Origin of the sequence: Ectopseudomonas guguanensis (genome assembly GCF_900104265.1) — a bacterium.
GTDB classification, from domain to species: domain Bacteria; phylum Pseudomonadota; class Gammaproteobacteria; order Pseudomonadales; family Pseudomonadaceae; genus Aquipseudomonas; species Aquipseudomonas guguanensis.
Genome location: NZ_FNJJ01000010.1, coordinates 115343 through 170548, shown reverse-complemented (window position 1 = coordinate 170548; position 55206 = coordinate 115343). Strand labels below are relative to the sequence as shown.

The window sequence follows — 55206 nt, the reverse complement described above, 5'->3', positions numbered from 1 at the left end:
TACGACACGCCAGTGGTGGGCTGGCGCGGCGCCTCGGTCAATACCCTGCGCCTGTGGCGCGCACGCGCCGAGCAGGACCTGCAGCTGGATCGCTTCAATGCCGGCGACCACTTCGGCGCCGTGGCCGGCGAGGTGCGCGCCGAAAGCATCTCGCGCGTTCTGTACCCGGCCGACGACACCGAGGCCGGCCAGGAGCTGCGCCTGCGCCAGGAGTACTTCCTGGTGTCCGCCTCGCTGCAGGACCTGCTCGATCGCCATCTGCGCCTGCACGCCGAGCTGCGCAGCCTGCCGCAGCAGGCGGCGATCCAGCTCAACGACACCCACCCGGCCATCGCCGTGGTCGAGCTGATGCGCTTGCTGGTCGACGAACATCGCATGCCCTGGGCTCAGGCGTGGAGCCTGACCGTGGCGACCACCGCCTATACCAACCACACCCTGCTGCCGGAGGCCCTGGAGTCCTGGCCGGTGGCGCTGATGGAACGCCTGCTGCCCAGGCATCTGCAGATCATCTATCTGATCAACGCCGAGCATATCGATGCGCTGCGCGCCAAGGACATCCACGATTTTCGCCTGCTGCGCGCGGTGTCGCTGATCGAGGAAGACCACGGCCGCCGCGTGCGCATGGGCAACCTGGCGTTTCTCGGGGCGCACAGCGTCAACGGGGTTTCCGCGCTGCATACGCGGCTGATGCGCGATACGGTGTTCCGCGATCTGCACCGGCTGTACCCCGACCGAGTGAACAACAAGACCAATGGCGTGACCTTCCGCCGCTGGCTGTTCCAGATCAATCCGGGGCTCACCCATCTGCTGGTCGACGCCCTGGGCGAGGCGCTGCTGCAACGACCCGAGGAACACCTCAGGGAACTGGAACCCTACGCCGAGCGCGAGGATTTTCGCCACGAGTACGCGCGCTGCCGACAGCGCAACAAGGAGGTGCTGGCCGAGCGGGTGCGGCAATCGCTGGGTATCCAGCTCGATACCGCGGCGATCTTCGACGTGCACGTCAAACGCATCCACGAGTACAAGCGCCAGTTGCTCAACCTGCTGCATACCGTGGCGCTGTACCAGGCCATCCGCAACGACCCGACCACCGACTGGGTGCCACGGGTGAAGATCTTCGCCGGCAAGGCCGCAGCCAGCTATCGCCAGGCCAAGCTGATCATCAAGCTGGCCAACGACATCAGCCGCACCATCAACGACGACCCCACCGTGCGTGGCCTGCTTAAGGTGGTGTTCATTCCCAACTACAACGTCAGCCTGGCCGAAACCATCATCCCCGCGGCCGATCTCTCCGAGCAGATCTCCACCGCCGGGCTGGAGGCCTCGGGCACCAGCAACATGAAGTTCGCCCTCAATGGCGCCCTGACCATCGGCACGCTGGACGGCGCCAACGTGGAGATGTGCGAGCGGGTCGGCGAGGATCATCTGTTCATCTTCGGCATGACCGCACAGCAGGTGGCCGCCCGCCAGCGTCTCGGCCTGGAGATGGGCGATGTGGTGACCGACTCGGAGCGGCTGGAGGCTGCCCTGGGCGCCATACGCGCCGGCGTATTCTCGCCGGACGACCCGTCGCGTTACGTGGGCCTGGTGGATTCGTTGCTGTACGAGGACCGTTTCATGGTCTGCGCCGACTTCGACGCCTACTGGAAAGCCCAGCGCCTGGTCGACCAGCGCTGGCAGCGGCCCGAGCAGTGGTGGCGTTCGGCGGTGCTCAATACCGCACGGATGGGCTGGTTCTCATCCGATCGCACCATCGCCGAATACGCCCGGGACATCTGGCAGGTACCGCTGCCGCCGCGTGACTGACGCCTGGGCTTCGCTCAAAGTCGTCTGGCGAAGCGCAGGCAATGGCGGCGGCCGCGCAAAAATCGGCGAATAACGGACCGGGCTCGCATTCGCCTGTTTTCAACGGCGCCTCACCGATGTTTCGTGCATAGCCTTAGCGCTGCACGCGGTGCGCCGGCGTTGTGCCGCCTTTCTTCGGATGCAGGACGCGGGTGACCTGCACGTCGGTGAACTGGCTGGGCCATTCGAAGGTATGCAGGGCGCTGAGGTAGGAGCGCGCCTGCTCCGGGGTGAGCTCCTCGCGATCGGATTCGACCTCGACGCTGTGTGGCTGGTTGTTGAGGATGTAGCTGATCAGGTGCAGGGGCTTGGCCATGATTACCTCCAGTTGTGCTGAGTGATGTGAGATAGACCTGTGCAATCCGCTCGCAAGTTCCCGCCGTCCGCCGGGCGGCGCTTGGCGCTCCCGGCGTCGTCATGGCGCACCTCGGCCGGCTAGCCGGGCTGGGTTTCGATACGTTGCTCGCCCTGCTTGCGCAGGGTTTTTGCGCGTTTCTCCAGCACCAGGTAGGTGACGCTGGCCAGCATCAACGGCAGCAGGTAATAGAGCACGCGGTAGGCGAGCAGGGCGGCGATCAGGCTGGCCTGGCTGTACTGGTGCTGCAGCAGGGCGAGAAATACTGCCTCGAGCACCCCCAGCCCGGCGGGAATATGCGCCACCACCGCGGCCATGCAACTGATCAGCAGCACACCGAGCACCGAGGTATAGCTCGCCCCCTCGGGCAGCAGCCAGAAGATCAGCGCCGCCATCAGCGACCAGTTGGCAGCGCCCAGGCACAGCTGCAGCACGGCCATGCGCAACGAGGGCAGGGTGATCGAACGTTCACGCAGGTGCCATACGCGCTGCCTGGAAAAGGCGCAGATGCCGATATAGGCGCTGACCAGCCCCAGCAGGGCAAAGCCGACCAGTTGCAGGCCGGTGACACCCAGCCCCCAGTTGTCCGGCAATTGCACCAGGCGCAGGGCGAAGATCACCCCTGCCAGCGCCATGTAGCCGGTCCAGTTGGTCAGCAGGCTGAGGCTGAGGATGCGCGTCACTGTCGAGGCGCTCAGGCCCAGGCGCATGTACAGGCGGTAACGCATGGCCACACCGCCGATCCAGGTGGTGAAGTTGAGGTTGAAGGCGTAGCAGACCATCGCCACCGGCACGACCTGGCGCGCCGGCAGGTGGTGGCGGCTGTACTGGCGCCCCAGCAAGTCGTAGGCACTGAAGGTCAGATAACTGGCGAGGGCGATCAGCGCGCCGACCAGCAGCGTCTGCATGCTGTACGCACCTAGCGCCTGGCGCACCTCGGCCCACTCCAGGTTGCGCGCGAGGATGTACAGCAGTGCCGGCACCGCGAGGAGGAAGAACAGGGTGAGTGCGCGCTTGCCCCAGCGCATCCAGGGGTTGTTCTGAGCGCTGTTCATCCGGTTTTTCCTTCTTCATAACCGCCGGCCTTGTCGGCTGGCTCCAGCGGTTTCAGGTTCTTGCGGTGCGCCGGCAGCCAGCCGGCGATGGCCGGGAATCGGCGCAGGAAGTGAAAACACAGGAATACCAGTGGCGCGCGCCACCAGTAGCCGCGGATCACCCGTTCCAGTTCGATGCGCTTGCAGTGCTGGGCGGACAGCTCCAGCAGATGATCATGCAGGTACTGGTTGAAGGCTCGGTCCCGGATCACCAGGTTGGCCTCCAGATTCAACGCCAGGCTCAGTGGGTCGAGGTTGCTCGAACCCACCGTGGACCACTCGTCATCCACCAGCGCCACCTTGCCGTGCAGCGGGCGCTGGCAGTATTCGTAGACCACCACGCCATGGCGCAGCAGGTAGTTGTAGAGCAGGCGCGAGAACGCCTGGACCCAGCGCATGTCCGGCTGCCCCTGAAGGATCAGGGTGACCTGCACGCCGCGTTGCGCCGCGTTGCGCAAGGCGCGCAGGACACGATATCCGGGAAAGAAATAGGCGTTGGCGATCACCAGGCGCTTGCGCGCCGACTCGAAGGCGCGCAGGTGCTCGTCCTCGATGTCGGTGGTGTGACGCTCGTTGTCCCGTTCGAGCAGCATCACCCGCGCATCGCCCACCGGCTTTCTGGAGGGCTGTGCCGGGCTCGGTTCGCTGACCGCCGGACGCAGCAGGCGCAGCATGGCCACGTGCAGGTCGCTGACCACCGGGCCGACCACTTCCACGGCGTAATCCTGCTTGGCCATCTCGCCGTAGTCGCCGAGGTGGTCGGCAGAATAGTTGATGCCACCGACGAAGGCGCGCTGGCCGTCGATCACCACCAGCTTGCGATGCAGGCGGCGAAACAGGTTGGTGCGCACGCCCAGGCGCCGCGGGCTGGGGTCGAAGACGTGGATCTTCACCCCTTCGCGGGTCAGCGCCGCGACGTACTCGTGCTGCAGGTCGGCGGTGCCGTAGCCGTCCACCGCGATCACCACCCGTACGCCGCGGCGCGCGGCTTCGATCAGCACTTGCTGCAGTTCGAGGCCGACCTTGTCCTCGCGGATGATGAAGGTTTCCAGCAGCACTTCGATGCGCGCTTGGCGAATGCACTCGAACACGCGCGGGTAATAGGCCTCGCCGTTGATCAGCAGGTGCAGTTGGTTGCCATCTCGCCAGATACCGCTCACAGATGGATCTCCGCTGCCAGTGGCGCATGGTCGGACAGGTGCGACCAGGGCCGGGTAGACAACACCTGCGGCTCATGCGCCGTGGCGTTGCGGGTGTAGATGCGGTCCAGGCGCAGCAGCGGCATGCGCGCCGGAAAACTGCGCGCCGGCTTGCCGTGCCGGTGCCCGAAGGCTTCGCGCAGACCATGCGGCGTCAGGCGTTCGTCGGCGCGCAGGCGCCAGTCGTTGAAATCGCCGGCGACGATCACCGGTGCCTCGGGCTCGAAGGTCGCCAGCAGGTCGAGCAGCAGGCCGATCTGCTTGCGCCGATGGGCCTCGCGCAGGCCAAGGTGTACGCACACCGCATGCACGGCGGCATGTCCCGGCACGTCGAGGCGGCAGTGCAGCAGGCCGCGCTGTTCGGTACCGCTGACCGTCACGTCGAGGTTGTGATGCTCGACGATGGGAAAGCGCGAGAGCAGGGCGTTGCCGTGATCGCCGGCCGGGTACACCGCATTGCGCCCGTAGGCGAACTGCGGCCATACGCTGTCGGCAAGAAATTCGTACTGCGGTACGCGCGGCCAGTCATGGAAGCGCTTGGCATGCAGGGCATGGTTGCCGAGCACCTCCTGCAGGAATACCAGGTCGGCGCCGGTGGCCTGCACGGCGCTGCGCAGCTCCGGCAGGATGAAACGGCGGTTAAAGGGGGTGAAGCCCTTGTGCGTGTTGATCGTCAGCACGCGCAGGCGCTTGACCGGCGTCACGCGGTCGATGATCACCTCCGGCTTGGCAATGGTCTGGTTCATCTCGGGGGCGTACTCGTTCACAGGCTGCCGGGCTTCTTCGAGCGCGACTCGCCAAGCGGGTCGGCCTCGGCGATGACCCGGTCGAGAGCGGCATCGTCATGCACCTGTTCCTCGCTGCCATGGCCGGCGTCGTTCTTCGCCGGCCGCAACTGCACCTTGATCCAGCCGGCATCACGCCGATCGAAGGCCTTGAAGGCTTCGATGGCGTCGCTCATGGGTTTGACCTGGGTGAGGATCTTCGCCGGGTCGATGCGTCCGGCCTGCACCATCTCGATCAGCTGCGGGATGTAGCGGCGATGGTTGCAGTTGCCCATGTTGACGCTGAGGTTCTTGTTCATCGCCTGGCCGATGGGAAACTCGCGCGCCTGCTGCGGATAAACGCCGATGATGCCCAGGGTGCCGGCCTTGGCCAGTGCCTCGACGGCCCATTGCAGGGCCTGCTCGGGGGCGTCGCCCGGCTGCCATTGCCGGCCTTCGGCCTGATGCGCGGCGTGACCATGGGCCGGGCATTGCGCATCCACGCCCACGGCATCGATGGCGCGGTCCACGCCGATGCCGTCGGTCAGCCGGCGCAGGGTTTCTACCGGGTCCTCGCGGTCGAAGTTGATCACCTCGGCGCCCTGGCGGCGCGCCATGTCCAGGCGATCATCGAGGTGGTCGATGGCGAACACGCGCGCCGCGCCCAGCAGCTTGGCGCTGGCGATGGCGAACTGGCCGACCGGGCCGGCGCCGAATACGGCAACGGTGTCACCGCTGCCGACTTCGGCCAGCTCCGCGCCGAAGTAACCGGTGGGGAAGATATCGGAGAGCAGGATGGCCTGGTCGTCGCTGATCTCGCTGGGCAGCTTGACCAGGCCGATATTGGCGAAGGGGATGCGCGCCATCTCGGCCTGCAGGCCATGGAAGGCGCCGGTGATTTCCGGCCCGCCGTAGAAGGAGGTGCCGGCCTGCTTGCCGTTGGGGTTGGCCACGTCGCACTGGGCGTAGTAGCCGGCGCGGCAATAGCTGCAGTTGCCGCAGGCGATGGTGGAGGGCACGACGACGCGGTCGCCGATGTTCAGGTTGCGCACGTCGCTGCCCAGCGCCTCGACGATACCCACGGCCTCATGGCCGAGGATGGTGCCCTTGCGCATGCCGCCGACGGTGCCACGCACGAAGTGCAGGTCGGTGCCGCAGATGGCCGATGCGGTGATGCGGATCACCGCATCGGTGCTGGCCAGCACCTGAGGCTCTGCGACGTCGTCCAGGCGTATGTCGCCGATATCGTGGAATACCACTGCTTTCATGATCGTCTCCCGTTGTCGGGCAGATGCCGGCGCGCCTGGATAACGGCCAGCCAACTGCCATAGGGCACGACCGTGCGCGCCGAAAATGGCGCCACGGTTTGCCCGGCGTCTTTGTTTTTCGAGTCGGTGGACGAAAGCAGGGTTCAGGGTATTTTTCGGCCTGCCATCCATGGCTGCGGTTTCAGCGCTGCAGCTCCAGCAGTTGCAGGGAGCGGCCGGCCAGCTCCAGGGTTTCGCCGAACTGCAGGCGCTGCTCGTCGGCATCATCCGGGCGATGGGTGTCGATCAGGCAGCTCCAGTGCTTGCCGCCAGCCACCTCCGGCAGCTGGAAGCTGCGGCCGTCGTGATGGGCATTGAGCAGCAGCAGCAGGGTCGCGTCGGCACCGCTGCGCTTGATGCCGGTGGGCTGGGCGCGGCCGTCGAGCAGCATGCCCATGCAGCGCGCCTCGCCATCGTGCCAGTGCGCCTCGGTCATTTCCTCGCCGCCGGGGGCCAGCCAGGTGACGTCCTTGACACCCAGCTCCTCGTTGTAGTGGCCGACCAGAAAACGCCCGCGACGCAGGATCGGGTAGCTGCGGCGCAGGGCGATCAGGCGCTGGCAGAACGCCGTCAGCGCCTGGCCTTCCTCGTCGACGGCCCAGTCGACCCAGCTCAGTTCGTTGTCCTGGCAGTAGGCGTTGTTGTTGCCGTGCTGGGTGCGACCGAACTCGTCGCCGGCCAGCAGCATCGGCGTGCCCTGGGCGAAGAGCAGGGTGGCCAGCATGTTGCGCATCTGCTGCAGACGCAGCTGGCGAATCTGCGGGTCATCGGTCTCGCCTTCGCAACCGTGATTCCAGGAGATGTTGTGGTCGGTGCCGTCCTGGTTGTTCTCGTCGTTGGCCTCATTGTGCTTGTGGTCGTAGGACACCACGTCGCGCAGGGTGAAGCCGTCGTGGGCGGTGATGAAGTTGACCGAGGCGAATGGCCGCCGGCCGCGCTGGTTGTACAGATCGCCCGAAGCGGTGAGGCGGCTGGCCAGTTCGGCCAGTTCGCCTTCGTCGCCCTTCCAGAAGGCGCGCACGTTGTCGCGGAACTTGTCATTCCACTCTGCCCAGCCAGGTGGAAAACCGCCGACCTGGTAGCCGCCAGGGCCGCAATCCCAGGGCTCGGCGATCAGCTTGACCTTGCTCAGCACCGGGTCCTGGCGGCAGGCGACGAGGAAGCTGTGGCGCTCGTCGAAGCCGTCGGCGTAGCGACCGAGGATGGTCGCCAGGTCGAAGCGAAAGCCGTCCACGCGCATCTCGGTGGCCCAGTAGCGCAGCGAGTCGGTGACCATCTGCAGCACGCAGGGATGGCTCAGATCCAGGGTGTTGCCGGTGCCGGTGTCGTTGACGTAGTAGCGCCGGTCATCGGGCATCAGGCGGTAGTAGCTGGCGTTGTCGATGCCGCGCATGCTCAGGGTCGGGCCGCGCTCGTTACCCTCGGCGGTGTGGTTGTAAACCACGTCGAGGATCACCTCCAGGCCGGCGGCGTGCAGGTGCGCGACCATCTCCTTGAACTCGCTGATCTTGCCGCTGGCCAGGTAGGCCGGGTGAGGCGCGAAGAAGCCGATGCTGTTGTAGCCCCAGTAGTTGCTCATGCCTTTTTCCAGCAGGTGCTGGTCGTTGACGAAGGCATGCACCGGCAGCAGCTCGAGGCTGGAGACGCCCAATTCGCGCAGGTAGCGCAGCAGCTGCGGGTTGGTCAGCGCGGCGCAGGTGCCGCGGTGCGCGTCGGGCACCGCCGGGTGGCGCATGCTCAGGCCACGCAGGTGCGCCTCGTAGAGCACCGTGCTGTCCCAGGGGATGCGCGGTGGCGGCTGCTCGCCCCAGGTGAAGGCCGGGTCGATCACCTTGCACTTGGGCACGAAGGGCGCGCTGTCGCGTTCGTCGAAGCTGAGATCGCCATCCGCATGGCCGATGGTGTAGCCGAACAGCGCCTCCGACCACTGCAACTTGCCCACCAGCTGCTTGGCGTAGGGGTCGATCAACAGCTTGTTGGGGTTGAAGCGGTGCCCGGCCTCCGGCTCGTAGGGGCCATACACCCGGTAGCCGTAGACCTGGCCCGGACGCGCGTCGGGCAGGTAGCCGTGCCAGATCTCGTCGGTGTGTTCCGGCAGTTCGATGCGCTCGATCTCGGTCTCGCCGCGCTCGTCGAACAGGCACAGTTCGACACGCGTGGCATGCGCCGAGAACAGGGCGAAGTTGACCCCAAGGCCGTCCCAGCTGGCACCCAGCGGAAACGGTCTGCCTTCGGTAACGCGTGAGCGCTGCTGTTTGCGCATGGTCATGACCTCAGGCCTTTGGCGTCTTGGGGGTGCGCGGGGCACGGGGTTTCTTCAGCAGCGCAGGCTGTTCGGCCTCGCTCAGCGGTACTGTCTTCGGCTTGCTGATACGTCGCGGCTTGGGTGCGGCCTGGGGCTGCACCTGGGCCTGTGCCTGCGCCTCGGCTTCGGCCAACTTGCTGGCCATCTTCCAGTGCCGCTCGTGCTGACCATGCGGGCGCCCTTCGGATTCCCAGATCTGGAAGGCAAACTCGCGGATACGCTGTTCATCGATGCTCATGGCGTGGCTCCTGTGATAACGGGGTGATGCGAAGCAGGTTGAGCGGAAACGCGGCCAATGCCGCGCTGAGCGCTACGCCCTGATCGGTGGTGGCCTGGCAGTCGCCGAGCAGGTCGGTGACCTGCCGGCCGCGCAATTCTTCCGGCAGCACGACGCTGGTATTGCCCCAGCGCTGCGGAGGCACGTGCGGCACCTGCTGCTCGCCGAGCAGACCCGCCGCCAGGCGCGGCACGATGACCAGCAGGTGCTCGTCGCCCTGGCTGCGCAGGAAGGCCAGCACCTGGGCGGCGTGCTCGCCGGTGACGCCAAGCGGGCGATAGCTGCCCTGGCTGAACAGTTGCGGGCGCTCGGCGCGCAAACTCAGCACCTGATGGATCAGCCACTGCTTGATGCGTCCGTCCTGCCAGCTGGCCAGCCTGGCCGCCGGATCGTCCTCGGCCTGCAAGGCCGCCAGTCGTGCGGGGAAGTCCACGGGGCGGCGGTTGTCCGGGTCGACCAGGCTGAAGTCCCAGAATTCGCAGCCATGGTAAAGGTCGGGCACACCGGGCGTGGTCATGCGCAACAGGCACTGCACCAGACCGTTCAGGGCGCCGGCGGGCGCGACCTCGGCCACGGCATCGACCAGTTCCTGGCGCATGGCCAGCCCTGCGGGCTCGCATAGCAGGCGTCGCAGGAAGTCGGCGCAGGCCGCTTCGTAGTCTTCGTTCGGTGCGCTCCAGGCGCTGTTGAGCTTGGCCTCGCGCAGCGCCTTGCGCTGCCAGCCGAGCAGACGCTGCAGGTAGGCCTGCAGTCCGGCCTGATCGTCGGCTTTCAGCTCCAGTGGCCAGCTGCCGATCAGTGCCTGATAGAGGATCGCCTCTTCGCCGCCGTCCGGCGCCTGCTGCAGCTCGGCGCTGCGCAGCGGTTGTGCGAGGCGATGCCAGTGTCTGACCCGTTCGGCGAACCAGGCGGCGCGCTCGCTGAGCACGGCCAGGCGTGCGCGGCAGTCTTCGCCGCGCTTGTGGTCGTGGGTCGCGGTCGCCAGCAGGTTGAGCGGGTGCTGCGCCGCGCGTTCGGCGCAGGCCTGGTGAAAGCGTTCGACACTGGCGCTGAAATGCTCGGCATCGAAGCCCACGTCATACCGCGACAGCAGCACGCCGGCGCGATACAGGGCGGTGTCTTCGACGGCCTTGGCCGCCACCGGCGAGGTCAATTGCTGGAAGCGCGTCAGCGCCTGGGCGCGAAGGCGCCGCGCACGGCCTGGGGACAGGGTGCGCAGCGAGGCGCCGCCAAGCCAGTCGTCGAGATGCGGCAGCATCGGCCAGTCAGCCTCGGCCAGGGTCTGCCGGGCACCGTCCAGTGCCTGCTGGAAGAAGCGCTGGTCCTGCTGCGAGCGGCCGCAGGCCTGGGCGTAGGTGCGATATACCGGGAAATGCACGATCAGCTCGCGCAACGCGCGGCGGATGGCGCCGAGGGTCAGGTCGCGCGTGGCGATGTCGTGGCGCGCGACGTGCAGCAGGCGCTGGGCGACTTCCTCCAGATCCCCGGCCAGCGAGCCCTCCAGCACCAGGCGGCGCGCCTGCTGAATCTCTTCCTCGAAAGCCGCCGGGCGACCGCTGAGCGTCTGCCACAGCTCGCTGAGCGGCAGCTCGCCATGCGGGTCGTGCTGCAGCAGCGACACCTGGTTCATGAATTCGTAGCCGGTGCTGCCGTCCACCGGCCATTGCTGCGGCAGCTGTTCGCCGGCACCGAGGATCTTCTCCACGAAAATGGGGAAGGGCACGTCGCCGCGCAACTGGCGGATGCGCCGGCGCAGGCGGCTGCAATAGGCGCGCGGGTTGGCCAGGCCGTCGATATGGTCGATGCGCAGGCCGTCGATCAGGCCGCGTTCGATCAGCTCGAAGACCTTGGCGTGGGTCTGTTCGAACACCTGGCGATGCTCGACGCGCAGCGCGCCCAGCTCGTTGATGTCGAAGAAGCGCCGCCAGTTGATGTCGTCCGCCGCGGTGCGCCAGCTGGCCACGCGGTAGTGCTGGCGCTCGAGCAGCGCATGCAGACGCTTCTGCGCCGCTTCGTCAGTGCCCTGAAAACCGTCGAGCAGCGGCGGGACCTGGTGTGCCTGGGCGGCCAGTTCGGCGCACAGCTGCTCGGCCTGAGCGCGGCGGTCGGCGATGCTGCCCAGACGGGCGAAGCGCTGGCCCAGCTCGCGCAGGCCGGCATCCTCGCTGCCGCGCAGAATGATGGCGTAGCTGGGCGGCGTCAGCGGCAGGCGATGCTCGAAGTGCTGCGCATGGAAGCGCCCGCGCTCGGCATCGAAGTGCAGCTGCAGGGTACCGTCGCGCAGCGCCTCGCCATAGTCGCTACGCAGGAAGGGCACCAGCAGCTGGCCGCTGAGCAGCGGATCATGGGATTGCCACTGGATGTCGAAGAAGCTCGCGTAAGGGCTGTCCTGCCCCCATTCCAGCACGTCCAGCCACCAGGGGTTGCCGTCGCCACCCACCGCCATGTGGTTGGGCACTATGTCCAGGATCAGCCCCATACCGTGGCCGCGCAGGGTTTCCACCAGTTGCAGCAGCGCGGCTTCGCCGCCCAGTTCGGGGTTGATGCGGCTCGGGTCGATCACGTCGTAGCCGTGCTGCGACCCGGGGCGCGCAGTTAGAATCGGCGAGGCGTACAGGTGGCTGATGCCCAGCTGCGCCAGGTAGGGCACCTGGGCTGCCGCGTCAAACAGGGTGAAGTCCTTGTGCAGCTGCACACGCAGCGTGGCACGCAACTCAGTCATCGTCAGTCTCCCGGCGTGCGCCGTCGAGGGCGGCCAGACGTGCGCTGGTGGCCGGCTGCTCCAGCAGTTCGCCGACCGCCAGCGGATAGCGCCGCCGCCAATTGGGGTGGATATCGCCGGGGCCGGGCAGGTTGGGCTGCTGCTCCAGGCCGCAGGCATCCTCCAGCGGCAGCAGGGCCAGGGGCGCCGGCGTGCGGCCGACCTGTTCGATGCAGGCTTGCAGGCAGGCGTCGTCATCACCGCCGCTGACCATGCCCTGGCGTTCCAGCAGCTGGCGCAGCGCCACGCGTTCGCCGGCGCGCTCGGCGTGGTCGCCTTCCAGCAGCTCGGCGTCGCGCTGCCCGGCACGCACCCGCCATTCCAGGTCGCGCCCGGCGAGCCAGCCCTTGATCGTCGGCAGGTCGTGGGTGGTGGTGGTGGCCAGGGCATCGGCGGGCCAGCGTGCGGCCGGGACGAAGCCGAGGTCGTCCTGCTCGAACAGCAGGACCCGCGTGCCGAGGATATTGCGCGCGGCGAGCTTGTCACGCAGGCCCTCGGGCACGGTGCCGAGGTCTTCGCCGATCACCAGCGCACGATGGCGATGCGACTCCAGCGACAGCAGGCGCAGCAGATCGTCCAGCGGGTAGCGCAGGTAGGCGCCGTGTTGCGACTCCGCGCCCTGGGGGATGACCCACAGCCGCTGCAGGCCCATCACATGATCGATGCGGATGCCGCCGGCGTGCGCCAGGTTGGCCTGGAGCATCTCGATGTAGGCGCGAAAGCCGTGCTGACGCAGGCCCTGCGGCGAGAAGGCGGCGACGCCCCAGTTCTGCCCCTGACGGTTGATGATGTCCGGGGGCGCACCCACCGTGACGTGCGGCAGCAGTTCGTCCTGGCGCGACCAGGCCTGGCTGCCGGCACAATCGGCGCCCACCGCCAGGTCGGCGATCAGGCCGATGCCCATGCCGGCGCCGCTGGCGCTGGCCTGGGCGGTTTCCAGTCCGTGAGCGGTCAGCCACTGGCAGAAGGCGTGAAAGCGCAGCTCATCGCCATGCTCGACGGCAAAACGGGTCACCGCACCGAGGTTGGGGCTGCGCAAGGCTTGCGGCCAGGTGCGCCAGTCGCCGCTGGCGCCCTCGCGCAGGCGCTGCGCATGGATGGCCTCGAAGCAGCAATGCTGCTGCAGCGCGTCGCCGCCGGCGGTGCAAAACGCCTCGAAGCGCGCCTGCAGCTGCCCGGGGTCGTGGCAGAAGTCCCTGTACAACTGGCGCAACAGGCGCTGACGGGTAGCGGCCACCGCCGGCCAGTCGATCAGCTCCAGCGCTTCCAGGCGGCTCATTTCGCTGTGCAGCCCGGCGACCTCAATGGCGTGCCTGACGCGCTGCTCGCCCAGCAGGGTGACGGGGGCGGCGTACAGGGTGTTGAAGAACAGGCGGCTGGATGGCGAGTAGGGGCCGTAGCTTTGCAGATCGGCGCTGAACTGCGCATGCACCGGGCTCAGGGCGATGGCATCGGCGCCGTGATTGGCCGCATGCCGGGCCAGGTCCGCCACGGCCAGTGTATCGCCCAGGCCGCCGTCACCGGCACGGCGCAAGCCGTAGAGCTGGGCGGTCAGCCCCCAGATGCGCGGTTTGCCGCACAGCTCGGGTACCGACATGCAGGCGGCAGGCGCGACGGCGAGCCGGTGCCGGGTATCGCGAATGTCGAGCTGGTAATAGCCGGGTAGTGCTTGCGCCGGCAGGCGGCCGTCCGCATCGAGGCGGCCCTCGCTGACGTTGCCCTGCTCGTCGGTGAGCCGATAGGGGCTGTGCGCCGGGTACAGGCTCAGCGCCAGAGGCTGCCCCTGATCCTGCAACAGCAGGGCGGCGTCCTCCGGCAGCGCCTGGCGCTGTACCAGCGAGTTGAGGCTTTCACGCATCTGCTCGGGACTTTGCGCCGGGTAGCCCAGCGCCTCGAGCAGGTTGCGCTGGGCTTCCGGGGTCACGCTCTGCGGCTGGCCGTGGGCGTCGATCCAGTCGATGCTGAGGTCCGCGGCCTGGGCCAATTCGGCCAGTAATCGATCGCTCATCGGGCGGGCTCCAGGGTGACCAGGGCGCTGCGCGCCGGCAATTGCGCCTGGCGCAGGTCGGCGTCGTCGATGCGCAGGCTGTACAGGCGTTCGCCGTGCATGGCCGTCGTCGGCAGGGGCACGGCGCTGGTGCCCAGGTTGACGGCGATGCTCAGCGCCGGGCCGTTGCCAAGTCGCCAGCGCGCCAGTACCGCGCCATCGCCGAGCACCTGCGCACCGAGGCTGCGGGCCTGGTGCAGGCCTGACAGCAGGCGGCTGTGGCGCACCTGCAGCAGGCCGCGATAGAACGCCAGCCACTCGCGCTGCTCGGGCTCCAGCGCCGGCGCCAGGTCCGGCAGCGAGCGCTGGAAACTGGCCTCGGCATTGGGATCGGCGATGGCCTCGCGGCTGTGCGCCGAATTGAACTGGGAAAAGTCGGCGAACTCGTTGCGCCGGCCCTCGCGCACGGCATTGGCCAGCTCGTCGTGGTAATCGGTGAAGAACAGGAACGGCCGCTTGCTACCCCATTCCTCACCCATGAACAGCAGCGGCACCATCGGGCACAGCAGCAGGAGCACGGTGGCCGCCTTCAGCGCATCGCTGTCGGCGAGCAGCGTCAAACGTTCGCCGAAGGCGCGGTTGCCCACCTGGTCGTGGTTTTGCAGGAACAGCACGAAGGCGTGCGGCGGCAGGTCGGCGCTGGGCTCGCCGCGTGGCTGGCCGTGACGATTGACCTGGCCCTGGTAGACGAAGCCCTGCTCCAGACAGGTGGCCAGCTTGCGCGTCGGCGCCTGGGCGTAGTCGGCGTAGTAGCTTTCGTTCTCGAAGGTGAGCAGGGCATGCAGGGTGTTATGGCCGTCGTCGTTCCACTGCGCATCGAAGCCGTCGCGCAGCAGATGCGCGGCGTTGTGCTCGTTCTCCAGCACCAGGTGCACCTGGCGCCCTGTCGGCACCGCCGAACGCACGCGCGCCGCCAGCTCCTTGAGGAAGTCGTCATCGTCGATGGCGTGCACGGCGTCCAGGCGCAGGCCGTCGACGCGGTAGTCGAGCAGCCACATCAGGGCGTTCTCGCAGAAGAAGTCGCGCACCTGCGGGCGGCTGAAGTCGATGGCGGCGCCCCAGGGGGTGATGCGCTCCTCGTGGAAGAACTGCCGCGCGTACACGCCCAGATAGTTGCCGTCCGGGCCGAAGTGGTTGTAGACCACATCGACGAATACCATCAGGCCGTAGGCGTGGGCGCTGTCGATCAGCTGCTTGAGTTCCTCGGGGCTGCCGTAGGCGTTGGCCGGAGCGAACGGCAGCACGCCGTCGTAGCCCCAGTTGCGCGTGCCGGAGAAGGCGTTGAGTGGCATCAGCTGCAGGGCGGTGACGCCCAGGTCGGCCAGGTGCGGCAGGTGCTCGATGACCTGCCGGAAGCCCCCGAACAGACCGACGTGCAACTCGTACAGCACCGTCTCGTGCCAGGGCCGCCCCTGCCATTCGCGGTGCTGCCAGGAGTAGGCGGCATGATCGACCACCTGACTGAAACCATGTACGTCCTCGACCTGGCGGCGCGAGGCCGGGTCCGGGACCGACCACTGACCGTCGATGCGGTAGCGATAGCGGGTATCGGCCGGGCATTGCAGCAGCGCGACGAACCAGCCGTCGTCCTCGGCCTGCATCGGCAGCAGCCCACCGTCCTGCAGTTCCACTTCCACCTGGCGGCTGCTGGGTGCCCAGAGGGCGAAGCGCACGCGTCCATCGGCCATTGGCCGAGCACCATGGCTGTACATCAGCACAGCGCCCGACGCGCGCTGACCGGGCTCAGCAGGCGCTGGAACAGGCGGTCATAGGCCTGCACCGACTGGCGCCAGTAGAGCGGGGTGCGCATGGCCTGGCAACGCATGGCCTCCAGCAGTTGCGGATGTTCGAAGACCTGCAGGGCGCGGTCGATGGCCTGGCGATAGGCAGCGGCGCAGGGCGCGTCGAAGAGGAAGCCGCTGACGCCATCCTCGATGGTGTCCGCCAGGCCGCCGGTGCAGCGCGCGATGGGCAGCGAGGCATAGCGCTGGGCATACATCTGGCTGAGACCGCAGGGCTCGAAGCGCGACGGCATGAGCAGGAAGTCGCTGCCGGCGTACAGGCGCCGGGCGTCGCTCTCGTTGAAGCCGATGTGCACGCCGATGCGGCCGCGGTGGCGCCTGCCGAGGTCGGCCATCGCTGCTTCCAGGGCCGGCTCGCCCTGGCCGATCACGCCGATGCGACCGCCACGGGCGACGATGTGCTCGGCCACTTCCAGGGTCAGATCGATGCCTTTCTGATGCACCAGGCGCGACACCACGGCGAACAACGGGCCGTCGGCATCGAGGTTCAGCCAGCGCCGCACGTACTCGGCATTGGCCTGCTTGCCCGCCCAGTCGCCGACGCTGAACCCCTGCAGCAGGTGCGGGTCGCTTTCCGGGTGCCAGCTTTCGTCGATGCCATTGGCGATGCCGCTGAGCTGGTTGCCCAGCACCTTGGCACGCAGCAGGCCGTCCAGGCCGCAGCCCTGTTCCGGCGTGGTGATCTCCCAGGCATAGCGGCGGCTCACGGTGGTCACGTGCCGCGCATAGGCGATGCCGGCCTTGAGGAACGACAGCTGGCCGTAGAACTCCAGACCGTCGACGCCGCAGGCCGCCTCAGGGATCGCCAGCTCGCTGGCGCAGCGCATGTCGCACAGGCCCTGGTAGGCCAGGTTGTGAATGGTCAGCACCGAGGGTGCGGCGACCTGGCGCCAGGCCATGTAGGCCGGCGCCATCGCCGCGGGCCAGTCATTGGCATGCACCAGCTCCGGGCGCCACTGGATGCCGGCATCGCCCGCGGCGATTTCCGCCGCGGCCAGGCCGAGGCGGGCGAAGCGGATGTGGTTGTCGGCCCAGTCGCGGCCGTGGGTATCCACGTAGGGCGAACCATCACGCTCGTACAGGGCGTGGTTGAGCAGCACGTAGACGATCAGCCCGTCGGCCAGATCCATGCGGCCGATCTGGCAGGGCGGCAGCGCGGCGATGCCGGGCACCTGCCCGACGATGCGGATCGGCCGCCCGCTGTTGACGATCTGTCGGTAGCCAGGGATCAGCAGACGCATGTCGTGCTGGGGCGACAGGGCACGCGGCAGCGCGGCGGAAACGTCACCGAGCCCGCCGCACTTGATCAGGTCGGCGAACTCCGAGGTCACGAACAACACGCGCTTTCGCTCGGGGTGTTCGCTGTGCATCTGCAGGGGTGGTCTGGCTGCTGAGCAGAGCTCGGGCGTGGACGGAATATGTGCGGAGGCTGCAGCACTTGCCATGTCTCTCTCCAGATGGGGGTGTGATCCTGAGGACGACTCGCCAGGGGGCGAGAGCCTGGGGGGAACCGACGAGAAATCGGCAATTTCCCCTTACCCTTTTCCTGACGGGGCGATGGCCACAAAGGTTCGACCTTTTTTTTACTGGGCAAGCGCAGCGTGAAAGGTTGAACTTTGCTCGCCGCAGACCCTTCCACAGAGCTCAACAGGCAAGGTCGAGGAGAACGACAGATGCATAGCGTCGAGCAGGTGGTTAATTTTCTCAGCAAGTACAAGCTGCGCCTGGCCACTGCCGAGTCCTGTACGGCGGGCTTGATCAGCTCGCTGGTGGCGGACGTGCCCGGCAGCGGCCAGGTGCTCGACTGCGCATTCGTCACCTATTCGCCGCAGGCCAAGCAGCGCTGCCTGGGGGTAAACCCGGACACCATCGAACGCTTCGGCCTGACCAGCGAGGAGGTGGCACGAGAGATGGCACTGGGTGCGTTGCAACGCAGCGACGCCGACATCGTCCTGGCCAATACCGGACTGGCGGAAGCGGAAGGGGAGATGGATGGCGTGCAGTGCATCGCCTGTGCGATTCGCCTCGAGCAGCACCAGGGCATCGTCAGCGAGACGGTGCAGTTCAGCGGAGAGCGCAACGAGGTCCGCGAGAAGGCAGCGCGCTACGCCCTGACGCAGCTGTCCTATTACTACGAACGCCTGCGCCAGGTCTGACGGCGAAGGCGCTGCCGGACCGCAACGGCGGCCCGGCAGGGGCTTGATCACTGCTCCGGCAACTGACCGTTGAGCTGCTCGGCGCGCTGCAGATGCTGCTCCAGCTTGGGCAGGGTTTCGCGAGCGAAGGCGGCGATTTCCGCGTCGTCGACATTCACCCCACGACGGAACAGTTCGATGGATTCGCGATGTGCGACCACCTGATTGTTCATGTAGGCCTTGTCGAAGCTGGCCTCACCGCGCATTTTCAATACCAGGGCCTTGGCCTGGTTGAGCAGCTCGGCATCGTCGGAGACTTCCAGGTCCTTGCTCTTGGCCAGATCGGCCAGTTTCTGATTCGCCTGGCGGTGATCGTCGATCATCATCTGGGCAAAACCCTTGACCGCTTCGTTCTGCGATTTCTCCAGCGCCAGCTTGGCCGTTTCGATCTCGGCGACGCCCTTGGCCGAAGCCTCCTCGACGAAATCTTCGCTGCTGATCGATTGCGTCTGATCGGCGGCCTGCAGGTTGCTGACGGCGCAGATGGCGAAGGCGGCAGCGGCCAACAGGGCCAGTGGTTTCAATGCAAGCATGGTGGTTCCTCCTGGGTATGTGTTCACAGGGGTAGAAGGCCCAGACGAAGGCGAAGTTCAGGACAAATTTGCCCCAGCGAAACCGCGCCAGCCCAAGCGAGCCGGCTGCAAGCCGCTGGCTACGAAGGAAAATTCAGGTCGAACGAAGCAGCGCCAGCCCACCTCAAAAATTATCCGTAGCGACCCTCGTCGCCTGCGTGGCCGCCATGCCTGGCATGGCCACCGACAAATCAAGCGCGCGGCCCTATGCGTGCCCCCAACAGCCGGGAGTAGCCCATGAGCAAGCAACCGAACCCCACCGAGCAGAGCCAGATGGCCGGCAGCGATACGCTCGACCGAGGCAACAGCAACGCCAAGCTCGAACAGCTGGACCAGTTCCGCGAGGACGCCACCGGTGAGGCGCTGACCACCAACACCGGCGTGCGCATCGCCGACAATCAGAACAGCCTGCGCGCCGGTGAGCGCGGCCCGACGCTGATGGAAGATTTCATCATGCGCGAGAAGCTCACCCACTTCGATCACGAGCGCATTCCCGAACGCGTGGTGCACGCGCGCGGCTCGGCAGCCCACGGCTACTTCGAGGTCACCGATCCGGCCACCGACCTGACCTGCGCCAACTTTCTCAGCGAAGCCGGCAAGCGCACTCCGGTGTTCGTGCGTTTCTCCACCGTGCAGGGGCCGCGTGGTTCGGCCGATACGGTGCGCGACGTGCGCGGCTTTGCCGTGAAGTTCTACACCGAGGAGGGCAACTTCGACCTGGTGGGCAACAACATGCCGGTGTTCTTCATCCAGGACGCGATCAAGTTCCCCGACTTCGTGCATGCGGTCAAACCCGAACCGCACAACGAGATCCCCACTGGCGCGTCAGCCCACGACACCTTCTGGGACTTCGTCTCGCTGACCCCGGAGTCGGCGCACATGGTGCTCTGGACCATGTCCGACCGCGCCATTCCCATCGCCTATCGCTCGATGCAGGGCTTTGGCGTGCACAGCTTCCGCCTGATCAACGCCGAGGGTCAGAGCAAGCTGGTGAAGTTTCACTGGCGGCCCAAGGCCGGGGTCTGTTCGCTGGTATGGGACGAGGCGCAGAAACTCGCCGGCAAGGACCCGGACTTCCACCGCCGCGGCCTGTGGGAAGACATCGAGCGCGGTCTTTACCCGGAATGGGAACTGGGCCTGCAGGTGATGGACGAGGAAGACGCACAGAGCTTCGGCTTTGACCTGCTCGACCCGACCAAGCTGGTACCCGAGGAGCTGGTGCCGGTACGCGTGGTTGGGCGCATGGTGCTCAATCGCAACCCGGACAATTTCTTCGCCGAGACCGAGCAGGCGGCGTTTCACATTGGTCACGTGGTGCCGGGCATCGACTTCAGTAACGACCCGCTGCTGCAGGGCCGTCTGTTCTCCTATACCGACACCCAGCTGCTGCGCCTGGGCGGTCCCAATTTCAATGAAATCCCGATCAACCGCCCGCTGTGCCCGTTTCACAACAACCAGCGCGACGCACCGCACCGTCAGCAGATCAATCGCGGCCGAGCTTCCTACGAACCGAACTCGATCGACGGCAACTGGCCGCGTGAAACGCCGCCGGCGCCCAGCGCAGGCGGCTACGCCTCCTATCCCGAGCCAGTGCACGGCACCAAGATTCGCGTGCGCTCGCCCAGTTTCGCCGACCACTTTTCCCAGGCCACGATGTTCTGGCGCAGCATGAGCGAGACCGAGCAGCAGCACATCGTCGATGCCTACAGCTTCGAGCTGTCGAAGGTCGAGCGCCTGTACATTCGCGAGCGCCAGGTGAAGGAAATCCTCGCCCACATCGACCCGCTGCTGGCGCTGCGCGTCGCGCAGAACCTGGGCATCGACCTGGACAGCACCGAGACGCCGACGCTGGAAGGCAAGGCGCAGGTTTCCCCGGCGCTGAGCCAGATGAATCTGCTGCCTGGCGATATTCGCGGACGCCGTGTCGCCATCCTGCTCACGCCCGGCTGCAAGGCCGACGAGGTCGGCAGCCTGAAGAAGATGCTGGAAAGCGCTGGCGCCGTAGCCAAACTGCTGGCGCCCTCGGCGGCAGCCCTGAAGGATTCGGACGGCCAGCCCATGCAGCCTGACGGCAGCTTCGCCACGGAGCCTTCGATCACCGTCGACGCGGTGTTCGTGCCCGGTGGCGAGTACGTGCTCAAGGCACTGCAGGATGACGGCGTTGCCAAGCACTACCTGCTGGAGGCCTACAAACACCTCAAACCCATCGCACTCAGCGGCGATGCCACTCAGCTTGCGGTCATGCTGGGCCTGCAGGAGGACGACGGCATGCTCTGCGGCGACGCCTTCGACCCGCTGTACATGCGCTTCGAGACGGCGCTCAAGCAGCATCGCATCTGGGCACGGGAGGCACGCGCCAAGAGCATCCCGGCTTGAGCAAGCAAAGGCCCCGGCCTAGCGCTAGCGTTGTTCAATTAAGGTTGCACACGTTTTGCTCCCCTCTCCCATTCATCGGAGAGGGGCTGGGGGAGAGGGCCGAAAACACCGCGAAACCGACGATTTCCCCTCCCCAAAAAGACGAGGGGACTGATCGTGTTCGACCGTTTCTTATGTGAACAGTATTACGGCCTAGCGCGGCTTTCCGTCGCCAGGCCCAGTTTTCTGCTCGGCCTGCGTCCCGCTCGAGGGGCGTAGCGGCACCGGCGCATCGAGCAGCGATCCGGGATCTTCATTGCCTGGGTCGTCCAGCGTCGCCTCGTCGGCGCGTGCCACTGGCGTTTTCGGAGTGCTGACCGGCGTTTCATTTTTCATATCGGGAGGCTCCAGGCTGGTTGTTCTGGCCCGCAGTCGAGCAGGCAGTTTCAATAAGCTGTACAGCATCGATATTTCATAAGTGCTCCATATTGGATCTGTATAAGAATAGCGTTGCACCAACAAGGAACAACTTCATAAAAATAACTGCGTTCTGAATATCTGATCAGACTGAAGAACATATCGAACGGTCATTTGCCATGTTGAGCATGACCGTTATGGCCCCGTGGGCCGGCAACGACCCAGGCGATCAGGCCAACAAGGGGAAATATCCAGATCAGCAATGCCCAGAGTGTCTTGCTGCCGACACTTCGGTTACTGCGAAATACGCTGATGATTGCCCAAAGATGCAGCACTACGATAAGCGCAGCCACGGCAATGGAGAGATAGATCATCGAGTCCGGCATGACGGGCCTCCGGCGAATGGCGTCATGCATGTCGACAGCCACCCCGATCATTCGCTCAAACAATCGGGGTGCGACGAAGTAAGGCAGGATAAAGACTGGAAATACCACCCGAGTACGCCATAGGCGGCTAGAAGGAGTGATTGGATCTGATCACTTCGATCATCATGTTAGAGGGTCTTTCCGCTGCTCGAGAACGCAGCGGCGCATGCTGAACATCGCGACAGGTGAAGATCGAGCGGCTGAACTGGAAATCCTGTTCTGGCCCTGCACTTGTCACCTTGTCCTTGCCGCAATTCTCGCAAGGTTGATCGCTGGGCGCTTGGCTACGAACCTGATAGCAGTTGGTGTCGATCTCCTGCAGCGAACGCTGGGCATTCTGGGTACCGGAGGGCGGGAAAATGGCCGCGGGCTTGAAGGGTTGCCAGACCAGAAGGACCACCAGGCAGGTCGCCCCCGCTACGTAGGGCCACTCGTACATCAGCTGGTGTCGATAGGGCATATGCCTTCCGATCCATCCCATCAGATCTTCGGGCTTGTCCCGAAGCGTTGCCGAATCCTTGCATCTGGGCACGTGCATATCTCCTCATTCCTTGGTGAGCTTTCTCATGGCCCACAAACGGGAGCTGCGCGTACGGAATATCGGTTCGCGCGAATAGGTGGGCAATTGCATGGCGCTGCAGTGTTTTACCGCTTCGCTTATCGATGCCCCATCTTCGTCCAGGGTCATATCGAAATGAATCAGTCGGATCACCTCCTGGGTGGAACAACTCCCGTCCAATACGCGGACCAGTTGTCGTTCGTTATGGGCGACGGTCAGCACGATGCTGCCATCCGGCCGTGGCGTCATATCAACTTCATAATTGCACAGCGCCGATCTAATACTTTCCAAGTCATGTTTCATGAGCATCTCCTTGATAGCACTCATGAACCATAGCGATGTATGCAGTTCATACCAACGGCTGGGACGATTAGTAAAAAAAAAATTCAAATTGACATCATTTACTCAAGTTATACAACTAGCGGGCCGCTTGGGGGTAACTTTAAAGAGGCGTGCGCCGTTTAAAGTACGGTGCTGAGTTTATTGTTTGCCGACAGCACTTTGCGCCAAGGCAATAAGTTCACGGGTTCGCACTGTCAGAAAAAATACCTTGAACCAAAATGGCGCCACGCTTTCACCGAAACGCCCGGCGGCTGGCGGCAAAACTGAATAAAAGTTTTACAAGTAGTTAGCGCGCACGAAGCATGCGCTAAAGGTAACTCTTGACGTTTTCGCGCACTTGACGGCGCCAGATGCGCGTCAACCAGCGCCAGCTGATCCAGCCGGCGGCGGCCAGATAGACCAGACTGTCCGGTACCCACATCAGCAGGCCGGCCAGCTGCTGGTCGGCCAGGTCACGGGACTCGCCATAGAAGGGCGCATTGCCGAAGGTCAGCAGGGCGCCGAGCAGGCCGGTATGCATCAGCGTCAGGAGGATGGCCATCAGCGCGTGCGGCACCTGGCGCGGATTGGCGCGCAGGCAGGACCACCAGAACAGCCAGGCGCTGAACAGAAAGCAGGCGTGCTCGATGGCGTGCCACCAGGTGTTTTCCAGCGCCAGCATGTACAGGCTCGGGGTGTGCCAGATCCAGATCATCGCCCCGTGCACCATCGCCAGCGCCACCGGATAACGGCCACTGCGCAGGATCGCGTCATTGACCGGCGCCACCCAGCGGGCGAGCACCGCGCGCCACTGTGGCAGGGGCCGCGCCAGCGCCCAGAGCGGCGCGATGACGATCATGAACAGCATGTGCTGGACCATGTGCATACTGGTGCTGGTTTCCGCCCAGTCATCGATGGGGCCGAACACGGCTAGCACGGTGATGATCATCGCCAGGTGCATCCACAGCGCCTCGCGCCCGTGCGGGCGGACCTTGCGACAACCGATGATGTACAGCAGCCAGGCGGCGCCCAGCAGCAGGGCACTCAATAGCAGCGGCAGGCGCTCGTTCAGGTGCAGATGACCGTCGAGCAGGCCGTGGGCGGCAGCAGCGCCGGGGAGCAGGAGCAGGGCGAGGGCGATCACAGGCATGGCGGCAGACTCAGGATTGGGATGGCGACGAAGACGGTGGCGATGGCGCCGACCAGGTTAACGCCGGCGGCGAGACGGGCGACGAAACGTTCGGGCGGGCTGGCGCGGTCTTTTCTGCCGGCAAGCTGAAACAGCCGCGCCAGGCCGAGCAGGGCGAGCGCAGTAAGCAGGCTGAGCACTGCCAGCGATCCGTTCAGCCAGGTCCACTGGCCCTGTTCCGGCGCTGGCGGCAGCCACGCACAACCTACCGACAGGCCGCCGTAGATGGCTACGAACCAGATGCTCCAGAGCACCAGCCCGAGCGGGATATGGACCGGGTTGTAGGGGCTGCGTAACGGCTGCATCACGCACCTCCGAAGGTGGGCGGGAACAGCACCACGCTGAAGTAGGTGATCCACAGCACGGCGAGGTTGTATTGCCACAGTTGCTGCACCACCAGCGGCTCATAGGGCGTGCGCTTGCACACGTAACCGTAATGCACGCGCAGCGCCTGCAGGGCGCTGAGGATGGCGGCCAGCACGCCGTTTACCAGGCTGTAGCCGAGCATCACGGTGATCACCGCATCATGTGCAGTGGCGCGCGGTGCCAGATCTCCGGCCAGCATCGTCCAGAGCAGCAGGGCCGCGTGCAGCGCGCCGAGCAACGCCACGCCGGCAAAGCAGGTGATCAACGCGCTCGGTTCGCCCTGGCCGCGGCGCAGACGATTGAGCACCGGCTGCTGCCAGAACACCGCGATGCTGAGTGCCACGGCGCTGGCCAGCAGCAGGCGCTGGTCGATGACAGGATCATCCGGCACCAGCCAATTGGGCGACACCGTCCACAGGTAGAACCAGCCGAACAGCAGCGACAGGTACAGGGCGCCGTTGGCCAACAGGGTCACGCCCATGCCCCACAGGCCCGGACCGTCGCAGGTGCGCGAGTGCAGCGGCGGCTCGCCCGGTTGTACCCGCGCATCCGGCGCCGCCAGCGGGTGCGCGCCGTTTTCCCAGCTCCAGCGCAGCAGCACCGCGACTGCGACGATGCAGGCGGCCAGGGCGACCCAGTAGAACTTGCTCAGCAGCCCCAGGCACATGATGGCGATGAACGCCGACGCCGCGAACGGCAGCCAGCTGTTGCCGGGCAGATGCACGATTTCCCGCACCTTGCCGGTCAGCGGCTCGACGCCCCAGGTTTCGCGGCGGCCGTGGTCGATCACGGTGAGGGCGAACTCGCCATTGTCGATGCGCTCGCCCAGATCCGGGCATTCCCACATCGGATGACGGGTGCGCACCGGCGGCAGGCTGACGAAGTTGAAAGCGCTGGGCGGCAGGTGCGTGCTCCACTCCAGGGTGTCGGCATCCCAGGGATTGATCGGCGCTTTCTGGCCGAAGCGAAAATGCAGGACGATGTCCAGCAGCACCGTGGCGATCCCGATGGCCATGATGAAGCTGCCCACCGAGGAGATCAGGTTGGGCAGGTCCCAGCCCAGGCCCGACTGGTAGGTGTAGATGCGCCGCGGCATGCCCATCAGCCCGGTCCAGTGCATGATCAGGAAGGTCAGGTTGAAGCCGATGAACACCAGCCAGAAGCCCCATTTGCCGAGACGCAGCGACGGCATGCGCCCGGAAAAATGCGGCAGCCAGTAATAGATGCCGGCCAGCAGCGGGAAGAACATGCCGCCCACCAGCACGTAGTGCATGTGCGCCACCACGAAGTGGGTGTCGTGCACCTGCCAGTCGAACGGCACCAGGGCCAGCATCACGCCGGTCAGGCCGCCGCAGACGAAGATCACCAGAAAACCCACCAACCACAGCATCGGCACGTGGTAACGCGGCTTGCCGACCCACAGCGTGGCGATCCAGGCGAATACCTGGACGCCGGTGGGGATCGCCACCAGCATGCTCGCGGCGGAAAAGAACGCCTGCGCCAGTTGCGGAATGCCCACGGTGAACATGTGGTGCACCCACAGGCCGAAGCTGATGAACCCGGTGGTGAGAATCGCCAGCACCACCCAGCGATAGCCCACCAGCGGCCGCTGGCAGAACACCGGCAGCAGGGTCGAGACGATGCCGGCCGCCGGCAGGAATATGATGTACACCTCCGGATGGCCGAACAGCCAGAACAGGTGCTGCCAGAGAATCGGGTCGCCGCCGCGCGCCACCTCGAAGAACGGCATGCCGACGGCGCGCTCCAGCTCCAGCAGGATGCTGCCAAGAATCAGCGGCGGGAAGCCGACCACGATCATCATGGCCATGACCAGGATGTACCAGGCGTAGATCGGCATCTTGTTCAGCGCCATGCCTTCGGCGCGGGTACGCAGGATCGAAACCACCAGCTCGACGCCGGCCGACACCGCGGAAATTTCCACGAAGGTGATACCGATCAGCCAGAAATCCGAATTCGGCCCCGGCGTATGCACCGCGCTGGACAGCGGCGTGTACATGAACCAGCCGGCCTTGGGCGCGATACCCAGCAGCAGGCTGGCGCAGAGGATCAGCCCGCCGAACAGGTAGCACCAGTAGCCCAGCGCCGACAGGCGCGGGAACACCAGGTCACGCGCGCCGAGCATCTTCGGAATCAGGTAGACCGCCAGGCCTTCCATCATCGGTACGGCGAAGAGGAACATCATCACCGTGCCATGCATGGTGAACACCTGGTTGTACATGTCCGGCTCGAGGAACTGGTAGCCGGGTATCGCCAGCTGCGTGCGCACCAGCATCGCCAGCAGGCCGCCGAACAGGAAGAAGCCTAGCCCGGTGAGCATGAAGCGAATGCCGACGGTGGTGTGATTGACGATGGTCAGCGACTTCCAGCCGCGCGGGTTGCCCCAGACATCGTTGAACTGATCGTGCAGTTGCTCGGGGTCGGCAACCCCTGGGTTGTTTGGTTCGCTCACGGGTGCAGGGTCTCCAGCCAGTCGGCGATGGCACTGAGGTGGTCAGGGTCGAGATCGTCGTGCAACGGCATGGCGTTGCCGGGCTTGAGCCGCTGGTGCGCCTGCAGCCAGCGCAACAGCGCACCCGACTCATTGTTCAGGACGCCGGCGCCGAGCATCGAGCGCGCGCCGATATCGCTCAGATCCGGGGCACGATCGCCTTCGCTGACGCCCGCCACGCGGTGGCATTGGCCGCAGCGCGCGGCGAAGGCTTCGCCGGCAGGACCGGGCAGGGCGGCGGCCTGCCAGTCGCTGCGGGCCTGCAGCCAGTTGGTGAAGTCCTCTTCCTCATGGGCCTGCACGTCGAGGATCATGTGCGTGTGCTGGGTGCCGCAGAACTCCGAACACTGCCCGCGAAAGGTGCCGGGGCGGTCGGCTTGCAGGCGGATGCGGTTTTCCCGGCCGGGGATCATGTCGATCTTGCCACCCAGGCGCGGCACCCAGAACGAGTGGATGACATCGGCGCTGCTGACATCGAGGTCCACCGGGCGGCCGACCGGCAGGTGCAACTGGTTGGCGGTGACCACGCCGCTGTCCGGGTAGCGCACCTCCCACCACCATTGATGGCCGATCACCTCGATGCGCAGCGGTGGCTCGTCCAACGGCAGGGGCAGCATGCGATGGCCGATGGGAATGCCGAATGCCAGCAGCACGACGATGCTCAGCGTCGGCAACAGCAGGCCACCGCCCACCAGCCAGCGCAGCGTCAGCTGGCGTGCCCGCGCGGCATCCATTTGCGGGGTCTTGCGGCGCATGGCGTGCACCCACAGGGCCGTCACCACGATCAACACCAGGGTGGCGAAGGCGCACATCGCCCACCACAGGATCGCTACTTCGCGTGCCATCGGCCCGGCAGGGTCGAGCGCCGATTGCGGGCCCTGGCAGGCAACGAGAAACGGAACTGCCAGCGTCAGCGTGGTCAACTTGAAACGGGGAGTCAGCCGATGGCGCTCCCGTTTCACCCCTTCATTCATCTGTTCAGGGAGGCCGGGATGGCCGAAATTAAGGAAGTTATCATCAGTCGCGCGGCCATCGCCGGGCATCCGCTGCATCCGATGATGATCCACTTTCCGGTGGCTGCGCTGCTGGGCCTTGTGGCCACCGACATCGCCTATCTGCTGCTGGCCGATCCGTTCTGGGCGCGTGCCAGCATCTGGCTGGCAGGCGTCGGTGCCTTCGGTGGCTGGGTGGCGAGCATGGCGGGGCTGGTCGATCTGCTCACGGTCGGCAGCATCCGACGCAAGATCACCGCCTGGTGCCACGCCATCATCGCCGTGATGATGCTGTCGCTGGCCTCGCTGAACTGGCTGCTGCGCTACGCCGGCCCGGAGCAGGGCATGGAACGCTGGGGCCTGTACCTGTCGCTGCTGACCGCCGCCCTGATCGGTCTGGCGGCCTACCTGGGCGGGCGCCTGGTGTACGAACACGGCGTCGGGGTGGATACGCGGTGAACACCCCGCCCCCTGCTTTCCAGCCACTGGATGGTAGAGAGAGCGGGGCAGGGCAGGCATGTTCGCGGGTACTCCATGGTCAGAAGGGTTTGGCCAGCACCAGCCACAGCGTGGCGCTGATCAGGCCGGCCAGCAGCAGGCCGATCAGCAGGCAATCGCGGCGCAGTGACGGATCGGTAACGCGCTCGATACGCAGGATCAGCACGCCGCACAGGGCATGGCACAGCACCATGCCGGCGACGGTGGTGAGCTTGACGATCAGCCAGGCATCGAAGATCGACTCGCGCAGAAACAGCGCCGTGCCGGAGCCGATGGCCAGCAGCGCGGCAGGCGTGGCGGCCAGGTTGAATATCGTGCGGGTAAGGTGGGCGTGGTCGCGGTAGAACAGGTCATCGCTGCTGCGCGTGCCGGCTGCGATCATCGCGGGCAGGTACAGCAGCGCGCCGCACCAGACGATCAGCGCCATGAAATGCAGCAGTTTGAGCAGTGGCATCGATGCTCTCCCGTGCGTCCGTTCGTTTCGAGCACATGGCCCTGATGGGGCAGACGACTGTGTGACTGCCTGATGGATGTCTGAGTTCGGCCGCCGTCCAGAACGGGCCGTGATCGTCTCCCGGGTGAAAAAGAAGGAACCGCCGCAAGGAGAAGGAGGAGACGGTGCGGCGGCCCGAGGGCAGCATTGATGCTCGTTCGGTGGCGCTATTGCGCCGGCCAGGCCGAGGTGTGAGGCCCGGCCAAGCTGCCCCTGAAACAAACAGAGTTGCGCCACCGCGCTTGCGTTCAAGCTTTTTCACCGAAGTCGCGGCGTGCGTCACAAACGGCGGCGGGCAGAAAATTGAAACCCGGCGCCGAGTTTTCACTCACTTCAAGAGACAGCCGCGCAAAGCGGCCCCGTGCCAAGGCGACAGGCGCAGGCCCCGGCAAGCTGCGGGGCGGACGCCTCAGCCTGCGCGGACCCGAAGGTGCTTCGCTGGCAAAGGAGACCATCATGAGAACCCACGTCGTGCATTTCACCGCACCGATCAACTCCTATACCTGCGGCCAGTTGATCGACAAATGCAGCCAGGCCATTCATCAGGGCGCCGACGAACTGGTGCTGAAGATCGCCACCATGGGCGGGGAGTGCAGCTACGGCTTCTCGCTGTACAACTTCCTGATTTCCCTGCCGATACCGGTCAGGACACACAACCTCGGCACCGTCGAGTCGATGGGCAACATCATCTTCCTCGCCGGGGAAACGCGCACGGCCTGCCCGCACAGCAAGTTCCTGTTCCACCCCTTTCACTGGACGGTCAACGGCGCCGTGGACCATGCGCGCATGTCCGAATACGCCATGAGCCTGGACTACGACCTGCAGCTGTATGCCGACATCGTCGCCGAGCGCACGGCCGGCGCCGAGGCACCGCTCGACGTGCTGCAATGCCTGATGTCCGCGCCGCGCATTCTCAACGTCGCAGAGGCGCTGGCAGCCGGGGTGATCCATCGCGAAGACTGCCTGGGCATGCCGGCCGAGGCGGTCAACTGGTGCGTGCATACCTGACCGCGTTGCGGCTACCGCCTGGAATTTTTCCTGAACGATCAGCGAAGCCTTAGCGTCCGAATCCATGTAGGCCCCGCCAAGGGACATACCACCAAGCAATGGCCGTTTAGCCGGCCCGGAGGCGACTTATGGATCTCACAAACGATCGCAAAGACCTGGTACGCACCCTCAACAAGCTGATCGAAACCTGCAAGGACGGCGAGGCTGGCTTCAAGGTCTGCGCCGAGGACGTCAAGCGCCCGGACCTGAAGCAGCTGTTTTCGCAACGCTCGCGGCAGTGCGGCGAAGCGGCGGCGGAGCTGCAACGTACCGTCCTGGAACTGGGTGGCGAGCCCGAGGACAGCACCAGCGTGAGCGCTGACCTGCATCGCCGCTGGGTCGACCTGAAATCGCTGATCACCGGCAAGGATGAGGAGGCCATCCTCAACGAAGCCGAACGCGGCGAGGACGTCGCCAAGGAGCGCTACAGCGAAGCCCTGACCCAGAACCTGCCGCCGGAGATTCGCACGATGGTCGAGCGTCAGTATCAGGGCGTGCTGCATAACCACAACGAGGTCAGAGCCCTGCGCGACGTGGCCCGCGCCAAGAGCTGAGCCGCCTACCGGGTGCGCGACCATGCGCGCACCCGGCTGGCTCATTCATGTACCTCAGCAAGCGCAGGGGAGGCGCAACCCATGCCGACCTTGGACAAGACCATCGCCCGGCTCAACCATCTTCTGACCACCAGCCACGACGCCAGCATGAGCTACCGGCGCCTTGCCGGCAACGCCGGTACATCCGAGCAGCAGCGGCTGTTCAGCGAGCGCGAGCAGCAGTGCGCGTTGCTGATCGACTGCCTGCACACCCAGATACTCACCTATGGCGGCCTGCCGGCGCAGCGTCCGAGCCTGCCTGGCGTACTGCGTCATCTCGGGCAGAGCCTCACTGCAGCGCTGCTGCCTGAGCGTGGCCGGGCCAGCCTGCGCGCGGCGCTGCGCAGCGAAAAGCAGATTCGCCACGGTTTCGAGCAGGTGCTGGCCGAGCAGTTGTCGCCGCAATTTCGTCAGCAGCTGCAGGAGCACAACAGCCGCAGCGTCGAATTCGAACAGCTGATCCGCGCGCGGCTGTAGGCCCTGGAAAGGGCCGCTCAGCCCGGCATGGAACGCCTGGCCAGCGGTTCGCAGGCAGGCCCGTGCCGTACCTGGCCGTCCGCCTCGAAGATCGAGCCATGGCACGGGCAATCCCAGGTGCGATCGGCATTGTTCCAGGTCACCGGGCAGCCCATGTGCGTGCATTCGGCCGACAGAGCATGCAGCTTGCCATCGTCATCGCGCCATATCGCCAGCTTGTCATCGCCATGGCTGATGACCCCGCCCTGGCCAGGCTGCAGTGCCTGCACATCATCGATCAGGGTATGGCTGTCGCTGCTTTGGTTGAGGTCTTCCCCCGCATCGCGCCGGGGATCGAACAGCGAGCCCCAGGGCCATTGGCCGGTGCTGATCTGCTGCGCCAGGCCAAGGCCGGAAGCCGTGCCATTGGTGATGCCCCAGGCGCTAAAGCCGGTAGCGAGGTAAAGGCCTGGTGCCTTCTGCGCATCCGGCTCGCCGACATAGGCCATGCGGTCCGGAGTGTCATAGTCCTCGTTGCACCAGCGCCACACGGCCTCGGCCACCGGCAGGTGCTGCCGCGCCCAGCGCTCGAGTTCGACGAAACGCTGGGCAACGTCGGCGTCCTGGCCGGTGTTGAAACGCGGGCCAAGCACCAGGATCAGCGGCCCGCCTTCGTCCTGCGCCATGCGGATGGAGTGGGTGGGCTCGGCAGCGGCGATGAACATGCCCTCCAGGACTTCATCTGCTCTGGGACGAAAGGCGATGGCGACATGGCAACGCGGCTGCGTCGGGCTGACATAGTCCACCGGCGTCTTCACCGGCATATGGGTGGCGATTACCAGCTTGTCGGCACTGAGCACGCCGCCTGCGAAACCGATCTGCCAGCGTTCACGGTGTTCGAAATCGGTGGCGCGGGTGCCTTCGAAGACTCGCCCACCTTTGGCCTGCACCGCTTGCGCGAGCCCGAGCAGATAACGCGCCGGATTGAACTGCGCCTGCCCGGGAAACTCCAGCGCACTGGAAGTGGGGAATGGCAGCGGTGCCCTGGCCAGCACACGTGCCTCCAGCCCGAGGGAACGAGCGGCCTCGGCTTCGCTCACCAGGGCGGCGTCCTGCTCCTCGCTCAATGAATAGACATAGGCCGAGCGGCGCTGAAAATCGCAGTCGATCGCATACTGCTCGACCCAGTCGGCGATGCGCTGCAGCGCCTGCCGGTTGGCGTCTGCATAGGCTTGCGCGGTAGCGCGGCCAGCCTTGCCGATCAGGTCACGGTAGATCAGTGCGTGCTGGGTGGTGACCTTGGCCGTGGACAGGCCGGTGACCTGGCGGCCGACCTGCCTCGCTTCGAGTACCACCACCGACTTGCCGGCCTCGCACAGCGCCAGCGCGGTACTCAGGCCGACGATGCCGGCGCCGATGATCGCCACCTCGCATTCGCAACGACCGCTGAGGCGGGGAAAGTCGATCGCCGGTGCGGAGGCGGGCCAGCAGCAGCCGGGTTTGGCAGATGGCTCGGTCATGGGCTGTTCCTCGTTTGCGCAGGGTTTGCCGTGTAGAAACCCTGTCGCGCCGCGCGGTTCAACCTTTCCGCCCATTGGCAGGCGGCGCCATGCCGCCCGTCAAGGCCGCAGCAAAAAACCTGAACTGGCGCAGCCTGGGACGACTCAGCAATAGGGAGGGCCAACGCAATCGCGGCGACCCTCTTATCAAGTTTTTCGGGCGCTCGTCCTGTGCTTCGCCGTCCGCGCAAGCACAGGCAATGCGCCATACGACCGACAGGAGAGGTTTACCATGACCAAGTCCACAGCCACTGAAAACCTGCTGGATTGGCTACGAGATGCCCATGCCATGGAGCAGCAGGCCGAGAAGATGCTCAGCGCCCAGGCCGAACGCCTGGAACATTATCCGGACCTCAAGGCGCGTATCGTCCAGCACATCGACGAGACTCGCGGCCAGCGCGAATTGCTGGAGTCCTGCCTGCAGCGCCTGGGCAGCAGCCCATCGACCTTCAAGGACCTGTCCGCCAAGGTCATGGCCTTCGGCCAGGCAGTCGCCGGCATGGCCGTCAGCGACGAAGTGGTCAAGGGCGCGATGAGCGGTTACGTCTTCGAAAACATGGAGATCGCCTCCTACACCGTCCTCATCGCGGCGGCCAAGGAAGCCGGCGATACCCAGACCCAGACCGCCTGCGAGCAGATCCTCAAGCAGGAAGTGGCCATGGCCGAGTGGCTGCGCGAGCACCTGCCGCAGATCACTGTTGCCTTCCTCCAGCGCAGCGCGGCGCCTGACCTGGACGCCAAGCGTTGAGCGAGCCCGGCACCGGCAAACCGGTGCTGGGGCCTTCCATGCTGAAGACCTTCACCTTTGCCATCCTGCACTTCACCATCGCCTTCGGGATCGCCTTCGCGCTGACCGGTGACATCCTCACCGGCGGCCTGATCGCGCTGCTGGAGCCGGCGTGCAACACGGTTGCGTACTACTTCCACGAAAAGTTCTGGAAGCGCATCGAGAAGAACAGGGACGCTGCCGAGGATGGCCAGGGGGAGGGTAACCATGGCCGCATACTGAGCAGTCTGCGGCGCATGCTGCGTGGTGGCGAAAGCCCTTGATCGATGTGGCGTGGAAGGGCCACCGGCCCCTCCACGCCGCAGTCTTACACCTGCCTTACGATTTCATCCCTGAGCCAGCTACGCACGGTTTGCAGGTGCACCTGCTCCTGACTCAACGCCTTGTAGAAGCTCTCGGCGATCTCCGGTTGGCCGCAGGTGTCGGCCAGTTCGATCAGCAGCTCCCACCCGGCGTTGTCGGTGAGTTCGGCCGTGAGCAGGGCATTGAGCGACTGCGCCAGGTTGGTTCGCGGATCGCTGATGGTCTGCAACACACCCATCCCGGTCACGCCCACGACGTCGGCGCAGGGGGTCATCGCCGATGGGTCCGCTCCCAGTTTCTCCATGGCGGCCACCACCAGCTGGAAATGCTCGGCTTCCTCGGCGCGAAAGCGCTGCAGGGTTTCCAGCTGAGTATCGTCGACCACCCCGACCACCGATGCCTTGGCCAGCAGCGCTTCGTACAGGCGCACCCCGGTGCGCTCGAAGGCCAGGCGTTCGCCAAGCTTGTCGATGAGCATCTCCGGGCTGACGCCGGTGAGCTTGTTCAGCGCGGTCTTCAGCATGCCCTTGACCGAGCCCGGCAGCGGCACCGAACCAACGCTGTCGGCCCGTGTGACTTCCTCGCTGCGTACCACGGCCAGCTTGCGTTCGTCGCCGGGCACATCTGGCGGCACTTCCTGGCTGGCCTTGAGCATGGCTTCACTGTCGATCGGCGACATCTGCGCGCCGGTGTAATTGAGTCCCATCTTGGTAGCGTTCTGCATGACTTGATCCTCAGGATATTTTCTTCAGGCTGAGCTCGGTGCCCGGCGCCCATTGATAACCGGCGGAAACCGCCTCGGCGGGCACGCCCTCGGAGTTCAGCTGGTTGCGGTAGTCGCGGCTGGCGTGGCCCTCGTTCTTCTTGTCGACGTAGTCGTGGCCCTTGGCGCGCAGGTCCATTTCCTCGGCCAGGGTCTTGCGCACGAACTCGCGCTGGCTCTTGAACTCGATCAGCTTGGGCACCGAGCCGCCGAGGATTTCCGCCGGGTCGCGGCGCTCGTATTTCTTGAACAGCTCGCATACCAGGTGCAGGTGGCCTTGCTCGTAGTCGAGGAAGCGCTCCCAGATCGCCTTGATGCGTGGGTTCTCTTCCTGCTCCATGCAGCTGTTGTAGGCGTAGACCTCCATGGCCTCGTGAATCAGCCACTTCTCCAGGAAGCTCTCGTCGGGGTCCTGCAGCGAGCCGTACTGGGTCACGTGCTGTTCCTCGACCGAGGCGATCTCGGCATACAGCTGGCGGGCCAGCGGATCGGCGAAGGTCGGGCCGATGGTCATGTAATAGTCGTGGGTCTGGTACTCGGCGGCGGTGATCATCGCCGCATGGATCTTGGTGATCAGCGCGGCGCTTTCGCGTTGATAGGAGTCGCGCAGGTCGTCCTCAGGCGCGCGGTGATGCACCGTGGTGGGGCGGCTGGGAATGATGTCGGTGTAGCCCTGCAGGATGTTGTTGGCATCCTTGCCCTCGAGCCGATCGAGCATGGCCGAATAGCGATACAGGTGATCGAAATCCTCCAGCAGGCCGAAGCGATAGGTCTGCGCCTGATAGGGATCGGGCTCGTTCTGCGCCACCGCGGCAGTCACCTCGATCGCCACCTGCTCATAGGCCACCGTGGTTTCCAGCGGCGAGTGATCGGCAGACAGCAGCCAGTTGACCATGGTGGCCTGATGCTGCTCGGTGCGCCGCACCTCGGCCAAGGCCTGGCGCAGGTGCCCATTGAAGCGCGCACCGATGTTCTTCAGGCGCAGGGCATCGGTCTCTATGCCGTTCATGAGGATGATGCGTACACGGGTGAAGGCATCGTCATCCAGCTTGCTGATGGGCTTGCCGGCCATTTCGCGCCAGGTGAATTTCTGCTTTTCCAAGGGGCAACCCTTGGTGTCGAACAGGCTAGTCAGGGTTTCCATCTGTGTTCCTCCAGATTGGTCCAAAGGCGGGAGAGCCTTTCAGTCTGGAGTGGAGGCCGGATCACAAGGTTGCAGTATTACGATGAGTGGCAGGCAGCTTCGAAACGAGCAGAGGGGAAATGACAGGTCCTGAGAAAACGTGGAGCGATCTGAACTGACATTTCTAAATTTCCAACACCAGACCGCGCAGCAAAATCAATGAGTTATAGTCGCTTCATTAAATAAATCTAGAATATTTAGCATCTTCTCATACAGCGCTTCAGTCAGTAAAGCCTCCTCAAGAAAAAAATGAACTACAGATTCCAATTGGGATAATTCCCAAAAAGTTATTGGAATCAAGTCTAGATATTTCGAATCATTATACAAAGCCATCTTTCTTATTACTAATGTAAAACCTGAGAGGTTTGGCAGGCGATTCGTTTAATCGAAATGGCCTTATGGGGCTGTCTAGATATGAGTAAGCAAAGCAAGGTGCATGCGTTCACGAAGCGCGGAAAAGTGTTCGGGAACGTATGGCGGGTATATAGCGCAAAATGCGATCAGGATTTTTCGCTTAGTAGCGATCGGGAATTAGCGCATTGGATCCTGTTTTTAGAGTTCAATCCCGACGTAATCCGTTTCGATCTGAACCCACAACCGCGTAGTCAATCACCGGAGCCTGGTGCGAAGAGAACCATTCTCGATGCTGAGGTGATAGTGCGGGGTGGGTCGATAGAATGGCATGAGATAAAGGAGGGAAGCTTCAACAAAGACGCGGAATCGACACCACAAATAGAACTTCAGCGCGAACTTGCAAAAGCAGCTGGCGTAAATTATCGAATTTTTAATGATGATGACTTTGCGCCTAGAGCAAGCAGCATCATGCCGCTACTAAAGGTAGCGGCCTGTTTGGCAGCAGGTAGGCACTTTTTTATCCCTCCGGCAATTAATCTGGATGTTGCAGATTATCTTATAGGTCACGCCTCAGGCACGCTTGACGAGTATCTAAGGCATTTGAATAGTCACTCCCAAGATGTGCTTCTATACTTATTTTGTCAGCATTATTCTTTAGGCAAGATAGCAGTAGAATTTGAAAGCGCATTTTTTGCAAAAAACACCAAGTGGGCATTGGTGTCATGAAGTCTTCAATAACCTGGGAATCTTTGAACCGCTGTGGGTATGGGCGGGTAGACGAGGCCTGCCTTAAAGAACCAGATAAAAATATTTTTTTGCTCAGAAGGGAAGCGGTAAAGCTAAAACTTGAGGGGCAAGCGCTTAAGGAAATTGAAACCTACACAGGGCTGAAACCGCAAGAAGTGTGTCGACTGGTTAGTAGGTTCACAACACTTGATGACTTTGGTGTGTACCATGGAGAGGTCGCTCTGCTGCCGAATAAACGAATTAAACAATACACCAGAACAAATATAGAGCAAAGCAAACGTAGCGAGCAGCAAGGAAGTCTCAGCGGCATATTAGGCCTAACTATTGCTAAACATCCTGATGTGTTCCGCAAATTTGTAAAACGTGTTCTCCAACAGGGAACGACAGCATTCCGCGGACTGAAATACAAGAAGAGTTATTACTATGCTGAGTTCCTTAACCTTTTAAGAGAGGACGGTGTTACAGATGCAGAGTGGCCTTTTTCGGTGCAAGGCGCCGGGAAAAGAACAATTCTAAAGCTAATAGATTCGATCTCGAATCAGGATTTCGAAAAAGCAGTATTCGCTGTTGCAGATGTAGGAGGTAAAGCTCACCTACAGGTTGGCAACGGAATGCAGCGATTGATAGTTGGCAGTGCACCTTTTGATGTGATTGAAATAGATGCTTATAAAATTGATGGATTTTTTTCTCTTGCGGTACGCCCTGAGCCCAATCTAACTACCACCACTGTTATTAATCGATTTTGGTTGATTGCTGCAGTTGAAAGCAGGTCTGAAGCGGTACTTGCTTATCGGCTTGTCTTTAGCAGCGAGGTGCGAGCGCAAGACATTCTTGATTTGATATGTGACGCATCAGTTGGAGGATGGGAACCAATCAGTGAGCTGGACGTACCTGGCCTGGAATATCCTAATGGGGCCGGGATGCCTTGCTACTTAATTGAAGAGTCGAGGGGAGCGCTGTGGGGTTGTTTGTACTTAGACAATGCAATGGCGCATCATGCCGCGCTTGTTTCTAGTAATGCCAGAAATATTCTCGGATTCTCTATAAATTACGGTCAGCTTGGAAGGCCCGAGCGTCGCTCTCAAATTGAAGGCCTGTTTCGGCAAGCAAGTCAAAGATTCTTGCACCTTATACCCTCAAGCACAGGAAGTAATCCTTGGAATGGCAGATCAGAGGCGCCGATAGAGAACGCTGAAAAATATCAAATCAATATTGACGAGGCCGCGCAGGTTGTTGATGTCTTTATGGCTACATACAACATCACCCCTCGCAGGGGGCGGAGCTACTCTTTGAGCCCTGTTGAAGTGATGAGGCAGTTCTTTCGGGAAAATGGGCTTATCTTTCCACGCCTGCAGGACAGGCTGCAATCCGTAAGCGAACTGTCAAGCCATGTCAAACAATGCACCATTCGTGGAGGCATTAAAAAGGGAATACGGCCTTATATTCAGCTCGACAAAGCTCATTACACGAGCGCCGAACTGGCGAGCCGGCCTGCACTCATTGGGGTGCGCCTGCGGGTGAAAATAGACCCGAAAGACTATAGAGCGGTCGACGCGTACTACACCTCCGGTGAATTTTTCGGCACCCTTCATGTTCAAGGTATATGGCGTCATTCTAAGCACAGCGTTACAACAAGAAAGATCATTAATAGAGCGATAGAAAAGCGGGTGCTTGAGTGTTCAATGATTGACGATGTTATTGTGAAATATCGCGAGCATCTAATTTCATCAAAAACCCGAAGCACTAATTTAGAGTTGCAGCGACTGTTTGATGAGCAGTTCGGGCTGGAAGGCGATGTGGAAAAAGAAGCTCCCGCAATTCCCGCACCAGTCGAGAAAGTGAAGGTTCAGTCTGTTACGAGCATGATTGGTTTTGATCTGAAACCTGGTCAGTTGATTCCGGGGCCTGAGGACGATTACTGAGAGGGCTGCCTATGTACGATCTCGATCATCCGGTAATTGAAACGCAATTTTTAATTGCCTCAAACGAAATTTCGCGCATTAGCACAATCGTTAAAGATCGTGTGTTCATGCGAAAAACCGGAGTTATATTCTACGGACCAGCTCGACTCGGAAAGTCCCAATGCTGCAAGGCTTTGAAGGGTTATTTGATGGCCACTTTCCCTAAGCTATATGTAAATTCGGTAACCGTTATTAATAGGGAAGGATTAAATTGCTCCAACATCATCCGTCAGCTTGCTGACATTGAGAACTGCCCGATAAAGTCTCGCGAAACAAGGCTTTCGATTTTCAAAAAGCTTACGGACAGGATCGTTCTTCGGGTTCGAGAAAACGACTGCAATCAGTATGTATGCTTGATAGACGAATTTCAGCGCCTAAGGAGCGCTGATCTATATCAGCTGGCCGACCTGTACAACTCTCTTGACAATGTTGGCATCAAGATGACTGTTGTTTCATTTGCTATGCCAGAAGTGATCCAATTGCGCGATGATCTTTTTGCGTCTGAACAGAGGCAAATAATTGCCAGGTTCATGAGTGAGTTCATTGTATTTAAAGGCTGCTCCAGTATTGATGATTTGACAATTATTTTGAAAGGATATGACTCTATTGCCGAGTATCCGCCGGGCTCTAGAATTACTTTTACACAAGCCTTTGCTCCCATAGCGTTTTCGAGTGGGTTCCGGCTGGAAAAGTATGCAAAGCCAATTTGGCTTGCGTTAACTGGCTGTGCGATAGGGAGCTACAGAAATAACCTGCCTATGGAGCATGTTTTGTTTTCGATCAAATACATTCTCATGTGGTGCTCTTCTCATGATCGTGATGGTTTAGTTCTAACGGACACACAGATAATGGCCGGGGTTGAGTCTAGTTCGCTACAAGATTTCTGTACTTACAGCGGCAAGTCCAAGGTGGCGTGATGCGGCTATCGTTTTTTAAAGCCGGCCCCTATCCGTTTGAGTCGGTGGGGGGAATGGTTTCAAATTTAGCAATATTTAATTCGCTTACTGAGATTGAGGCTTTGGAGCTTTTAGGGTTTGACTCTGCTAAGGTCGACTCGTGCTTTTATGTGCGCCCTCGCTCGGAATTAGGTCTTCCAGCATGTAAGCCGAGTGGATTAGAAGATCATTTTCCTTCGAGCTATTTTCCGTCGAATGAGCATCACCGGTACTGTGCTGAGTGCGCGCCGCTTGGATATCACTCAGCCTTTACATTTGTGCTACAAGTAGATCGCTGCTTGTTGCATGGTTCGCCTTTGAAAAAGATGTGCGATTCCTGCTCTAGACTGCACCTAAATGACACTCCCCATCCATCCTTTGGACATCGCTGCTCAGACTGTGGATACCACATTCCAACATCTCTAGATCAGTTGCCATACAGAGGTGACAATGCGCTTCGAGCAATGATGCAGGAGGCTGGACTCGCTCAGAAAAAATGGTTTGGGACAATAATGGCCAAGCAGGAGGAAGGCTATCCTTTTAACAAAATAGTCCGATTAAAGTGTTACGAGGATGACGAAGACTTAACCCGAGCTGTAATACAGCTTTTAAATGTGGAAAATCCATTTTTTTCCACCCATCGCGGGGTTACACCATCATCGATTGAGCTTCATCACTGGAGGGCAGACGAGTGTTCCCCCTATGACGTTGATGAGCTCGCGCTCAGAAAATTTGAGACACGCCTAAACAGAATATGCGCCGCTATCGAAAAGACATATTTAATCGGTCACGAATCGTGCTTGAGGAGGATGGAAAAGTCTTTTGATTATCAAGCTGATGACAGCTACATATGCCCACTGTGTCCGCTAGCTGTTGCTTACAGTTATTTTCGGCTTAGACTCAGATTCCGTCACGGGGATAATTTAAGCGAAGAGCCAGTTGGGGCACTTGGGTTTGCTCATATTAAACGGCTCGCAATGGTTCACCCGTGGCTAGTCAGTGTTGATGATGGCTTCTACGAGGCGCTATTTCTCAAAATTTTAGGCGAAATAAAACTTCTGATCGATTCTGAGTCCAGTGCTGAGATTCGAATTTGCGCTGGTGGTGGAATTCTTACGAATATGATTGAGAATTTCTCAACAACTCGCGGTATGGGCGTTGAATTTGTGCGTAACTTTGATCCTCGTGAGTCAGAGTGCGGGGCGGGTCAAATCTATCAATATGTTACCGAGTCAGAGCGATTCTTGGTGAGAAAAGCTAAGTTTAGTTACCATATAATTCTCTGCAATAACGTGAACTTGATCCACCACGCCCACATTCTCATTTAAGTGCTAGCGTCAAGAAGCTGGCTTGGGTGCTATGTAGTTGGTAACTCATGCGATTGAATAGGGCATTTCGGCCTGATCCGTATGCGGTGCGGCCGCAGACATGGTGGTGCCGGCTGTTCAGCGCTCCATCTTCGAGCTGAAGACGGGCTGGGAAAGTATGCCACGTGGAGATTGCTCTTCATTCAGGCCGGCCTGTAGTACTTCATGCTTGCTCGGATAGTGGCGCAGCAGATAACGGGCTTCATCGCGAATGGATTCCGGTAGGGCAGTGTCACGTGTGAGCCTGGTGAGAAATTCCTGAGTCTGCACCACTGAGCGGGTGCGTTCGTAGGGTAGTGTCATAGCAACCTCCACTCAGCTTCTGCTCTAGTGTGGGGGATCAGGAGTTGTTTGCGATACCGCTGGTCTGCTCAACCAATTTCAATTGTGCGATTGCTTCCGCCAGGCGGGCATTCAGGCTCTCTGCTTTCTGTGACTGATCCTGGGTGACGTCACCAAGCCGGGTCACTTCCTCTTGCAAGGCATGACAGCGTTCCTCCAAGGCTACATTGGTGCGCTCAGTACCGGCCAATGTGCTCTCGGCCACCTTCAGGGCTTGAGTACTCTGAGCGAGAAGCTGTTGCTGCGCATGCTGATCTTTCCGTTGCTGCCTCGCCTCGGCAAGCAGGCGCGCATTGTCGCGATTTAGATGGGTCAGCTCATCCTGTTTGACAATCAAAGTCTGTTTTAGCTGCCGCAGTTCTAGTTGCAGCTGTTGTACCTGTGACTCGTGCCGGCGCTGCTCCTGCTCGCGCTGCTCTTTGTTAGCTTGGCGATAGTGCTCTAAGGCGTCCCGGGCATGCTGATGCTTGTCCTCGAGAGAACTTATCTGGCCATCACGATCTTGTACTCGTCTTTCCAAGTCTAGGTTGGCCTGGGCCAAGCGTGCGAGCTCAACTTCATTCTCCTGGCGTAGCTGTTGCTCGGACGAGAGGGCTTGCTGGTTAGCTTTGAGCTGGTCTGAAAGCTCTTTGCATTGACCTTCCAACTGAAGCGAACGTGCTTCTGCCTGCTGAGTTAGCGCCTGGTGGCGGCTCCGTTCTTGCCCTAAATGCTCGCGTTCTTTGGCTACAGAAGCCTGCGCATCTGCCTTGAGTTGGTCGGAAAGCTGCCTTACCAGATTGGCCAATTGTTCATTGAGGGGGAGGGGAGCGCCGTCCCCGCCGGAGCCGTCTTCGAGCTCTTTGAGATACCGGTGAATGGTGGTCTTCGAACCCGTATTTCCAAGCTCAACTCGTATCGCGTCGATGCTTGGGTTGCTGCCTCGAGCCAAGATCGTCTGGTAGGCCTTTTGTACCAGTGCCTTATTGATGCCGCCGCGGGCCATGGCTTGCTCCTACGATTTCGTATTGGATTACGTACCACGTAATTACATACTGATTATCGAAAAATTAAAATGAGAATTCTGACTGTCTGTCAGATAAAATAATCACGAATTATCCAAGGTGAAGCGCCATTTTCGTCGTTTGGCAGTCGCTCACCGGTACACCAAGGGGATACGCCCAGATGAGCCAGGAGATCGAGCGGTACCTGCAGGCCGGCACCCGCGCCAACACCCGGCGCAGCTACCAGCAAGCGCTCGAGCACTTTGAGGTGAGCTGGGGCGGCTTTCTGCCGGCGACCAGCGATGCCATCGTGCGCTACCTGGTCGATCACGCCGCCACGCTGTCCAGCAACACCCTCAAGCTGCGCCTGGCGGCCTTGGCGCAGTGGCATGTCAGCCAGGGCTTCCCGGATCCGACCAAGACCCCGCTGGTTCGTCAGATACTCAAGGGCATTCGGACGCTGCACCCACGTCAGGAGAAGCAGGCCGAGCCGTTGCAGTTACGCCAACTTGAACAGTGCGTGGGGTGGCTGGAGCAAGCCGAGGGGAGGGCACGAGCGGAAGACGACTGGCCACGGTTGCTGCGCTGTTGCCGCGACCGCGCGCTGATTCTGATTGGTTTCTGGCGGGCGTTTCGCAGCGATGAGCTATGCCGCCTGCAGGTCGAACACATCCAAGTGCGGATCGGGGAGGGCATGCAACTGTTCCTACCCTGGAGCAAAGGTGACCGGGACAACCAAGGCCAGACCTTTAGCGCGCCGGCGTTGGCCAGGCTGTGCCCGGTACAGGCCTACGTCGACTGGATCAGCCTGGCGAGCATTGCGCGTGGTCCGGTCTTCCGTGGAGTTGATCGCTGGGGGCACTTAGGTGAGCAGGGGTTGCACCCAAATAGCGTTGTCCCACTCATGCGCGCCGTCCTGCAGGCGGCAGGGCTGCCTGCGGAGCTGTACAGTAGCCACTCACTGCGCCGCGGTTTTGCCACCTGGGCCACCCGCAGCGGCTGGGATCTCAAAGCGCTGATGCAGTACGTAGGCTGGAGCGATGGTCAATCTGCATTGCGCTATGTCGAGAGCACAGGAGTGTTCCCTGGGCAGCTGAGTGCGCTACAACACATCTCAAACTGACCCGAGGGACTGCCATAAGACCGCCTTCCGCGGCCCCGATCTGCACCTAGACGCTGAAGACTGCAGGTATGAGCCAGATAATCCAGGGGCGCTGCACTGCCAGCACCATGGTCGCCGGCAGTAGGACACCAAACGCGCCGTACATCAGCCGATCATGCAGCGCTATCGAAACGGTCAGCGTGAATAGCCCCAGCACCAAGCCTGTACGATCGCTGTGATGGACGCTCCAAGCAACTATGAGCCCCAACATCAGTGTCGGCATCACATTCAGCGTATTGCTCATCTCGGACAGCGCCCGATACGGCATCTCGGATATGAGGCTGAAGGCCAGAAGCCAACTCAAGTAGCGAAAGTTATTTTCGCTGTACAGATCTCCTGGGCGGGAACGCGACACGTTGGCGGCGATGCCAAGGCAGAACAGCGGGAAGGCGAAGCGTCCAACCACGAACAGCCAGGCTGTCGCTTCAGGCCATAGATAGCGCAGGTGGTCTATCACCATCGTCAGCATGGCGAGCCATTTGACGAGATCCAGGCTGGTCGAGCGCATTACCCCATGATCCCGAGGGTCACCACGGTGAGCACCAGGTATCGAGCAGCCTTGGCCAGCAGCACGATCAAAAAGAAGCTCCAGAAGGGTTCGCGCATGACGCCGGCAATCAGGGTCAGCGGGTCGCCAATGATCGGTACCCAGCTCAGCAGCAGTGACCAACGGCCGTAGCGGTGGTAGGCCCGCTGCGCGCGGGCCAGCTTGTTGTCACTGACCGGGAACCAGCGTTTGTGCCGGTAACGCTCGATGTAAAGACCAAGCAGCCAGTTGACCGCTGAACCCAGAACATTTCCTGCCGTAGCCACTACCAACAACATGACCACCGAGTAGTTGCCACTTATCAGCAGGCCGGTAAGCACCGCCTCGGACTGCGCAGGGATCAACGTTGCGGCACTGAAGGCCGCGAGAAATAGGCCCAGGTAGCCTGATAGCTCCCACATCTACGCGGTCAGACCGATCCAGCCATGAACACCGACGTAGATACCGACCCCAATAATGAGCATGCTCGAGAGGTAGGGCGCGCGACGCGCGACCGCTCCCAGCCATGGCCACCGGTTGGAGGCCTGGCGAGCGCCCACCGCAGCAGCTGCGCCGACGGATACCAGCGTCAACGCCAGGCCGACACTAAAGCACAGCACTAGAACAGCCCCGAGTGCGACTTCCTTCACCTGCAGGCATAGCAACAACACCGTAATCGCGGCAGGACAGGGGATCAGTCCTCCGGTCAGGCCGAACAGGATGATCTGGCCTGTAGTGACGTTGCGGTTATTGAAGCGGTTGCGGATGTCGTTGGCGTGGGCTCGCTCATGGGCATCCTGGTATCCCTCCAGCGACAGCTCCAGGCCCTGTAGATCGGAATGGTCGTGGCCGTGGTCGTGCTCATGGAAATCGAGGTCATAGTCGTGCGAATGGCCCGCGTGACCAAGGCTTAGACGCGCGGTGAACTGATGAGGCTCGGGAATTTCTGCGACCGACTCCAGGTATTCGCCGCGATGCACAAAGCGGAACAGCTGAGCTGTCCCGTCAGGACGCGTCGTCGACAGATTCACGTCTTCTGCTGGCCAAGAGTGACCACTCAGAGTGCGCAAGCGCCAACGCGGGGGAACCCCTTCCTCGAAGATCGAGAGTTCGATACGCCCGTGTCCGGTATCGATTCGGCGGGTCTCATCGTGGTGGTGATCATGCGCGTGATCACCTTCTTCGAAACGCCACATCTGCTCGCCACGCCAGGTGCGCCAAAGCATCCACAGCGCGATGGTGATGATGATCGCGGCGGAAGCGAGCTGGAAATAGGGCTCTGTCGTTTCCGCATTCAGGTTCTGGCCCAGATACATGCCGCCCATGGCCACCAGCCAGACCACTGCGGTGTGCGAAATGGTTGCCGCCAGCCCCAGCAAGACCGCCTGCTTCACGGTGCCGCGGATGGCTACGATGAAGGCCGCCATCATGGTCTTCGAGTGGCCTGGCTCCAGGCCATGCAATGCCCCTAGGAGGATGGCGCTGGGGAAGTACAGCCAGGCGTGAGACGCGCCCTGCTGCAGCAATTCGGCAAAGCTCGACATGGGGATACCTACAGGTACTTCGTGATCTGCTTGAAGTCTTCAAGGGAGGTGCGCTCGCCAGTAGCGAGGGCGTCCATCGTGTGCTCCAGGCAGTGATCGATGTGATCTTGAATCAGGGTGCGCTTGGCCTGGCATACGGCCTTCTCCACGGCATGCAGCTGCTGCGCGATATCCACGCACTCACGGCCATCCTCGATCATGGTGATGATGCTGCGCAGATGGCCCTCGGCGCGCTTCAGGCGCTTCATGACATCGCTGTGGCTTTGGTGTCGGTGGCCATGGCTGTGTTCGTGATCGCTCATGCCTTGAGTCCTATGCCTCGATGATTTACGCTCGCATCCTATCCCCCTGGGGGGGATATGGTCAAACGACCCTGTTGGCCCTTTGCAAGCTGCAAGACATAGGAAAATGGCTCGCCGTAGTGCCTCGAAGAAACCCGTTATCGCATTGATACTGGCCTTGCTGTTGGCCTGGGTAGGGCATTCGCTGGCCGCCATCAAAGTACCGCTGATACCGGGGGATTACTCTGGTGCTGTGTCCCATGGTCATTCCCATGACGTGGACGCGCCGGCGTTCCTGAGCCACAAACATGCGGCTGACCATAGCCATGAGATCCCTTATCTCGGGTCGGCGCTGACACTGCTGTCACGCCCCGAGCGGGAAACCCCTCCCAACGCGTTGCGGACAACTGTCCCTGAAGTGCCGATCTACCTGATCGAACGGCCACCACGCTCCAGGTTCGTGTTCTGAAACCGGCCGCCTCGCGGCCCCAGACCACTACAACCTAGGAAATCATTATGAAATCGCTTCCCCTAAGCGGGGCAACGGCGCTGATCGCACGCCTGCGTCGATCGCTCTTTCTGCCCTTGCTTACCCTCGCTTTACTGATGGCAGTCATGCCTGAGGCGCTAGCCCACGGCGTGCCCGAAGGAGACAAAGGCTTCATCCAGGAAAGTACCGGCGTGATGTTGATGCCCTTCATCTACATGGGCGCCAAACACATGATTACCGGCTACGACCATCTGCTGTTCCTGTTCGGCGTGATCTTCTTTCTCTACCGCCTGAAGGACGTAGGGCTGTACGTCACGCTGTTCGCAGTTGGCCACTCGATCACTCTGCTCTTTGGAGTGCTCAGCAACATCAGCATCAGCTCGTATGTGATCGACGCGATCATCGGCTTTTCGGTCGTGTACAAGGCCCTGGATAACCTCGGCGCCTTCCAGCGCTGGTTTGGCTACCAGCCCGATACCCGTGCAGCAACGCTGATCTTCGGCCTGCTTCATGGCTTCGGTCTGGCCACCAAGATCCAGGAGTTCGAGATTTCTCCTGATGGCCTGATCGCCAACCTGATTGCCTTCAACGTAGGTGTCGAGATCGGCCAGCTACTGGCCCTCGGCGGCATTCTCATTTTGATGGGCTACTGGCGACGTACTGCCAGCTTCTGGCGCCATGCCTATACCGCGAACGTCGCCATGATGAGTGCCGGCTTCTTGCTCATGGGCTACCAGATCACTGGCCTGATCGTCTCTCAGTAAGGAATTCTCTCAATGTTCAATACCAAGCTTCCGACCCTCAACGAACTCCCATCGACAGCGCAGCTGCTTCGCTCCACGATCACCGCAGCAATCATTGCCTGCGTGCTCCAGGTTACCGTGGTGATGCCTTCGGAGTATGCGATCGACCCCACTGGCGTGGGCCGAGCACTTGGACTCACCCAGATGGGTGAGGTGAAGATCCAGTTGGCTGAAGAGGCTCTGGCCGATGAGGCCGCAGCTCCAGCGCCCACTCCGCAGCCAACTGAAGCTATCGCCGCAGTACCCGCAGCCCCGGCAACTACCCCGGCCGCTCCTACTGAGGTCACTCCCGCTCCGGAGCAATCGACGGCACCTGAGCCAGCACCTGGTCTTCAGCATGAAATGAGCATCACCCTGAGCCCGAATCAAGGCGCCGAGGTGAAACTGGAAATGAAGCAAGGTGCCAAGGTGAAGTACCTCTGGACTGCCAACGGCGGCGTCGTTAACTACGACACCCATGGCGATCCTTACAACGCACCGCGCGACTTCTACCACGGCTATGGGAAGGGACGCTCGACCCCAGAAGATTCAGGTGTACTGGAGGCCGCATTCGATGGCAAGCACGGTTGGTTCTGGCGTAATCGCACTAGCGAACCAGTGACCGTCACCCTGCGCACCCAGGGCGACTACATCAGCATCAAGCGGGTCATCTGACCCCTTACCAGGCAGCCCCGATGGGGCTGCCACTAGGCCCTGCGCCGGCGGATGTCGTGAAACAGAGGGGGTGGACGGCCTCAATCTCCCGCAGGAGTGCGTTACAGGACGCTGCTGGCCGGCCATATGTGAGTTTGCAGGCGCGTTGCGGCAGCATTGGTCATGCAAACGCTGCATCCTGATGTCTTTGAAGGCTTGCGTGGTAGGACCCTCTGGCAGAAAACAACCATTCACCTCGCTTCTTCTAGCCCGGATAGCTACGATTGTATTGGTTGGGGCCATGCGCCAGTGCAAGGAATTTATCGGCTTCGCGATGAAGCATCCTAGGTTGCTTAGGCTGCTCTAGGATGGGGTTTATAGGTTTTTATAGTCAATTATAGAGCGATTATAGAATTCGTTCTGGACGTCTGATTTGCGCTGTCCGCTTACGGCGGTAGGGTAGCAGTCAAGCGTGCAAGACCTAGGACCGGACGATACGAAAGCCTGTTGGTTATGCGTGCAACTGAATGCTGGCGGCTGTGCAAATGACTGGCAGCTTTCATGTGAATACTCGACCAGTACCAATGTCGGGGTAGGTGCCAACATCACAACCAGAGATTGGCATGATGAAAAGTCTTATCGAGCGACTTGGGCTGCCCCACAGCCATAAGAGCCTGCACCAGGCGACCATAACAGGACTCCCGGTTGAGCTAACCTCGCGCTTGGCGGAGGAGTTGGGTATTGATGCCTGCGTCGTGGCAGGCTGGATCGGCATCGCTCCAGAGGCTTCCCTCATGACTTCAGCAAAAGGCGATGCGTTTTGTCGACTGGCGAATCTTGTCGACGTGCTGATGAGTGTCTTGGAATCAGATCAAGCCGCAGCGACTCGCTGGCTCACGTCGCCAAATATTGCGCTAGGAAATGTGCAACCCGTTTCCCTGCTGAGCACCGAAGTCGGCGGTCGAGCTGTACGCCAGGTGATGCTTGCCATTGAGTACGGACTGCCGGTCTGACTGAGCCGCTGCTCTTGCTTCCGGAAAAGATATCTTGGGGCTTTGGCTCTGCGTCTGGCTGCGTCAGTATGGGCAATCACGAACCCAGGCGTATGCTGCCAGAGGAGTCGTGGTTCCAATGGAGACAGAAATGACAATGCCGAACGAGCGCTCTCGCGCGGTGATAATGACTCGAGACTTTCTCGTTGAACTGTCCCGAGATAGCAGCCTGCCTGAAAAGGTGCGGCGAGATGCCAAGTTCCTTTTGCGGCACTTCCCTACACAGGACGATGTGTTTCTGGCAGGGCGAATAGAAGAGCAGTCGGAGACCTTGCCACTGGGGGCTTTGGGACCAGTCTTCAGCTCCTCAATTACAGGCTAGGTATATCGCTCGGCGGGGCAGAAATGATAAAGGCGGCCTTAGAGGCCGCCTCGAACCAAGTTTCATCACCGGTACAGCGCCCGGGAGAGGAAGCTCTTGGGCTGCAGACATAGAGTAGCTGCAGGGGATTGCAAAACCAATTCATTTTACTGGGGGCTTTGGAACGGAGGCTTCCCAGGTGCTCACAAGCTCATCTACCCGATCTGGGATCTGTGGCGACTTACTGAGCACAAAACAGCGGGCGGTACCGACATACTCCTCAATGAGGAAAAGGCTGTCCCCGACGTCGACACCGAGCTCTTGGAGCACCTCGTCGGGAATGTGAAATAGCTCCGTCGCCATCCCAGTCTTCGATGACCAACTGCATCGATTTCATCTGCTCTGGCCGGCCAATGAAGACTCTTCCCGAGAAAATCCTGGACATCATTCAACAGCTTCCAGAGGGTGAAATTCTGACACCAGGCAGATTCCTGCATCAGGGGAATCGACATGCTGTGCAGCGAGGGTTCTCTCGACTGGTCGAGGGTGGAATGCTGTTTCGCGTTGCTCGGGGCTTTTATGTTGCAGCAGTCGAAACTCGGTTCGGCGTGCGCGCACCGGCACCTGAGACGGTCGTCCGCTCATCGGCAAACGTGCGGGGTGAGTTGATAGTCGCCACTGGGGCTAGCGCCGCAAACAAATGGGGGCTGACAACGCAGGTTCCTATTCGGTATGTCTTTCTAACCACCGGACGTTCTAGGGAGCTTCAGGTTGGCAAGTCCACCGTATCGATTCGGCATGCGCCTCAATGGTTAATGGCTCTTGGCGCTACTGGAGCGGGGGACGCCATCCGAGCATTGGTTTGGCTTGGCGAGGCAAGCGCGGGGGATGCAGTTTCCAAACTTCATGAGCTGCTACCCGAGAGCGAATGGGGTGCTCTTGTGTCAGCTCACCGCTCGTTACCTATCTGGATGGCGAATGCAATCTGCGCTCAGTCGAGTTGCACCTGCACCCACCCTGTCAAGTTGGGCTAGCGGTTAGCTGTAGCCTACTTACCGCCAGACCGGCATTATCTGGGATGGGGCAATTCGATGTGAAAGCCCGTGAGGCTAGCCGCTGAGGTGCACCAGATGCGGCCTTTGTGAGCCTCAATGATGGATCGGGTGATTGCAAGCCCGAGCCCGGCGTTGCTCGGGCTGCCCTCCCGCCGAGCGGGGTCAACCCGGTAAAAGCGGTCGAAGAGCTTCTCTAGATGCTCTGAGCTGATTGTGTCCCCTGGGTTCTCGATACTGAAGGTAGTGGAGTCCTCTGTCTCGCGGATCAGAACCGAAATTGTCTGTCCCGCCGGCGTGTAGCGCAGCGCATTGGACAGCAAGTTGGATAGCGCGCGATCAAGCATCAGCCGATCTCCCAGCACTTGGCCTTTGCCTGTGAGCGATAGCTCAATGCCGCGCTCTTCGGCCAGAAGGTGGTAGTAGTCAAACAGCTTGAAGACTACGTCAGCCAGTTCGATCCTGGCCTGCTCGGGGATGATCAGGCCATTATCAGCCTTGGCCAAGAACAGCATGTCATCAATCATCCGAGACATGCGCTTCAAGTCCTCCAGGTTGGAGTACAGATTCTCCTCATAGGCATTGATATCGCGTTTTTTACTCAGCACGACCTCGGTGTGGGTCATCAGATTGCTGACTGGAGTTCGTAGCTCGTGGGCAATGTCGGCCGAAAAATTGGAGAGCCTAACGAAGGCATCCTCTAGCCGAGCCAACATCGCATTGAAGGAGAGAACCAGTTGCTGAAGTTCCCGCGGCACTGGTTCGAGAGGGATTCGCTCCTGTAACGAGCGAGCGGACATCCCGGAGGCCACATGAGTGACTTGCCGCAGAGGCCTAAGGCCGCTGCGAGCAACCACCCAGCCGAGTGTGGCACTGAACAGGGCGCTGATGACCAATCCAATCCAAAACCATCGTTGCAGCGTGTCGAAAAAGTGTGTGTGATCGGTGACGTCAAGAATCAGCAACGCAGTGAGCGGCTCAGCCTGATCGGCTACCGAGATTTGCTCCGTCATGCCACGGTACATGTGTTGGCCGTTCTGCCACTCCCACATGCTCTGCTCATTTACACGTCTGAAACGCTCAGGTACTTCGACTGCTCTGGGGTCGGAAAACAGTACAGAACCGTCACTGGCCAGGATAGTGGCGGCCAGATCCTGATGGGCTCCCAGCAAAGCTCGCAACTGCGGTAATTCTTCCGAAAGGCTCGCTTCACCGCGAGCATTGTTGAGGATATGTTTGGCGGATTCGAGTTTCTCCACCAGGGCCTGCCGATCCAGCATCTTGAAGTGGTGCTGGCTGAGCATATTGAAACTCAGCCCTGCTACCGTCAGGACTGCAATTACCGCGGACATGAACATCAGGCTCATGCGTGCGGTCAGCGAAAGGTGCTTCATATTCACTCCGGAGCATCCATCATGTATCCCATGCCGCGGGCGGTATGAATCAGCTTGAGATCGAAATCGTCATCGATTTTTGCGCGTAGCCGGCGTACCGCAACCTCAATAACATTGGTGTCGCTGTCGAAATTCATGTCCCAAACCTGAGAGGCAATCAGCGACTTCGGGAGCACCTCGCCGCGCCGGCGCAGTAGCAGTTCCAGCAGTGAAAACTCCTTCGCGGTCAGGTCAATTCGTTTACCGCCGCGGATGGCGCGACGCTTCATCAGATCGACTTCCAAATCGGCAATTTTCATCGTTGTTTGCGTGGGTGAGCCATTGCCTCTACGCAGCAGCGTTCTGACCCTGGCCAGAAGTTCAGAGAAAGCAAATGGCTTGATCAGGTAGTCGTCCGCGCCCAGCTCCAACCCTTTAACGCGGTCCTCCACACCATCGCGTGCCGTCAAGAACAATACGGGGACGTCTTTTCCTGCGGCGCGCACCATGCGCAGCACTTCCCACCCGTCCAGCCCAGGCATCATCACATCCAGGATCAGGAGGTCATAGGACTCACTCAGAGTGTGCTGTAGAGCATCTGTACCGGTCATAACCCGGTCGACATTGAAGCCCGCTTCACTGAGGCCTTGCTGCAGGTATGCACCGGTTTTGGGTTCATCTTCAGCTACCAGTAGTTTCATGCGAGCAGACTCCAAATATCGGGTGGCCTGAGTTTGCAGGCAAACCGCGGCCCCAACCAGAAGCTTACGAAAATGTAATTCTGGCTTCAGCTCGCTGACAGGGTGGCTTGTCTAAGGTGCAAGCATGAGTACTAGGTTGTGCTCTCGGCCCTCGACAGACCAAAAGCAGAGGTGCCGGCCATAGTTTGCACTGATGGAGACTGTCCCATGAAATCGCTGAAACCTTTGCTTCTGGTTGGCTCGCTACTGCTCTCTTCTATGGCTTGGGCCGAGGGGGGCAGCGACCGTGTATTCGAGCGCATCCAGCAGATGCGCGACAAAGCAGAAGTCGTGCTGAACCAGGCGGAGAAGGCCCCGGTCGGCGAGCGGCATGTGCACATGAAGGCGCATATGAACATGCTCGAAGACATCATGAGCCAGCTGCACAACGAGCATCCCGCGCCGAACATGTCTGCCGAAGAGCATCTGGCCTGGATGGAAAAGCATGACAAGTTGGTAGACGACGTGCTGGGTCAAATGATTCGAGAGCACAAGTTGATGATGGCCGATAAGGAATGCCATCAGTAAAGATTTCCCCCATCTTCCAGGCCTTTCGTGATTGCTCCTTTGGCCTAGCGGCGCCTTTGTGGCGCCGTGCTTTTTCCCAGCTGACGCAATTGTAGTTCTGGGGTCAGCGGCCTGGCAGCAAGCGGGGAATAGCATGAGATTTCCAGCACCCATCGCGAGGTCTCACCATGAAACGCTTACCCCTTAAACTGCTGATCAGCACTCTGTTCATCAGCACCACCTTTCCGGCATTTGCCGAGGTCGGCGGCAGTAGCAATGGCATTGGGCAGCAGGCCCAGGCGACGCCAGCGACTCGTACCATCTTGGTAAAGATGGACGACATCAACTACAGCCAGAAAACGATCGATGTGAAGCCAGGTGAAACCGTGCGCTTCGTTCTGAAGAACGAGGGCGCGTTGATGCACGAGTTCAACATCGGGCAGGCAGCGTCCCAGCTGGAGCACCAGCGCAAGATGGCGTCCTTGTTCAAGGACGGCACACTGACCCCGACCGGCATGGCCGAGCGCATTGTCTGGCATGAGCGTTATGGCACGGGAGACTCCAACCCACCAGGCTATCCGGAAGTCATCAAAGCCAAGCATGACGACCCGAACGCGGTTCTCGTCGAGCCCGGCACAACTAAAGAGTTCGTGTGGACCTTCCCTCAGGCGGGCAGTTTGAGCTTCGCCTGTACATTGCCTGGGCATTACCAGGCGGGAATGGTCGGTGAGTTTGCTCTGCGTTAGTCCGGCACCGGTGCTACCCGTTGGCCGCGGGCTGGGTAGCACCGATCTGACGAACCTTACTGCGATGTAGTTTTCGCGTCAGCGTACCGCCAGTTGCACCTCATTAGCATCGGGACTCATCCCTCCTCAACACCTCAGAGGCACACCATGAAACTCAGACCCGCTTTCATAATCACCACCCTTGGTTTACTGCTCAGTGCTGCCAATGCGCTGGCCAGCCCGGGCCACAAGAAAGACAGTATCGGGCAACCGGGAGACAGTCAGGCAGTAGATCGCACCATCGAAGTCCGAATGGGGGACATCTTCTTTGAACCCAAGGCAATGGAAATCAAGGCGGGCGAGACGGTTCGCTTCGTACTGCTGAACGAGGGAGCCCTGCTGCACGAGTTCAACCTTGGCAAAGCGGCATCCCATGCTGCGCATCAGAAAGAGATGGCTGCGATGTTTCAGAACGGCACGCTGTCCCCGACTGCAGCGCATGACATGAGCAAAATGGACCACGCCATGGGCGGCATGAAGATGGTCGGCATGGAGCACGACGATCCCAACAGCGTTCTGGTCGAGCCAGGTGCACGCGAAGAGCTGATCTGGACCTTCTCCGACGCTACTGATCTGGAGTTCGCCTGCAATGTTCCTGGACATTATCAGTCGGGAATGGTCGGTAAGGTGACCGTACGCTGAACTCCATTGATACGCGTCAACTCTGCCTGGCTAGAGCAACCTATGCTGATTCTATGGTCATTGAACCGAGGCTATTGTCATGGATCACACGCACCACACTGGCACTACGGAACCACCTTTTTGGAAGAGCAAGATTGGCATCGCACTGATCATGCTGGCCGTAATCGGCATCTTCTATGTCGCGCGCGAGCATTACGGTCATCTTTCGCAGGCTTTGCCATACCTCATCCTGCTGCTATGCCCGCTGATGCATCTGTTTGGCCACAATCATGGCGGGCACTCCCACTCCAGCGGAGCCGCAGTTTCCAAGGACGAGGATAGGAAGTAACTCGAATGCAAAAGACCTCCTGCCATCATGACCAGGGCCATGCACATCACTCGCACGGCCATCCAGAGAGCCCACGCGATCCGGTGTGTGGCATGGAGGTCAAATCTGATAGTCCTTACCAGGAGAACTTTGAGGGAAGGGCCTATCGGTTCTGCAGTACAAAATGCCAGGAGAAGTTCCAGGCAGCCCCTCATCAGTACATGAGCCATCAATCGCATGCCGGGCACCACCAGCATGCCGCTCCGCCAGAGTACTCAACTCAGGCAGGACTGGGGGCTGAATACACCTGCCCGATGCATCCCGAGATTCGCCAACCGAGCCCTGGCAACTGCCCGATCTGTGGGATGACGCTCGAACCCGTCATTCCAGAGCTGGAGGACGAAGAAAATCCGGAGCTGAAAGACTTTTCGCGACGGTTCTGGTGGACCCTGCCATTGACCGTCATCGTGACCGTGCTGGCGATGGCTGGTCATTCCTTGCAGCTGTTCCATGGAACATCCCAGAACTGGGTTGAGCTGGTTCTGGCAACGCCCGTGACGCTTTGGGGTGGCTGGGTATTTTTCACTCGCGGAATAGACTCCATCCGGCAACGCAGCCCTAATATGTGGACCCTGATCGGATTAGGAACTGCAGCCGCCTACCTCTACAGCGTGGCAGCCACCCTGGTGCCGCAGTGGTTCCCGGCGGCCTTCGTTCAGGATGGACGCATCGGCGTCTACTTCGAGGCCGCCGCGGTGATCATCTCGCTCACGCTGTTGGGCCAGATGCTCGAACTCAAAGCCCGCTCGCAGACCTCTGCCGCCATTAAGTCACTGCTGGGATTGGCCCCCAAGACTGCCCGGCGCATCAGGCCTGACGGCCAGGAAGAAGATATTCCGCTGACCCACGTCCATCAGGGTGACCACTTGCGTGTTCGGCCGGGCGAAAAAGTCCCGGTGGATGGCACCGTGCTGGAGGGCG

At 61.5% G+C, this 55206-nt stretch carries 56 protein-coding genes and 2 pseudogenes (2 of these 58 only partly in view); 25 read left to right on the top strand and 33 right to left on the bottom strand.

Annotated features, from left to right (window positions below):
• Positions 1-1806, top strand: the 3' portion of a protein-coding gene (locus tag BLS61_RS15865; RefSeq protein WP_090432406.1) for a glycogen/starch/alpha-glucan phosphorylase. 654 nt of this gene lie to the left of the window's left edge; the window shows 1806 of its 2460 coding nt (coding positions 655-2460); its start codon lies beyond the left edge, outside the window; it ends in the stop codon at positions 1804-1806.
• A 133-nt stretch (positions 1807-1939) separates the two neighbouring features.
• Here BLS61_RS15865 and BLS61_RS15860 read toward each other — a convergent pair whose 3' ends face one another.
• The 11 genes from BLS61_RS15860 to glgA form a co-directional block, all read right to left on the bottom strand.
• The gene (locus BLS61_RS15860; RefSeq protein WP_090432404.1) at positions 1940-2161 is read right to left on the bottom strand and encodes a hypothetical protein; all 222 of its coding nucleotides are present in this window, start codon (positions 2159-2161) and stop codon (positions 1940-1942) included.
• Between the two features lie 119 nt (positions 2162-2280).
• Positions 2281-3255 (bottom strand): lysylphosphatidylglycerol synthase domain-containing protein, encoded by a 975-nt coding sequence (locus BLS61_RS15855; RefSeq protein ID WP_090432402.1) that lies wholly within the window; start codon positions 3253-3255, stop codon positions 2281-2283.
• Complete coding sequence (gene clsB, locus BLS61_RS15850; protein WP_090432400.1) at positions 3252-4454, bottom strand: cardiolipin synthase ClsB; 1203 nt, start codon at positions 4452-4454, stop codon at positions 3252-3254. The genes BLS61_RS15855 and clsB overlap by 4 nt, the downstream gene beginning before the upstream one ends.
• Positions 4451-5239 carry an endonuclease/exonuclease/phosphatase family protein gene (locus BLS61_RS15845; protein WP_090432398.1) on the bottom strand — a complete coding sequence of 263 codons (789 nt, stop codon included), beginning with the start codon at positions 5237-5239 and terminating at the stop codon, positions 4451-4453. The genes clsB and BLS61_RS15845 overlap by 4 nt, the downstream gene beginning before the upstream one ends.
• A 17-nt stretch (positions 5240-5256) precedes the next feature.
• Entirely contained in the window at positions 5257-6525 is a 1269-nt protein-coding gene (locus BLS61_RS15840) for a zinc-dependent alcohol dehydrogenase (protein WP_090432396.1), read from the bottom strand.
• A 181-nt stretch (positions 6526-6706) separates the two neighbouring features.
• Entirely contained in the window at positions 6707-8827 is a 2121-nt protein-coding gene (gene glgX, locus BLS61_RS15835; RefSeq protein ID WP_090432513.1) for a glycogen debranching protein GlgX, read from the bottom strand.
• Between the two features lie 10 nt (positions 8828-8837).
• Positions 8838-9107, bottom strand: a complete 270-nt coding sequence (locus BLS61_RS15830) for a DUF2934 domain-containing protein (RefSeq protein WP_090432394.1) — start codon at positions 9105-9107, stop codon at positions 8838-8840.
• Complete coding sequence (locus BLS61_RS15825) at positions 9094-11868, bottom strand: malto-oligosyltrehalose synthase (protein ID WP_090432392.1); 2775 nt, start codon at positions 11866-11868, stop codon at positions 9094-9096. Before BLS61_RS15825 ends, BLS61_RS15830 begins: the two co-directional genes overlap by 14 nt.
• Entirely contained in the window at positions 11861-13915 is a 2055-nt protein-coding gene (gene malQ / locus BLS61_RS15820) for a 4-alpha-glucanotransferase (protein WP_090432390.1), read from the bottom strand. Before malQ ends, BLS61_RS15825 begins: the two co-directional genes overlap by 8 nt.
• Positions 13912-15642: a malto-oligosyltrehalose trehalohydrolase gene (gene treZ, locus BLS61_RS15815; RefSeq protein WP_090432388.1), complete on the bottom strand. Its 1731-nt coding sequence runs from the start codon at positions 15640-15642 to the stop codon at positions 13912-13914. The genes malQ and treZ overlap by 4 nt, the downstream gene beginning before the upstream one ends.
• A gap of 23 nt (positions 15643-15665) precedes the next feature.
• The gene (glgA, locus tag BLS61_RS15810; RefSeq protein WP_090432386.1) at positions 15666-17201 is read right to left on the bottom strand and encodes a glycogen synthase GlgA; all 1536 of its coding nucleotides are present in this window, start codon (positions 17199-17201) and stop codon (positions 15666-15668) included.
• A gap of 228 nt (positions 17202-17429) precedes the next feature.
• Between glgA and BLS61_RS15805 the strand changes: the two genes are divergently transcribed.
• A complete protein-coding gene (locus BLS61_RS15805) occupies positions 17430-17912 on the top strand; it encodes a CinA family protein (RefSeq protein ID WP_090432384.1) in 483 nt (160 codons plus the stop codon).
• A 47-nt stretch (positions 17913-17959) separates the two neighbouring features.
• On the opposite strand, the gene BLS61_RS15800 is transcribed toward BLS61_RS15805, so the two are convergent.
• Entirely contained in the window at positions 17960-18484 is a 525-nt protein-coding gene (locus BLS61_RS15800) for a DUF4142 domain-containing protein (protein WP_090432382.1), read from the bottom strand.
• Between the two features lie 276 nt (positions 18485-18760).
• On the opposite strand from BLS61_RS15800, the gene katE reads away from it, so the two are divergent.
• A complete protein-coding gene (gene katE, locus BLS61_RS15795) occupies positions 18761-20899 on the top strand; it encodes a catalase HPII (RefSeq protein ID WP_090432380.1) in 2139 nt (712 codons plus the stop codon).
• Between the two features lie 192 nt (positions 20900-21091).
• Here katE and BLS61_RS23900 read toward each other — a convergent pair whose 3' ends face one another.
• The 8 genes from BLS61_RS23900 to coxB form a co-directional block, all read right to left on the bottom strand.
• A complete protein-coding gene (locus BLS61_RS23900; RefSeq protein WP_244157967.1) occupies positions 21092-21400 on the bottom strand; it encodes a hypothetical protein in 309 nt (102 codons plus the stop codon).
• 65 nt (positions 21401-21465) lie between these two features.
• The gene (locus tag BLS61_RS15790; protein WP_090432511.1) at positions 21466-21681 is read right to left on the bottom strand and encodes a PLD nuclease N-terminal domain-containing protein; all 216 of its coding nucleotides are present in this window, start codon (positions 21679-21681) and stop codon (positions 21466-21468) included.
• Positions 21682-21808: 127 nt separating this feature from the next.
• Positions 21809-22258: a hypothetical protein gene (locus tag BLS61_RS15785; RefSeq protein WP_244157966.1), complete on the bottom strand. Its 450-nt coding sequence runs from the start codon at positions 22256-22258 to the stop codon at positions 21809-21811.
• A gap of 6 nt (positions 22259-22264) precedes the next feature.
• On the bottom strand, positions 22265-22582 hold the full coding sequence (locus BLS61_RS15780) for a hypothetical protein (protein ID WP_090432378.1): 318 nt from the start codon (positions 22580-22582) through the stop codon (positions 22265-22267).
• Between the two features lie 346 nt (positions 22583-22928).
• A complete protein-coding gene (locus tag BLS61_RS15775) occupies positions 22929-23750 on the bottom strand; it encodes a cytochrome c oxidase assembly protein (RefSeq protein ID WP_090432376.1) in 822 nt (273 codons plus the stop codon).
• The gene (locus tag BLS61_RS15770) at positions 23741-24094 is read right to left on the bottom strand and encodes a hypothetical protein (protein WP_090432374.1); all 354 of its coding nucleotides are present in this window, start codon (positions 24092-24094) and stop codon (positions 23741-23743) included. Before BLS61_RS15770 ends, BLS61_RS15775 begins: the two co-directional genes overlap by 10 nt.
• Positions 24094-26625 (bottom strand): cytochrome c oxidase subunit I, encoded by a 2532-nt coding sequence (gene ctaD / locus BLS61_RS15765; protein WP_090432371.1) that lies wholly within the window; start codon positions 26623-26625, stop codon positions 24094-24096. The genes BLS61_RS15770 and ctaD overlap by 1 nt, the downstream gene beginning before the upstream one ends.
• Positions 26622-27509, bottom strand: coding sequence for a cytochrome c oxidase subunit II (gene coxB / locus BLS61_RS15760; protein ID WP_090432507.1), 888 nt, complete (start codon positions 27507-27509; stop codon positions 26622-26624). The genes ctaD and coxB overlap by 4 nt, the downstream gene beginning before the upstream one ends.
• 147 nt (positions 27510-27656) lie before the next feature.
• Between coxB and BLS61_RS15755 the strand changes: the two genes are divergently transcribed.
• Positions 27657-28115: a DUF2231 domain-containing protein gene (locus tag BLS61_RS15755; protein ID WP_090432369.1), complete on the top strand. Its 459-nt coding sequence runs from the start codon at positions 27657-27659 to the stop codon at positions 28113-28115.
• A 79-nt stretch (positions 28116-28194) separates the two neighbouring features.
• On the opposite strand, the gene BLS61_RS15750 is transcribed toward BLS61_RS15755, so the two are convergent.
• Positions 28195-28608 (bottom strand): CopD family protein, encoded by a 414-nt coding sequence (locus tag BLS61_RS15750; RefSeq protein WP_090432367.1) that lies wholly within the window; start codon positions 28606-28608, stop codon positions 28195-28197.
• 495 nt (positions 28609-29103) lie between these two features.
• Between BLS61_RS15750 and BLS61_RS15745 the strand changes: the two genes are divergently transcribed.
• The 3 genes from BLS61_RS15745 to BLS61_RS15735 all read left to right on the top strand — a co-directional run bounded on the left by BLS61_RS15745 (position 29104) and on the right by BLS61_RS15735 (position 30764).
• Positions 29104-29655, top strand: a complete 552-nt coding sequence (locus BLS61_RS15745) for an ATP-dependent Clp protease proteolytic subunit (RefSeq protein WP_090432365.1) — start codon at positions 29104-29106, stop codon at positions 29653-29655.
• A gap of 128 nt (positions 29656-29783) precedes the next feature.
• On the top strand, positions 29784-30248 hold the full coding sequence (locus tag BLS61_RS15740) for a ferritin-like domain-containing protein (RefSeq protein WP_090432363.1): 465 nt from the start codon (positions 29784-29786) through the stop codon (positions 30246-30248).
• An 81-nt stretch (positions 30249-30329) separates the two neighbouring features.
• On the top strand, positions 30330-30764 hold the full coding sequence (locus BLS61_RS15735) for a DUF2383 domain-containing protein (RefSeq protein WP_090432361.1): 435 nt from the start codon (positions 30330-30332) through the stop codon (positions 30762-30764).
• Between the two features lie 17 nt (positions 30765-30781).
• On the opposite strand, the gene BLS61_RS15730 is transcribed toward BLS61_RS15735, so the two are convergent.
• The gene (locus BLS61_RS15730) at positions 30782-32263 is read right to left on the bottom strand and encodes an FAD-dependent oxidoreductase (RefSeq protein ID WP_090432360.1); all 1482 of its coding nucleotides are present in this window, start codon (positions 32261-32263) and stop codon (positions 30782-30784) included.
• Between the two features lie 271 nt (positions 32264-32534).
• Here BLS61_RS15730 and BLS61_RS15725 point away from each other — a divergent pair, with 271 nt between their 5' ends.
• Together BLS61_RS15725 and BLS61_RS15720 are read left to right on the top strand one after the other, a co-directional pair.
• Positions 32535-33050 (top strand): ferritin-like domain-containing protein, encoded by a 516-nt coding sequence (locus tag BLS61_RS15725; RefSeq protein WP_090432357.1) that lies wholly within the window; start codon positions 32535-32537, stop codon positions 33048-33050.
• Positions 33051-33088: 38 nt separating this feature from the next.
• The gene (locus tag BLS61_RS15720) at positions 33089-33352 is read left to right on the top strand and encodes a DUF2061 domain-containing protein (RefSeq protein ID WP_167358742.1); all 264 of its coding nucleotides are present in this window, start codon (positions 33089-33091) and stop codon (positions 33350-33352) included.
• A gap of 44 nt (positions 33353-33396) precedes the next feature.
• On the opposite strand, the gene BLS61_RS15715 is transcribed toward BLS61_RS15720, so the two are convergent.
• Together BLS61_RS15715 and BLS61_RS15710 are read right to left on the bottom strand one after the other, a co-directional pair.
• Positions 33397-34116, bottom strand: a complete 720-nt coding sequence (locus BLS61_RS15715) for a ferritin-like domain-containing protein (protein WP_090432353.1) — start codon at positions 34114-34116, stop codon at positions 33397-33399.
• 10 nt (positions 34117-34126) lie between these two features.
• A complete protein-coding gene (locus BLS61_RS15710; protein ID WP_090432351.1) occupies positions 34127-35299 on the bottom strand; it encodes a hypothetical protein in 1173 nt (390 codons plus the stop codon).
• Positions 35300-35752: 453 nt separating this feature from the next.
• On the opposite strand from BLS61_RS15710, the gene BLS61_RS23505 reads away from it, so the two are divergent.
• Genes BLS61_RS23505 through BLS61_RS23495 form a run of 4 tightly spaced genes read left to right on the top strand, consistent with a single transcriptional unit; the run spans position 35753 to position 40663 of the window.
• Positions 35753-36418: a hypothetical protein gene (locus BLS61_RS23505; protein WP_139205567.1), complete on the top strand. Its 666-nt coding sequence runs from the start codon at positions 35753-35755 to the stop codon at positions 36416-36418.
• Positions 36415-38361: a hypothetical protein gene (locus BLS61_RS23500; protein ID WP_139205566.1), complete on the top strand. Its 1947-nt coding sequence runs from the start codon at positions 36415-36417 to the stop codon at positions 38359-38361. Before BLS61_RS23505 ends, BLS61_RS23500 begins: the two co-directional genes overlap by 4 nt.
• An 11-nt stretch (positions 38362-38372) precedes the next feature.
• Positions 38373-39317 (top strand): AAA family ATPase, encoded by a 945-nt coding sequence (locus BLS61_RS15700; protein WP_139205565.1) that lies wholly within the window; start codon positions 38373-38375, stop codon positions 39315-39317.
• Positions 39317-40663: a hypothetical protein gene (locus BLS61_RS23495; protein ID WP_139205564.1), complete on the top strand. Its 1347-nt coding sequence runs from the start codon at positions 39317-39319 to the stop codon at positions 40661-40663. The genes BLS61_RS15700 and BLS61_RS23495 overlap by 1 nt, the downstream gene beginning before the upstream one ends.
• 117 nt (positions 40664-40780) lie before the next feature.
• Here the strand turns inward: BLS61_RS23495 and BLS61_RS15695 are convergent, their stop codons facing one another.
• Both BLS61_RS15695 and BLS61_RS15690 read right to left on the bottom strand, forming a co-directional pair.
• The gene (locus tag BLS61_RS15695; protein ID WP_090432345.1) at positions 40781-41005 is read right to left on the bottom strand and encodes a BPSL0761 family protein; all 225 of its coding nucleotides are present in this window, start codon (positions 41003-41005) and stop codon (positions 40781-40783) included.
• A gap of 37 nt (positions 41006-41042) precedes the next feature.
• Positions 41043-42029 carry a DNA-binding protein gene (locus BLS61_RS15690; protein WP_021221975.1) on the bottom strand — a complete coding sequence of 329 codons (987 nt, stop codon included), beginning with the start codon at positions 42027-42029 and terminating at the stop codon, positions 41043-41045.
• 179 nt (positions 42030-42208) lie between these two features.
• Between BLS61_RS15690 and BLS61_RS15685 the strand changes: the two genes are divergently transcribed.
• On the top strand, positions 42209-43150 hold the full coding sequence (locus BLS61_RS15685; RefSeq protein WP_090432343.1) for a site-specific integrase: 942 nt from the start codon (positions 42209-42211) through the stop codon (positions 43148-43150).
• Positions 43151-43199: 49 nt separating this feature from the next.
• On the opposite strand, the pseudogene BLS61_RS15680 reads toward BLS61_RS15685, so the two are convergent.
• The 4 genes and pseudogenes from BLS61_RS15680 to BLS61_RS15665 form a co-directional block, all read right to left on the bottom strand.
• Positions 43200-43697 (bottom strand): annotated as a pseudogene (locus tag BLS61_RS15680) (TraX family protein); the annotation flags it as partial.
• A complete protein-coding gene (locus BLS61_RS15675) occupies positions 43697-44137 on the bottom strand; it encodes a YqaA family protein (protein WP_090432342.1) in 441 nt (146 codons plus the stop codon). The gene BLS61_RS15675 and the pseudogene BLS61_RS15680, both read right to left, overlap by 1 nt.
• On the bottom strand, positions 44138-45259 hold the full coding sequence (locus BLS61_RS15670) for a nickel/cobalt efflux transporter (RefSeq protein ID WP_090432340.1): 1122 nt from the start codon (positions 45257-45259) through the stop codon (positions 44138-44140).
• An 8-nt stretch (positions 45260-45267) separates the two neighbouring features.
• A complete protein-coding gene (locus BLS61_RS15665; protein ID WP_003246772.1) occupies positions 45268-45561 on the bottom strand; it encodes a metal-sensing transcriptional repressor in 294 nt (97 codons plus the stop codon).
• Positions 45562-45667: 106 nt separating this feature from the next.
• Here BLS61_RS15665 and BLS61_RS15660 point away from each other — a divergent pair, with 106 nt between their 5' ends.
• From BLS61_RS15660 to BLS61_RS23895, 5 genes are all read left to right on the top strand, one after another.
• Positions 45668-46009 (top strand): hypothetical protein, encoded by a 342-nt coding sequence (locus BLS61_RS15660; RefSeq protein ID WP_003246771.1) that lies wholly within the window; start codon positions 45668-45670, stop codon positions 46007-46009.
• Between the two features lie 47 nt (positions 46010-46056).
• Positions 46057-46794 carry a HupE/UreJ family protein gene (locus BLS61_RS15655; RefSeq protein WP_090432338.1) on the top strand — a complete coding sequence of 246 codons (738 nt, stop codon included), beginning with the start codon at positions 46057-46059 and terminating at the stop codon, positions 46792-46794.
• 12 nt (positions 46795-46806) lie between these two features.
• A complete protein-coding gene (locus tag BLS61_RS15650) occupies positions 46807-47487 on the top strand; it encodes a transmembrane anchor protein (protein WP_090432336.1) in 681 nt (226 codons plus the stop codon).
• Between the two features lie 602 nt (positions 47488-48089).
• Positions 48090-48479 carry an antitoxin Xre/MbcA/ParS toxin-binding domain-containing protein gene (locus BLS61_RS15645; RefSeq protein WP_090432334.1) on the top strand — a complete coding sequence of 130 codons (390 nt, stop codon included), beginning with the start codon at positions 48090-48092 and terminating at the stop codon, positions 48477-48479.
• A gap of 118 nt (positions 48480-48597) precedes the next feature.
• Positions 48598-48840, top strand: coding sequence for a BPSL0761 family protein (locus BLS61_RS23895; RefSeq protein WP_003246767.1), 243 nt, complete (start codon positions 48598-48600; stop codon positions 48838-48840).
• A 141-nt stretch (positions 48841-48981) separates the two neighbouring features.
• Here BLS61_RS23895 and BLS61_RS23890 read toward each other — a convergent pair.
• Positions 48982-49207 (bottom strand): annotated as a pseudogene (locus tag BLS61_RS23890) (AbrB/MazE/SpoVT family DNA-binding domain-containing protein).
• On the opposite strand from BLS61_RS23890, the gene BLS61_RS23885 reads away from it, so the two are divergent.
• Complete coding sequence (locus BLS61_RS23885; protein ID WP_341844483.1) at positions 49194-49853, top strand: DUF6088 family protein; 660 nt, start codon at positions 49194-49196, stop codon at positions 49851-49853. The pseudogene BLS61_RS23890 and the gene BLS61_RS23885 overlap by 14 nt on opposite strands.
• Positions 49854-49888: 35 nt before the next feature.
• Here the strand turns inward: BLS61_RS23885 and BLS61_RS15625 are convergent, their stop codons facing one another.
• Both BLS61_RS15625 and BLS61_RS15620 read right to left on the bottom strand, forming a co-directional pair.
• Positions 49889-51265, bottom strand: coding sequence for a heavy metal sensor histidine kinase (locus tag BLS61_RS15625; RefSeq protein WP_169919934.1), 1377 nt, complete (start codon positions 51263-51265; stop codon positions 49889-49891).
• Positions 51266-51267: 2 nt separating this feature from the next.
• Positions 51268-51945 (bottom strand): heavy metal response regulator transcription factor, encoded by a 678-nt coding sequence (locus tag BLS61_RS15620; RefSeq protein ID WP_090432328.1) that lies wholly within the window; start codon positions 51943-51945, stop codon positions 51268-51270.
• A gap of 207 nt (positions 51946-52152) precedes the next feature.
• Here BLS61_RS15620 and BLS61_RS15615 point away from each other — a divergent pair, with 207 nt between their 5' ends.
• From BLS61_RS15615 to BLS61_RS15595, 5 genes are all read left to right on the top strand, one after another.
• Entirely contained in the window at positions 52153-52512 is a 360-nt protein-coding gene (locus BLS61_RS15615) for a co-regulatory protein PtrA N-terminal domain-containing protein (RefSeq protein WP_009686140.1), read from the top strand.
• Positions 52513-52679: 167 nt separating this feature from the next.
• Complete coding sequence (locus BLS61_RS15610; protein WP_021221949.1) at positions 52680-53237, top strand: cupredoxin domain-containing protein; 558 nt, start codon at positions 52680-52682, stop codon at positions 53235-53237.
• Positions 53238-53384: 147 nt separating this feature from the next.
• Positions 53385-53918, top strand: coding sequence for a cupredoxin domain-containing protein (locus BLS61_RS15605; protein ID WP_021221948.1), 534 nt, complete (start codon positions 53385-53387; stop codon positions 53916-53918).
• A gap of 79 nt (positions 53919-53997) precedes the next feature.
• Positions 53998-54246 (top strand): DUF2933 domain-containing protein, encoded by a 249-nt coding sequence (locus BLS61_RS15600; RefSeq protein WP_009686142.1) that lies wholly within the window; start codon positions 53998-54000, stop codon positions 54244-54246.
• A gap of 5 nt (positions 54247-54251) precedes the next feature.
• Positions 54252-55206 carry the start of a heavy metal translocating P-type ATPase gene (locus BLS61_RS15595; RefSeq protein WP_090432326.1) on the top strand. 1415 nt of this gene lie beyond the right edge of the window, so the window shows 955 of its 2370 coding nt (coding positions 1-955); its start codon is at positions 54252-54254; its stop codon lies beyond the right edge, outside the window.

What these genes read in the sequence shown, in the direction of transcription:
- BLS61_RS15725 (WP_090432357.1), top strand. Translation starts at nt 32,535, where the DNA reads ATGACCAAGTCCACAGCCACTGAAAACCTGCTGGATTGGCTACGAGAT.
- BLS61_RS23885 (WP_341844483.1), top strand. Translation starts at nt 49,194, where the DNA reads ATGACCAACTGCATCGATTTCATCTGCTCTGGCCGGCCAATGAAGACT.
- BLS61_RS15625 (WP_169919934.1), bottom strand. Translation starts at nt 51,265, where the DNA reads ATGAAGCACCTTTCGCTGACCGCACGCATGAGCCTGATGTTCATGTCC.
- BLS61_RS15655 (WP_090432338.1), top strand. Translation starts at nt 46,057, where the DNA reads ATGAAATCGCTTCCCCTAAGCGGGGCAACGGCGCTGATCGCACGCCTG.
- BLS61_RS15710 (WP_090432351.1), bottom strand. Translation starts at nt 35,299, where the DNA reads ATGGAAACCCTGACTAGCCTGTTCGACACCAAGGGTTGCCCCTTGGAA.
- BLS61_RS15860 (WP_090432404.1), bottom strand. Translation starts at nt 2,161, where the DNA reads ATGGCCAAGCCCCTGCACCTGATCAGCTACATCCTCAACAACCAGCCA.
- malQ (WP_090432390.1), bottom strand. Translation starts at nt 13,915, where the DNA reads ATGAGCGATCGATTACTGGCCGAATTGGCCCAGGCCGCGGACCTCAGC.
- glgX (WP_090432513.1), bottom strand. Translation starts at nt 8,827, where the DNA reads ATGCGCAAACAGCAGCGCTCACGCGTTACCGAAGGCAGACCGTTTCCG.
- BLS61_RS15610 (WP_021221949.1), top strand. Translation starts at nt 52,680, where the DNA reads ATGAAACGCTTACCCCTTAAACTGCTGATCAGCACTCTGTTCATCAGC.
- BLS61_RS15825 (WP_090432392.1), bottom strand. Translation starts at nt 11,868, where the DNA reads ATGACTGAGTTGCGTGCCACGCTGCGTGTGCAGCTGCACAAGGACTTC.
- BLS61_RS15755 (WP_090432369.1), top strand. Translation starts at nt 27,657, where the DNA reads ATGGCCGAAATTAAGGAAGTTATCATCAGTCGCGCGGCCATCGCCGGG.
- BLS61_RS23495 (WP_139205564.1), top strand. Translation starts at nt 39,317, where the DNA reads ATGCGGCTATCGTTTTTTAAAGCCGGCCCCTATCCGTTTGAGTCGGTG.
- coxB (WP_090432507.1), bottom strand. Translation starts at nt 27,509, where the DNA reads ATGGCACGCGAAGTAGCGATCCTGTGGTGGGCGATGTGCGCCTTCGCC.
- BLS61_RS15790 (WP_090432511.1), bottom strand. Translation starts at nt 21,681, where the DNA reads ATGCCGGACTCGATGATCTATCTCTCCATTGCCGTGGCTGCGCTTATC.
- BLS61_RS15745 (WP_090432365.1), top strand. Translation starts at nt 29,104, where the DNA reads ATGAGAACCCACGTCGTGCATTTCACCGCACCGATCAACTCCTATACC.
- BLS61_RS15650 (WP_090432336.1), top strand. Translation starts at nt 46,807, where the DNA reads ATGTTCAATACCAAGCTTCCGACCCTCAACGAACTCCCATCGACAGCG.
- BLS61_RS15615 (WP_009686140.1), top strand. Translation starts at nt 52,153, where the DNA reads ATGAAATCGCTGAAACCTTTGCTTCTGGTTGGCTCGCTACTGCTCTCT.
- BLS61_RS15830 (WP_090432394.1), bottom strand. Translation starts at nt 9,107, where the DNA reads ATGAGCATCGATGAACAGCGTATCCGCGAGTTTGCCTTCCAGATCTGG.
- katE (WP_090432380.1), top strand. Translation starts at nt 18,761, where the DNA reads ATGAGCAAGCAACCGAACCCCACCGAGCAGAGCCAGATGGCCGGCAGC.
- BLS61_RS15690 (WP_021221975.1), bottom strand. Translation starts at nt 42,029, where the DNA reads ATGGCCCGCGGCGGCATCAATAAGGCACTGGTACAAAAGGCCTACCAG.
- BLS61_RS15715 (WP_090432353.1), bottom strand. Translation starts at nt 34,116, where the DNA reads ATGCAGAACGCTACCAAGATGGGACTCAATTACACCGGCGCGCAGATG.
- BLS61_RS15700 (WP_139205565.1), top strand. Translation starts at nt 38,373, where the DNA reads ATGTACGATCTCGATCATCCGGTAATTGAAACGCAATTTTTAATTGCC.
- BLS61_RS15855 (WP_090432402.1), bottom strand. Translation starts at nt 3,255, where the DNA reads ATGAACAGCGCTCAGAACAACCCCTGGATGCGCTGGGGCAAGCGCGCA.
- BLS61_RS15660 (WP_003246771.1), top strand. Translation starts at nt 45,668, where the DNA reads ATGGCTCGCCGTAGTGCCTCGAAGAAACCCGTTATCGCATTGATACTG.
- BLS61_RS15600 (WP_009686142.1), top strand. Translation starts at nt 53,998, where the DNA reads ATGGATCACACGCACCACACTGGCACTACGGAACCACCTTTTTGGAAG.
- BLS61_RS15605 (WP_021221948.1), top strand. Translation starts at nt 53,385, where the DNA reads ATGAAACTCAGACCCGCTTTCATAATCACCACCCTTGGTTTACTGCTC.
- BLS61_RS15750 (WP_090432367.1), bottom strand. Translation starts at nt 28,608, where the DNA reads ATGCCACTGCTCAAACTGCTGCATTTCATGGCGCTGATCGTCTGGTGC.
- BLS61_RS15780 (WP_090432378.1), bottom strand. Translation starts at nt 22,582, where the DNA reads ATGAAACATGACTTGGAAAGTATTAGATCGGCGCTGTGCAATTATGAA.
- BLS61_RS15740 (WP_090432363.1), top strand. Translation starts at nt 29,784, where the DNA reads ATGGATCTCACAAACGATCGCAAAGACCTGGTACGCACCCTCAACAAG.
- BLS61_RS15845 (WP_090432398.1), bottom strand. Translation starts at nt 5,239, where the DNA reads ATGAACCAGACCATTGCCAAGCCGGAGGTGATCATCGACCGCGTGACG.
- BLS61_RS15770 (WP_090432374.1), bottom strand. Translation starts at nt 24,094, where the DNA reads ATGCAGCCGTTACGCAGCCCCTACAACCCGGTCCATATCCCGCTCGGG.
- treZ (WP_090432388.1), bottom strand. Translation starts at nt 15,642, where the DNA reads ATGGCCGATGGACGCGTGCGCTTCGCCCTCTGGGCACCCAGCAGCCGC.
- BLS61_RS23505 (WP_139205567.1), top strand. Translation starts at nt 35,753, where the DNA reads ATGAGTAAGCAAAGCAAGGTGCATGCGTTCACGAAGCGCGGAAAAGTG.
- BLS61_RS15720 (WP_167358742.1), top strand. Translation starts at nt 33,089, where the DNA reads ATGCTGAAGACCTTCACCTTTGCCATCCTGCACTTCACCATCGCCTTC.
- BLS61_RS15785 (WP_244157966.1), bottom strand. Translation starts at nt 22,258, where the DNA reads ATGCACGTGCCCAGATGCAAGGATTCGGCAACGCTTCGGGACAAGCCC.
- BLS61_RS15670 (WP_090432340.1), bottom strand. Translation starts at nt 45,259, where the DNA reads ATGTCGAGCTTTGCCGAATTGCTGCAGCAGGGCGCGTCTCACGCCTGG.
- BLS61_RS15645 (WP_090432334.1), top strand. Translation starts at nt 48,090, where the DNA reads ATGATGAAAAGTCTTATCGAGCGACTTGGGCTGCCCCACAGCCATAAG.
- BLS61_RS15620 (WP_090432328.1), bottom strand. Translation starts at nt 51,945, where the DNA reads ATGAAACTACTGGTAGCTGAAGATGAACCCAAAACCGGTGCATACCTG.
- BLS61_RS15665 (WP_003246772.1), bottom strand. Translation starts at nt 45,561, where the DNA reads ATGAGCGATCACGAACACAGCCATGGCCACCGACACCAAAGCCACAGC.
- BLS61_RS15840 (WP_090432396.1), bottom strand. Translation starts at nt 6,525, where the DNA reads ATGAAAGCAGTGGTATTCCACGATATCGGCGACATACGCCTGGACGAC.
- BLS61_RS15735 (WP_090432361.1), top strand. Translation starts at nt 30,330, where the DNA reads ATGCCGACCTTGGACAAGACCATCGCCCGGCTCAACCATCTTCTGACC.
- BLS61_RS15675 (WP_090432342.1), bottom strand. Translation starts at nt 44,137, where the DNA reads ATGTGGGAGCTATCAGGCTACCTGGGCCTATTTCTCGCGGCCTTCAGT.
- glgA (WP_090432386.1), bottom strand. Translation starts at nt 17,201, where the DNA reads ATGGCAAGTGCTGCAGCCTCCGCACATATTCCGTCCACGCCCGAGCTC.
- BLS61_RS23500 (WP_139205566.1), top strand. Translation starts at nt 36,415, where the DNA reads ATGAAGTCTTCAATAACCTGGGAATCTTTGAACCGCTGTGGGTATGGG.
- BLS61_RS15695 (WP_090432345.1), bottom strand. Translation starts at nt 41,005, where the DNA reads ATGACACTACCCTACGAACGCACCCGCTCAGTGGTGCAGACTCAGGAA.
- BLS61_RS15685 (WP_090432343.1), top strand. Translation starts at nt 42,209, where the DNA reads ATGAGCCAGGAGATCGAGCGGTACCTGCAGGCCGGCACCCGCGCCAAC.
- BLS61_RS15805 (WP_090432384.1), top strand. Translation starts at nt 17,430, where the DNA reads ATGCATAGCGTCGAGCAGGTGGTTAATTTTCTCAGCAAGTACAAGCTG.
- BLS61_RS15730 (WP_090432360.1), bottom strand. Translation starts at nt 32,263, where the DNA reads ATGACCGAGCCATCTGCCAAACCCGGCTGCTGCTGGCCCGCCTCCGCA.
- BLS61_RS23895 (WP_003246767.1), top strand. Translation starts at nt 48,598, where the DNA reads ATGGAGACAGAAATGACAATGCCGAACGAGCGCTCTCGCGCGGTGATA.
- BLS61_RS15775 (WP_090432376.1), bottom strand. Translation starts at nt 23,750, where the DNA reads ATGCCTGTGATCGCCCTCGCCCTGCTCCTGCTCCCCGGCGCTGCTGCC.
- BLS61_RS15800 (WP_090432382.1), bottom strand. Translation starts at nt 18,484, where the DNA reads ATGCTTGCATTGAAACCACTGGCCCTGTTGGCCGCTGCCGCCTTCGCC.